The organism is Yoonia maricola (genome assembly GCF_002797915.1).
Classification (GTDB): domain Bacteria; phylum Pseudomonadota; class Alphaproteobacteria; order Rhodobacterales; family Rhodobacteraceae; genus Yoonia; species Yoonia maricola.
The window spans coordinates 1-56,051 of the sequence record NZ_PGTY01000004.1 but is presented as its reverse complement, the minus strand read 5'-3'; the positions used below and the strand labels follow the sequence as shown (position 1 = coordinate 56,051).

Here is a 56,051-nt window from a genome sequence, read left to right as displayed (position 1 = left end):
CCGAGCAGCTTGATGCCTGTGGCGGGCATGCCGGGCGTGGGGACGACTATCACTATCATGCCGAACCCACCTGTATGATCCAAGAGATGGCAAATGTAGGAGATGACGCGATTATTGGTTGGGCTTTCGACGGGTTCCCGATTTATGGCGACAATAACCCTGATGGAACAACCATTGCCGAAGGTGATCTGGGTGTTTGTAATGGGCAGATCGATGATCTCTTTGGCTATCGTTATCACACCTCCGAAGACGCACCCTATATCGTGCAGTGCCTGATGGGTGAGGTACCCGACTTTGACGCATTGCCGCGCGTGCGCCCCCTTTCCGTTGCTGGCGGTGGTGGCGCGGAACCCGGTATCCCACCGCGCGGCGGTGTGGAGGATTTGGTATTCACCGAAAACGAAGAAGGAAGCAGGAGCATGGATTACACCTATGAAGGCGAAAGCTATTATATCCGCTACGCGCCATCCGGCACGTCTGGCTGTTATCAATTTGAAACGCGCACGGTGACAAACGGCGGCGAGGTCAGCAGCGGTGAACGTTGCCGTTAGGCCATGATGTGGTTACCGTAAGGCTTCGATAGCCGTCGCCAATGCTTCATATTCGCTGATCAATGGCTCTGGGTCCGCACTTTCTTTGCACAGCCGTGGCACTGTTACGGTGGCGAAATGCGCAACGGTGATGTCCGGCCAGCTGGATTGCTGCCGTTCCAAAACTGCTGCAGCTTCCTCTGTACGCCCGAGTGTGTTCAAGATCATCGCATGGCCAACAAATGTATAAGGTGTCTCGAAAATAAATGAGGCGAGCTGTTTGGCCTCCAAAGATCCTGCGCCATCACCGGTATTCAGCTTCAGCCAGGCAATCCAATTCAACGTGATCCAGCGGGCGGGATTATCCGGCGATAGGGCGCTGTCAAAGGCAACAGCCTGTTCAACGACGGCATCCGGCGGCACGCTGCAGGTATATGGGATCACAATAGATAGAAACCGTGCCAGATCATGACCCGGATCAAGATCGAGAACACGCAGCATCGCTGCAGTGCTGTCATCTACACGTCCGGCATGCCAGTGGGCTTGCGCGATGTTGAACATGACATCGGGATGAAACGGTTGCAGCTCTGTCGCCCGCCTGATGTGTTCCAGCACCACATCCTGCACTTCTGGCGTATTATATCGCGGGTAGAAGTTGGCCAGCTGCGCCAGTTTGTCGGCCATCACAGAATGTGCGGTGCCAAGATCTTGGTCGCGGTCAAGCGCAAGTTGCATCAACGCAATCTTTTGTTCTTCCCAGACCAGCGAATTCGCAGCCGTCGGGCTAGGCACCCATGTGGCCATCACGAACAACTGTTCTGCCGACAGGCTTTCGGGATCACGATCTTCCAGAAAATCTTTTGCGGCACCCAAAAGCCTGAGGTTCAATTCATTCCCCAGTTCATCTGAAACTATTTGGGCGAGGTCTTCTTCATTCGTGACCCTTAGTGATTTGCTCCAGATCAGGCGGTGATGTTGCAGGTCCAGCAATTCGATATGAATGCGTTTATTGGTACGGTTCAGATTGCTGACCAAACCGCGCAACGCAAATTCAGCATATCGTGGGGCATCCCCGCCTTGCGACACCACAGCGATGGATGGGTTACGGATAAGGCTTGCGCTCAGCGCCGCTTCAACCTGCGCTGTGGCGGTCGGTTCGCCCACAAAACTGGTCATGGCCAGCCGGACGCCGGTGGCAGGTGAACCTGGCCTATCGCCGAAAAGCGGGACCAAAAAGAACACAGCTGCCACTACCCCAACCGTGACCAAGGCAGAGGCCGCAGCAACCATCAGCAATATCTTTTTGTTTGGGCGTGGTTTATCCGCAGGACTGTCAGTGGCGGGGCTCTTCCTTGTGGTGATGATCGGACGGTAACTGCCGGTTGGAATTTCGACACAAAGATCGCACTGCGCTGCATCGCTGCCTTCAAAGCTGGCAAGTGCTGTGCGCAACCGCCCCATTTCGACCCGGACGCCACTGTCAATGGATGGATCAAAGTCCTCGGGCTTATTCAACACATCAATGCCGATGGAATACGCCTTAAGGTGTTCGCCCTGTCCGCTCAGCTCCTGTCGGAGGATGTATTCCAACAAGCTGAGCCGGCGTTCGCTTTTGCCCAGCACTTCGGATGCGGCCACGCATGCGAGGTATTCTTCTATTTGGGCATCTGAACTCATTCACTCAAATTCATAACTAATATCAAAAAGCATGCGAGGCGTTCAAAAAGGGCTACCGGTAAACAAGCGTTAAACAAGGTTAACGCGAACTTTATCCGGTTACACCACTTTAGCAATGTTTTGGATTGCCGCAGGTCGGCACCTGACGGGTTACATCGGTGATCTTATTATTTTTGTTATTATTCATATCATTACCTGACTTTGTAACCTGTGACTCACCCCGCCGTAACGTGACCGACCAACGGGTGAAGTGTAACTTCCTGGTGTGATTAACCACGATCTTGGGTCAGCGACAGAATCCGCTCCACAAGATTTCAGACATCAAGTTAACTAGGAGATAGGTACATGAATAAGCTCGCAACACTTTCGCTCGCCCAGCCAACTTCTCAAAAAGGGATGGTGAAATGGTTCGACTCGACCCGTGGATTTGGCTTTGTGGTCATTGACGGAGTTGAGACAGACTTTCTATTGCACCAAAACGTGCTGCATGGCTTTGGACGTACAAGCATTGCCGAAGGCTCTGGCGTGGAATTTGCCTATCAGAGCACGGATAACGGCTATAAGATAACAGAACTTTTTTCGATCACGCCCCCCCAAATCGATGTATCACGCGCCCCTGAGGTAGAGCCTGACATCGTTTTCGAAGAACGCGTTCCAGCGCGGGTGAAGTGGTTTGATCCCGCCAAGGGCTATGGTTTTGTCAATCAGTTCGGGAGTGCGGAAGATATCTTTGTTGGCATCGCCATCCTGCGAAAATCAATGCTGGGTGAACTACAATCAGGCGACGCGCTCTGCATTCAGATAGCCGAAACAGACGGGCGCAAGAGTGTCTTTTCCGTCCATGACTGGTGCTAAAGCATTCAGATAACCCTGATCTGTAGGACATATGAAAGATGACCTATTTATATCCCACGATCCAACGCCTGAGTGACACGGGAAATCTGATGTTTTGGCTTGTCCGCCATCACCGTCAACAGGCAAAAACGGCGCCTGAAAGAAAGCGCCTGTTCACCAAACGGCAACGTGACGATTTCATGCTTGTCTTGCGGGCGCAGTGGTACGGTTTTGACCGGAACGAGACGCTTTATCTGCTCAAGCTCTTTGACGAAAAATATGGGAACGCGGAAGAGCAGAAGGCCTGAGGTCTAAACGATGTTGATTCGGTCAGATGTTCCAAATCGCCATGAAGGATTGCGACACTAGCGGCCACAAAATTCTTAAAAACAAGATATACTGCCACGGCTTGCTTGATCAGGCCTTTACCTTCACCTAAATCCTTATAGATATACTCAGGAAATGGTGATAATGATTGTCTCACCCGCGCTATGAAGGTTTTTTGACATGCTGTCAGTTGCTCCGCTTCACGCACCACAGCCAGCCCCACGTCCGGCGCAACTTTTGCCCGGCCAATGGCGCGGTGTGTTGAATGCCCTGCGCGTTGTGGCATTGCGATGTCGCGTCGCCGCACGCACTGATTTGTTTGAAGCCTGTGCGCTGATCGCCAATACACCCGGCGCCGCACAGGATGCTTATGCGCAAGCCTTGTTTCAGTGCCTGCGCGAGGCGATTACAACCAAACCTGTGTTCTTTCAGCCGGGAACCGTTGAATTGTCATTTGATGAGGCATGGCTGGTCCGTGCCCTGATGGCCGCTGCGCAAAACGATGGGGACAGCCTGACATTTTTGATCCGATCGCGCGTCGCCAAGATACACCAACGGCACATCAGTTTCCTGATCAACGGAATCGCTGCGGAATTCAGCAAGAATTAGAATTATTCTAAAAAGTACTTGTCTGTGAAAAAACCTAGTCTATGTATGGAATCAAGCAAGCCAGCTTGATGCCAGCCAGCACTATCTATTCAAATGCGGAGACCGGCAATGACACAGACAGCCATGGCGCTGAGCACAGACGCCAAAACACAAATCGCCGAAGCCTTGAACCAGTCAGTGGCGGAAACCGCTGTGACGACAATGTTGGCGCAGAACTTTCACTGGAATGTTAAAGGCATGGCTTTTGCCCCGCTTCATGAACTTTTCCAGCAAATTTACGAAGATCACTTTACCGCGCAGGATGATCTGGCTGAACGCATTCGTGCGATTGACGTTCACGCCGAAGGAATGCTTGCAGGAATGCTGAAACGTTCAAAAGTAGCAGAACACGATGGCCACGCCAGCGACAAGGACATGATTAAGATCATGTTGGACGCACAGGAAACGCTTGCGGCAACGGTTGCCGGATGTGGTGAGCTGGCGGCCAAACATGGCGACACGCTGACAGAGGACCTGTGCATCGCACGGGGCCAGACACACGAAAAATTCGCGTGGTTCTTACGGTCCCATCTGGCGTAAGTGTTACGAAAAGACTGAAAAGACGGGCTGCTTTGCGGCCCGTTTTTTTGTCCACAGCCGCTAATGTAATGTCGGTTGGTAAGCTGCCGCCTGCTTCACCGTCTTGGGCGCGGCGAGGTTCATTTGCTTCAGCGCAAGGCCAAAGGTCGTCGCAAGGCTGATCAGGATCGGCGCCATGTCAGGCCGCACCATAAGGATAGCGATCAACATCGCATCGTCGCGGTCGCCTTCGGTAGCTGTCGCAATCAGCTGGGCAAAGCTGGCTTCATCTGCACCAATGCAGCGGCACCCTAACCCATGGCGCGCCAGTGGCCGCCTGCCATAACGCGTGCATAATCTGCAGATTTGGGCAAACGTCTCGACGGCTTTATCACCGCGCGCCGCACCCAGCGTGTTGGTCAGATCGGCAAGCATGCTGGCTTGGGTGTCAGGACTGCTGCACCACATACGCAAATAAACAATGGAGGCCGCATTGATCGCATCACAGTCATCCAACAGTCCGACAGTGCCACCACCGGGCAGTTCAGTCCTATCGCTCATTTTGTCAAAATCAACTTTCCTGCGCGGGTGATGCGCAGCACATAGACTTGATCATCTAAGATGATATGGGCCTGATCGCCGTCCTTGATCAGCTCGCGCGCATCGTAGCTGGGGAAATTTTGCAGCACGGAGGCTGCGACTGGGGGGGCCTTTTGCAATCCCATCACACCCCCCGTTCACGCATGTTGCAACGGTCCAGCATCCACTCAAGCTGGAGCCCGGCGCGGCTGCTGTCATCTTGTTGCAAGACACGCAGAACTTCATCCTTGGAAGGAACATTCAGGTGAGAATCGCGCGGTGGCATTGGCGTTGCGTCCTGGGGTCGCTGCATGGGCGAGAAGTCCTTTCATCAGGCAAATGTCGGGCTTCCCTTGTTAGGAACAGGGGTGGCTGGAGCTTTTAACAAACCTGAGCGATTTTATAAGATATGTCAATCCGACAAATTTAGTCGGAATTAATAAGCTTTGCTATGCCAACGCAGGCTTCGGTTTGATCCGTTTCTGTCGGTGTGATTCCCAATACCCGCGCCCGGATTGCTGTCCAAACTGCATTCTGCACCCCGCCACCCGCAGTATATAGCCGCGCCGGCTTGGGGCCGCCGCGTGCGGTGATCGCGTCATAGGCTTGCCGTTCAATACGCGCGATACTTTCCAGAACGCCATGCAGGAAATCGACATCATTGTCCGGGCGCGGCGTCAGACGCGGCGCAAGATCGGGATCATTGATCGGGAACCGTTCGCCTTTTTGAAGTAGCGGGTAGTAATCAAGCGGACTGGCAACACTGGGGTCGATTTGTTGTGAAAGCTCTGTCAGCGTCTGTGTGTCGAAGAGTCCCATAAGCACCCCGCCTCCGGTGTTGGATGCGCCGCCAACAAGCCAGACATCCCCCAGCTTGTGCGCATAAAGCCCCATTTGGGGTTCATCGATACGCACGGGCGACAGGATCTTGATCGCCAAAGTCGTCCCAAGCGACGTGACAGCGCTACCTGTCTCCAGCGGGGCAGTGGCAAGGAATGCTGCGATGCTATCGGTGGTGCCTGCGTGGATGATGGTGTCAGAATTCAGCCCAAGCGTGGCCGCGATATCGGGGGAGATGACCCCAAGCGCCGTGCCGGCAGGCACGACCGATGGCAGCAGTTCGGTGCGCAACCCCAACTGAGTAAACCAGTCAGGCCACGTTCCTGTCTCAGGATCATAGCCCAGTTTCAATGTATTGTTTTCGTCGCTTACGCCGCCTTCGCCCCGCAAATGGGCGACGATAAAATCGGCCTGATGCAACAGATAGGTTGCGCGGCTTTCCGCATCATGCGCTTGCAAGCGCAGCGCCCGCGCAAGGGCAGAATTGCTGCCTTTGGTGATATGGATGTCCGGGGCATATTTTGCGATCTCAGCCGCCTCATCGGTGAAACCAGAAGAGTTATACATCAGTGCCGGAGTGACGGGTCGTAGGGTCGCATCCGTCAACACCATCGTGCCAGATGTGCCGTCAACGCCGATATGGCGCACATCGGCAATGTTGTGACCAACATCCTTGAGCGCATTGGCCTGCGCCTTGATGCAATCCTGAACGGTCTGCCACCATTTACTGGCGTCAATTGCGTCGGGCTGCTGCGGCAGATGCGTGGTTTTGACGGTACTCAACACATGACCCGCCGCATCAATCACCGCGGTGCGCACACCGGATGTACCCAGATCAATGCCCAGTGACAGGCGGCCTGTCATCTTGCGGCCAAGGCTTGGCGGTACTTCTCAGCATCCCAGTTTAGAAGGGCCGCTTCGGCCTCGGTCCCAATGGGTTCAGCTGTCCACTCTGCGGGCAGGCGCGACAGGCAATCGGACAGGCATTTGATCATCGCGCGTTGCGATGATGTAGCGCCGCTCCGCAAGTACACACCCTCACCGGGTTTGAGCACAACTGGCGGTTTTTCATCGTGGTCTGCGGTAGGCAAGGCCCGGCCAAGGAAGACGACGTGATCGGGGTAGTAGGATCCGCCAAGCGCCAGATCGCAGACCCGGGGATCATGTGCCATCCAGCTTTCGTGGACAGTTTCGAACCCTTCCATTGATGTCGTCCCATCCGCAGACGTGTTGGAAATCACAGGCATCGCCAGCCGGTCTTCGACCGTTTGCATGATCGCGTCAGCCTCGGCCACTTTTTTCCCGCAGCAAATCAACCCGTGGTTTTGCAAGATCACGACCTGTGTGTCTGGCGTGACCCGCGCAAGAATTTCGCGTGTCAGCGGCAGACCGGGTTTGGCATAAGGCACAAAAACCGCATGCAGGTCGGCCAGTTTTTCTGCGGCGACCTCGCGTCCTTCGGGGCTGATCGCATGAACCAGTGTGGCGATGGAATGCGTATGCGCGACGACTGGCCAATTGAGAGCTGCGTGAAATGTCGTTTCAATCGATGGGCGGAGGGTGTTGGCGGGATCAATCACTGTGTCCTTGCAACTGCCGTCACCATCGCCTGCGGCCTCTGCCTTGGCGGCATCGCGATTGACAGCCACAAAGATCGAGGCACGTTCAGCATCTGCTAATTCAGTACCAGAGGCTTTGATCCACATGACCGCACCCATCTTGATCGACGTATTCCCGCCGGGGCCTTGGACGCGCAGCGGGTCTTGCCCCAAGCGGGCAGAAAAGGCGCAGAAATCTGGGGAGGGTCCGGTCATAAGCGTCACCTGAGCGTTGGGATTATGTAAGTCGCAGGCGGGTGGCCTGCGAAAAGATTGGTCGTTGCATCAGCATGAAGCCCACCTGCGATGAACAGGCTGTCCCAGCCCACCGTCTGCGCGCCCGCGATGTCATGTTCCGGGCTGTCGCCTACCATCAGAACGCGTTTGGGGTCTGGTCTGCCTAACGCATCAGACAACACATCAAAGATTGCCTTATGTGGTTTGCCATAGAACATGACCCGCCCACCGGCATCAGCATAAGCGTGGGCCAGCGCACCGGGAGATTGGACTGTTTTGCCGTTTGCACGTGGCGAAGCATGGTCGGGGTTGGAGCAGATGAGCGGCAGCTTCAAGGCGCGTGCGCGGTCAAGGATAGCTTGCTGTTTTGGGTGTTCGGTCGCATCTGGCAGGCCCATCAGCAAAACCGCGTCGGCTTGATCAATAGTGTCTGTAAAGACCACCGGTAATGCACCGGCCCATTTGGCGGCATCCCCTGCAGCGGCAGTCATTGGCAACAATGTTTTGATGTCGCGCAAGCGACCACTCCCAAACTCAAGATGAAGCGCCTCACCTGATGTCATCACAATGCCAAAGGCATCAGGTGCAAACCCCATGCCCGTTATCCTGTCTGCATTCACGTCCGCACGCTTGCCAGAGTTCGACAGCACCGCCAGCGCCTTGCCTTTCAGCGCATCAATCGTGACCACTGCATCGGGATAAGGGGAAGTGCCGTTGTGCAGCACCCCCCATTGATCAAAGACAATAGCGTCATACTGATCTGCGATGGCCAGTATGCTGTCGATCTGTTGCATCGCCTATTTTGGGTCCGGCGTTGGTGGGACAAGGTTTGCGATATAGGCCGCGGCCTCATCCTTGGTCAGGGCGGCGGCCGCTTTGTTCGCCATACCCGCTGCCATGTCACCGAAATAAAACTGATAACCGGGTATCACTTGGCGACGTTTGCGCAGTGGCATGCCTTCGTAAGGGAACACGTCGGACCGCGCGTTCGCAACCTTGTCGTGACAGGCCAGAATGTAATCAGCCCGCTTGTCGAGTTCTTCGACAGATTTCCAACCCTCGTAAGAGTTTACAAACCGTGCAGGCACCCAATAGCGCCAACCTTCGTCCGGGTTAGGCTCCATGTTGCGTTCCTGAAAGATCGCATCACCGGCAACCACAATATCGCCCATGCTGGTTTCCACAGTCACAGCCATATGCCCAACCGAATGGCCGGGGGTATGGAACATGGTGATACCGGGCAGCACCTCGCATTCGTCTTCGACCGCTTCGAATACGCAACCTGCATATGCGGGCTCAATCCCCAGATAGCCGCTTTCGTAGGTGCGATAATAAAGTGGCAGCGGGTTGAAGGCCATTTCAATCTCGGCCTTGGGCGCGATGTAGCGGGCGTTTTTGAACTGTTTCATGTTCTGCACATGGTCCCAGTGCAGGTGGGTAAAGACGATGGCGTCAATCTCATCCGGGTGCACGCCCAGCTTTTGTTCAAGGTGTTCGTGTACTTGCAGGCAACCGCGCTTGTCGCATTTATGGTGATATTTGGTGGCGCGTTCTTCGTCGCAAAGCCCGGTGTCGATCAGGATCTTGTGGGTGCCGGTATCAACATAGTGGCAATAGACCGGGTTCCAGATCTTTTTGCCTGCGGGACCTTTCCAGAAAATATACGTGCCAAGGTCAGCTTCGAGCCAGCCAGTGTTGATGGGATAAATCTTCGTTTCTGCGACGCCCATAAGGTCCTCCAATGTCGAGTCCCTGCTTTTGTATACAAAAATATAAAAGTGTCTACAGTTAGCTACGAATTTTTCAAAACCCAGCAGTTAAGCTTAGTTATTCACTGCCAAAACACGCATAAAACTCTCAGTCATGTGTTTACGCATACCGTCAACGGCAACCTGCGTATCATCTGAGAATATCTTGGCGAGCAATTCTTCATGGTTCTGCACCGATGCAATCAGATCCGCCTGCGTTTCCAGTTTTTTCGCACGAAACGGCCCGGTCTTGCGCCGGAAGTCAGAGGCCAGATCGCAGATATAACGGTTATCCGTTGCACGGTAGATCGCAAGATGCAGCGCCTCATTCGCACGGATATAGGCAAGACGGTCATTTGCTTCGGCTGCGGCTTTGCAATTCTCTTGTGCCGCCTCAATCTCGGATCGCGCCAGCAAAGTCAGGCGTTGATTGGCTAAACGTGCGCAAACGCTTTCTATTTCCTGCATCGCTTCAAACATTTGCGCCAGTTCTTCGCGCGAATACTGGGCGACGCGAACACCCCGTTTTTCACCACTGACCAGCACGCCCTGCGCTGTCAGACGGCTGAGTGCTTCACGGACAGGCGTACGCGAGACATCGAAACGGTGGGCAAGTTTTGTTTCGTCCAAACGTTCACCCGGCGCCAACTGGCCAGAGGCAATGTCATCCAGCAAAGCGCTTTCAATGCGCTGGCCGGTCGACGCCCGCAAAGATGTACTGTTCTTGTCCATGATCGCCCCTCTATTCGCATACGCCCCCCTTGGCTCTAGCATGTTCTTTGGCGCAAAACCACTAAAACCCGGATATTTGAATATTTTATGTTGCTTTTGTATACAAACTGATGTTTCCCTTTGCACAACGAGGGGGAGAAGATCGTCAATGCCAGAGATTAGACTGCAACATCTGCGCAAGGATTATGGCGTTTTGACGGTGATTGAGGACCTTAACCTTGAGATGGCGGATGGGGAGTTCACCGTGCTTGTCGGCCCGTCGGGCTGTGGCAAGTCCACGACCCTGCGCATGATCGCGGGATTGGAAAGTGTCACCGGCGGCGAGATCATGATCGGTGATCGTGATGTATCGCAACTGGAACCCAAGGAACGCGATCTGGCGATGGTGTTTCAGGATTACGCGCTTTACCCGCATATGGACGTGGCCAAGAACATGTCCTTTGCCCTGCGTCTGGCACGCATGAACAAGACCGATATCGATAAGCGCGTCAAAGAAGTGGCCGAAACCCTTGATCTGACCGCGTATCTGAACCGCAAACCGGCAGAATTGTCCGGCGGTCAGCGACAGCGCGTCGCGATGGGCCGTGCGCTGGTGCGTGATGCGGGCACTTTCCTGTTTGATGAACCACTGTCGAACCTCGACGCCAAGCTACGCGGGCAGATGCGTGCCGAATTGGCGCTGATGTCCCAGCGGATCAAGAAGAACATGATCTATGTGACCCATGATCAGGTCGAAGCGATGACGCTGGGCGACAAAATCGTGGTGATGAAGTTTGGCGAGATCATGCAGGCAGGGACCCCAGAAGAGCTGTACCGTAGCCCGGCGAACAAGTTTGTCGCGGGCTTTATCGGATCGCCGACGATGAATTTCCTGAATGCTGAATTGGTGGACGAGGCCGGGACGCTAAGCGCCAAGGGCGATGGTTTTTCCATTCCGCTGCCGGATGCGCGCAAGGGTGCCTTGCAGGCTCACCGCGACCGTAACATCCATCTGGGCATCCGCCCATCCAGCTTTGCTGAAGGGCCCGGTGGGCTGAAGATGCCGGTGATCCTTTCGGAATACATCGGTGCGCAATCTGTGCTGATCTCTGAGCTTGGTGGTCAGCGGGTATCGATTGAAGTCAATACTGTCGCCCCCATTCGGGCCGGCGAAGAACGTGAATTCACGGTGCAAGGGGATGAAGTCCATCTCTTTGATCCCAAAACCGAAGCGGCGCTTTAAGCGCCGCAAAAAACCATCTGGGAGGATGATATGAAAGTGACGAAAAAGAATGTCTGGTCTGCGGCGATTGCCGTGTCCCTGACGTATACGGCGGCTTATGCGGATGGCCATACGGCTGACGTTTACGCCCCTTATGAAGGCACAACGCTGGTCGTGAACTTCCCCGCGCACCCACACTACAATGCTGTGCTGGATGTCCTGCCTGAGTTTACCGAGCAGACCGGGATCGAAGTTGAAGTCGACCAGTTGCAGTACCTGCGGATGCGCGAGCGCCAGACGCTTGAGCTAACCAAGGACGAAGGCGATTATGACCTGATCGCTTATGTTGTGTTTTCCAAGGCTGACTATGTTTATGCCGATCAGTTGGAAAACCTCGCCAAGTACTTCATGAACCCGCGTCTTGCTGATCCCAACTATGATGCGGCTGACCTGATCGACGGTTATGTCGCCAACATCGGTGTTGCGGGCGGCGACAAGGGCTATCTGCCCGGTCAGACAGGTTCGCTCTTTGGTATTCCGTTCGGGGCCGAGACGTCCGTACTCGCCTACCGCAAGGATATCTTTGAAAAGCACGGTATCGAGGTGCCGACAAACTATGATGAGCTTCTCGAAGTGGCCTGTCAGATCCCCGAGGTTGAGCCGGGCATGGGTGGCATGGCGTCACGTGCTGCATCTGGCCATCAGGCCAGCCACGCGTTCCTGTTGCACCTCGCGCCCCTTGGCGGTCGTGTCTTTGACGCTGAATGGAACCCGATCATCAACAGCCCAGAAGGCGTTGCCGCCGCGAATGCGCTGAAAACCATCGTTGATTGTGGCCCTGAAGGTGGCACGACGTTCGGCCCAGCCGAAGCCGCGGCTGCGTTCCAGCAAGGTCAGGCGGCCATGTTTATGGATTCGATTGCCTTTGCGTCCGGGTTTGAAGACCCAAGCCGTTCCACCGTTGTTGGCAATGTCGGCTATGCGATGCACCCCGAAGGTGTGCGCCGTGGTTCGCAGACCGGTGGTTTTGGTATCGGCATCCCGTCGAACGCCCAAAACAAGGAAGCTGCATTCTTGCTGATGCAGTGGCTGACCAGCAAAGAGCAGGACCTTGCGATTGCTATGGCAGGCGGTAACCCATCCCGGTTCTCGACCTACCAGAATGCCGAGCTGAATGAGAAATTCCCTTATTCGGCAACATTCGGTGAAGCGCTGCAATACGCTGACCCTGACTGGCGCCCGATCATCCCAACCTGGGGTACGATCAACGCGGATATCGGCACAACCATGAGCCAGGTTCTGACCGAAGGTCTGGACCCGCAAGAGGCGCTTGACGGTGTGGCCGAACGCGCCCGCGCCACGATGGACGAAGCCGGTTATTACACCTGGCAGTAACCTCCCAAGTGGCGGGCCGGTGCGTTGTGCATCGGCCTGCCACACCCCCCACCTTTTTATCCACAAGAAAGCAATCGGCACATGAGCACCGCACGCGCCAATCGCCTGACGCCATATCTGTTTCTGGCCCCCGCCGGGATCGTTCTGGCAGTCGCGCTGTTCTACCCGATTTGCTATATGGTTTATGCCAGTTTTCTGGACTGGAACCCGAGCCAGCGTATTGGCGAAGCTGACTTCATAGGTCTGCGCAACTATACCAAGCTGTTCAGCGATGCCGCCTTCCGCGAAAGCATGTGGGTCACGATCAAGTTTTCTGCCGTGGTCGTCACCATCGAAATGATCCTAGGCGTAGGCCTTGCCCTTTTGCTGGATCGCAACATTCGCGGCATGTCTGTGCTGCGTACCCTTTTCATCCTACCAATGATGATCGCGCCCATCGTTGTGGGTCTGATGTGGCGCTATATGTACCACCCGACCGTCGGCATCTTTAACCGCACGCTGACGGATTGGGGGTTTGAACCGATCCCATGGTTGGCCGATGGGGATTGGGCCTTTGCATCCATCGTGATTGCCGACATCTGGCAATGGACCCCGTTTATTTTCATCCTCTCGCTTGCCGCGCTGCAATCCCTGCCTGCCTCTGCCATTGAAGCCAGCAAGATTGACGGCGCAAGCGGATGGCAGCAGATCATCTATATCAAACTACCGCTGATGTTGCCGGTATTGATCGTCACGCTTCTTTTACGCCTGATCGACAGCTTCAAAGTGCTTGAGGTCATCCTCGTAATGACCAACGGTGGGCCCGGTCTGTCGACCGAAATCCTATCGATCCGCATCAACCGTACTGCATCCGAGTTCCGCGAACTGGGCGAGGCGGCGGCCATGTCGAACCTGTTGCTGATCATTCTGCTGATCCTGACCTTTGCGATGTTCATTTATAACAAAGCGCAGGAAGTGCGCGCCCAGCGCATGCGCGCGGTGGAGGAAGAGGCATGAGCCAGAAGACTTACGACCGCCAGAACCCGGCCTTCTACGTGCTGATCGTCATGCTGGTGATCATGGCAATCGGCCCGATCTACCTGATGCTTGTCACGTCGCTGAAGCTGAATGTCGATATCATGTCCGACACCTCCAGCCTGATTTTCATGCCCACGCTGCGCAATTATGAAACCGCATTGTGCGATTTCCTGTGGTATGAACCAGAGCACCTACGCCGCTGTGATCCCACCTTTGGGCGGGCGCTCACGAACTCACTGATCATCGGTCTGGTGTCCACGGCGATCACGCTGGTCATCGGCACGATGGCCGCCTACGCGCTGGTGCGTTTCCGCTTTATGGGCCGCGATGTGGTGTCGATCTGGACGCTGATGATGCGTATGGTCCCACCTGCGGTTTTGCTGGTGCCGGTCTTTGGCATCTGGACCTTCCAGTTCGGGATTGATGGCACGCGGGGCGGCATCATTCTGGTTTATGTAGCCCTGAACCTGCCCTTCGTAATCTGGATTTTGCAGAGTTTTATCGTACAAGTGCCAATCCAGCTGGAAGAGGCCGCGCGCATGGATGGCGCCGGTCCCTTCCAGGTTTTCTTTCTTGTCGTCTTGCCCCTGATCAAACCGGGTATTGCAGCCGCGTCGATCTTTACCTTCCGGGTCGCTTGGAACGAGTTCCTGCTCGCCAACGCGCTGGCAGATCGCAACAGCCGCACAGTGCCCGTCACAATCGTGAACAGCCTGACCGAATTTGATATCGACTGGGGTGTCATCATGGCGACGGGGATGTTGCTGGCTGTGCCACCGATCATCTTCACCTTTATGGCCAGCCGTCAGATTATCACTGGTATGACTGCGGGGGCAGTAAAAGGGTAATGTCAGTCCTTCTTCTTGCGACCTATGACACCAAGCAGGAGGAAGCAGACTATCTGATCCTTGGGCTAAAGGCGCAGGGTGTTCCGGTGGAACAATGCGATATCTCGCTCAAGGCAGGGGGCGAACACTGGTCGCCCGCGGCAAAAGTCGCGGGCATGAAAGCCGCAACTGAACGCGCGATTGCCGAAATCAACAGCGCCCCGCAATCCGGGCGGCGCATGGTCGTCGCAATAGGAGGCGGCACGGGCGGGCAGATTGCGGTGAATGTGCTGCGCTCATTGCCGCTTGCGATGCCCAAGGTGCTGGTCACAACGCTTCCCTTCGATCCGCGCTATGTCATCGCTGACAGTTCCATCGTGCTGGTGCCCACGATTGCAGACCTTTGTGGATTGAATGCCACCACGCGTGCAGCATTGGACCGGGCTGCGGCAATCACCGGTGGTCTCTATCATGCGACTTTGCCCACGGGCCCTGCATCACTGACGCCCTCTGTCGGCGTGACGTCATTGGGGGTGACCGGCCCCGGCACAGATGCGCTGTGCGATCGCCTGCGCGCGGATGGGGATGAGGTTACCGTTTTCCACGCCAATGGCTTTGGCGGTGCCGCCTTTACCCGCTGGGCGCAAAACGGCGCGTTCAAATCGGTTGTCGACTACACCCCGCATGAGCTGACGCGCTGTTACATCGCCGGGGTCAATGCCGATATGCCGGGACGCTTTACCGCTATGGGCAACATACCCCGCGTGATCCTGCCCGGTGGGGTCAACTTTATCGGCATGGGCCAGGCGGATCTGATGCCAGAGGTCTATCGCACGCGGCCTCACTACAGCCATTCACCGCTGTTCACCCATGTGCAATGCACAACGGAAGAGATCGTAAAATGCGCCAATATCCTGGGCGAGGCGATATCACAGGCCACCGCCCCCGTCCGCGTGCTAATCCCCATGGGCGGTTTTTCTTCGGAAGACAAACCTCATGGCGCCATCGAAAGCCCTGCCCTGCGCGAGGCCTTTCGCGACACCATTACGCAATACATCGACGCTATTTGCCTAGACGGGCACATCAATGACACGGCCACTGCGATGGCCACCGTTGACGCCCTACGCGCCATCACAAAGGACTAATCCCATGTTCGACCCCTCCGATATCGAAGCCAAGAAAGACGCCCTGATCTGGTCCGCAAAGCGGTGCTTTGATCTGGGGCTACAGACAAACGCGGGCGGCAATCTGTCGGTGCGGCTGTCGTCTGGGCCGGGGATTGTGATCAAGCCATCGGGCATCGGTTTTGCCGAATGCAGCCGCGACAATCTACAAGTCGTGCATCTGGATGGTACGATTGAACCGTCGGCGTTTAAGCCATCCAAGGATATGGATTTCCACCTTGATCTGTATCGGATCAGGTCCGACATCAACGCCATCGTGCATTGCCACAGCCCGTGGGCAACTGGTTTTGCCAGCGCAGGGATCGAGATCCCTTGCCTGACCGTGCAGACCATCGAAAAGATCGGGCGGATGCCACTGATCCCCCTGTCCGACAACGGCGGACCACAGACAGAAGTGGAAATCAGCCCGGTGTTTGAAGATACCTCCGTGCGGGCCGCGGTACTCGCCAATCACGGCACCATCGGTGTGGGGAAAACGCTGACGGCGGCACAGTATCTGGCTGAGATCATAGAGGAAACCGCGCACATCGCATTCGTGCGCGATACGCTGATGGCGGCGCACGGAAAAACGGCGGCTGATCTGCCGGTTTACGGGACAGCGAAAGAGGCGCGGGGGGAGTAGTCGTTGCGGCTACAGAAAATCCTTAAAACCCATCTTTCAAGCTGATAAGAAGTGCAATGATCATTGGGGCAAGCGCGAGCGCGACCAGATAAGCCCAAAAGTCTTTTCCAAGGAACAGGTATGCGCCTCCGGCGGCCACAGCGCCGAAGGCAAGCCAGATAAAGAGACGGAGGGTCATCCTGCGTATATAGCCGATAATTCCACCGCCCTGTTGCCAGCGCAACTTGTCTCTGCGCGCAATCTCTTGGTTCGGAGTAAGGATCAAATCTCGCGTTTGCTTCTCGAACTCCGCATAGGTGATTTTCCCATCATCATAGAGCGTCTCAAGCCGTTTGATCTCATTTTCGCGATCTATCATTCTTGCATCCACTTAAGGGGTCGCAGGCACTTTGAACAAAGTGCTATGGCGCGCAGACGCGCATTAACTACTTAGGCCTCGCGTTCACTTCAAAGTCAAATACTCGTTGGTATACCATTCCGCCACATCCGGCATCGCATCCAGCACCTCGCCATCTGCGCCCCGCATGATCCCCGCCTCGAACAAAAACTGCGTGATATCTGCGATCTTGCCGTCGTCGATCAGCCCGACGGGCTCGCCTGCGTCTTGTAGGTAGCCACCGTCGACCAATGCTTCCATTGATGCGCGCACCAACTCAGGGTTTGTCAGCATGCCTGCGGTTTCGGCGATCAGGATATCGGCGGCCTCCTCCGGGTTACTGGCCGCAAAAGCGTAGCCCCGTTGCGCGGCTTGGACGAAGGCCGTTGCCGTTTCGGGGTTCTCTGTCAGCCATGTGCCGTTGCCCCCAAGAAACGTCGTATGCTGGTCTGGCACGCCGTAGTCGGCATAGCGGAACGCCCGCTGCGGCCGATCCAGCAGGACCGAATTCACGCCTTCCCATGTGCTGACCTCTAGGGTGAAATCGACGCTGCCATTTGCCAGCGCCTCATAAGCAGAGGTGCCCAAAGTGACCGTGTCGAATGCGCCCGTGCCCCCATCATTGCGGATGATGGTTGAGATCAGCGCGTCTTCCCATGCGCTGCCGAAGCCTGCATAGATCATACCATCCAGATCGGCGGGCCGCTGGATGTCCTCGCGGTCCCCATTAAAGACCAAGCGCCCGGTTTCGTGCTGCACGACCGCCATAACGGCGGTCATGTCCGCGCCTGTCGCGCGTTGTGTGTGAAAGCCGACGGCGCTGAGGATGCCGAATTCGGCCACGCCAGCGGCGACCAATGTGCCAGATGAGGTGTCGGTGTAGGGCAGGATATCGACGTCCAGCCCGGCGTCTTCGAACCAGCCTTTGGATTGTGCCACATAGAGGCCGACGTGGTTCGTATTGGGTGTCCAATCGAGGGCCACGCTTAGTTTTTCCTGCGCAGTGGCGGGTAGCGCCAATGCGATGAAGGCTGCGGTGACGACATGTTTCATGGGTTCTCTCCGGTTTGGTGAAGTAGGGTTTCAAGAAGGTGTGCTTCGATGTCGTGGGCTGCTGCACTGGGTGGTCGTCCCAGCCGGGGGCGCGGGATTGGTACAGTGATTTCGGCGATGACGCGCGCGGGGCGGCGTGACAGCACATAGATGCGATCGGATAAGGCGACGGCCTCGCGCACGTCGTGGGTGACCAGCAGGGTGGTCCAGCGTGCTGTGCGCCAACGGTCTTCGAACCATGTCTGCATGTGGGTGCGGGTCAGCGCGTCAAGCGCGCCAAAGGGTTCGTCGAGCAGCTGGATGGATCGCCCTTGCACGATGGTCCGCAAGAGGGCGGCGCGTTGGCGCATTCCGCCGGACAGTTGTGCGGGATAGTGGGTGGTGAAATCGGCAAGCCCGAAATCGGCAAGCAGTGGTGCGACCTGCGCGCGTGCGTCTTTACGGGGGATACCCTGCACTTCTAACCCCAATGTCAGGTTGTCAAGGATCCTGCGCCACGGCATCAGCGCGTCGCGCTGGGGCATGAAGGCGAAGCTGTTTTGGTGGGTGGCGCCGGTGATCTTTCCGGTTTGCAGCGGCGACGCGCCGGTCAGCAGCCGAAAGATCGTGGATTTACCTGCGCCCGAGGGGCCAAGGATCGAGACGAATTCACCTTGATCCACATGCATGCTGATGCGGTCCAGAACGTGGGTGTCGCCAAGCGTGATGCTGACGTCTTTGAGGGAGAGGGCCGTCATCGGTGCCCCTCCACATCGCGCCAACGCAGCACGATCCTTTGCAATAGGGCGGTGGCGGCGAAGAGGATCAGCGTGAGCAGTGAGCTGATTACGACGGCGGCCAGCACGATATCGGGGCGAAAGCTGTTTTTGGCGTTCAGGATCACGATCCCCAGCCCCGCACGCGCGCCAACGTATTCGGCAAAGATCGCGGCGACGACCGCGTAGGTGATCGAAATGCGCAGGCCTGCGAAGAAATAGGGCATGGCGGACGGGAAGCGCGCGGCGCGGAAGATTTGCACGCGGGTGGCACCCATTGAGCGTATCAGGTCTTCGATTTCTGGATCGGTGGATGCATATCCGTCAACCAGCGCCACCAGCATCGGAAAGAAGGTGACCAACGCGACCAGCAGCACTTTTGGCGTCAGATCGAACCCAAACCACAGCACCACGAGGGGCGCTATGGCGACCAAGGGCAGTGTCTGGCTGACTACAAAGATCGGGAACAGCGCGCGGCGCACGCGCGGCATGAAATCCAGCACGATTGACAGACCGAAGGCCACGGTCAGCGACAGGGCGAACCCCGCGAACGTGGCCTTTAGCGTAGGTACGGTATTGTTCCACAGCAAAGCGCGGTTTTGCACTATCTGGTCCAGAACGCGCGACGGTGCGGGCAGCATCAGTGGCGAGATGCCTGACAAGCGGACATAGATTTCCCAGATCGCAAAGGCGCTGACCACACTCAGGACGGCAGGGATGCCGCGGGCCAGACCTCTGCCAGTTTGGCGAGGTACGGGGTGCTGCATCAGATCAGCGCTTCGATGGGCTGTTGGCAGAAACCGTCAGATCAATGGTGACATGGCCGTTTGGCGGCCCAAATTGGCAAAACGCTTGTTGCAGGGTGGCAAAGACCGGGCCTGCATCACCAGTCAGCCGGGTGCAGAAGTTTTTCGACCGATCAAAGGTGCCGCTTTGTTTCAGGAAGTCGATACAGCCCACGATTTCGGCCATATGATCACCCGCGCCCATCACATAGAGTGAGAATTGAACGTCGGCGACTTGCCCTTTTTCAGGGGTCGCGGCAATCGCCGCCAATGCGCTTTGTTGGCGTGATGCCAAAGGCTCTTCAGGGTTGGCCAAGGCACCGGTCTGGCAAATCGGATCATCGGGTTCACCCGGGCAACCGCGCGATAGTGTGGTGCGCAGCACGACATGTGTGCCGGTTGCGGCGGCACTCGCATAAAGATCGCGCAGTGCGGGAAACAGCACCTCGGGCGGACCAACGATAAGGGTCGAGATATCATCAGTCTCAATCCGCAATTGGTTGCGCCACGGATCAAGCGCGTTGAGGGATGATAAGATGACGTCAACAAACCCGTCAGTCATCGGATAAAGGGATACTTGTGCGCCTGCAAACATATGCATGTCCTCCTTGCTACGCTGGCATTATCCAGATCAGCTTTGAGGGTCCGGGGGCTTGGCGCCCCGCATCTCAGCCGCGGCAAAACGCGGCTCCCCTGTGGTATGGTATGTGTGGCAAACTAACCGATGGTCCGCAAGTGAATTACGTCAGGGAACGATAAATTGCGCGGCTCTCTACTTTACCGTCAGGCAGGCGCATTGCGCCTCTTGCGCGATTTTATGTGATGTGCTGCCCAGAAATAGACTTGCGACATCCCCCATGCCCCGCCTGCCCGACACGATCAGGTCAGAGCTTGTGCTGTTGGCAACATGAAGGATCTCTGTCGCGGCCACTCCGGTGCGTACAATCTGACTGGATGGTTCAACACCCTGCGCACGGGCACGTGTTGCCGCATCTGCCATCACAGCCTGACCGTCACTGATGATCTGTTCAAGGTCTATGGGGACATCAATCGCCCCAATACCAATCGCTATCGCGGATGGTGGGATTTCGGGAACATGGACGACATGGAGTTGCGCATCATAACGCTGCGCCAGATCACAGGCCAAATCAAATGCGCGCCAGCCGTGGTCAGACCCGTCAACGCCAATTGTAATGTTATCGAACATCTTGGAACTCCCTTCGAGGTGGAACAGGGTGAATATAGAACATCCGCCTGTCCGCCGCCTTGAGGGAGGTCAACGGGACGCGATAAAGCGCCCCGTTGAGTGATTTTTGATCGCTGTTTAGCCGATCAACGCATTGAGTGTTGCCGAAGGGCGCATGGCCTCTGCTGCGCGCTGCTCTGACGGGTTATAATATCCGCTAAGATCAACTGCCGTACTGCGGCCTGCCGACAGTTCAGCCAGGATTGCCGCTTCGTCTGCGGCCAAATTTTCTGCCAATGGCGCGAAGGTTGCGGCCAAGGTGGCATCCTTGGTTTGTGCGGCCAATGCCTCGGCCCAGAACCGCGCGAACCAGTAGTGGCTGTGCCGGTTATCGGGCTGACCAACCTTACGCTGTGGCGAATGTCCTTCGGCCAGCAGTTTCTCGGTCGCTGTATCAACGGCGTCACCCATGATCTGCGCTGCCGCCTTGCCTTGAGAGGTGCCAAGAAAGCGCAGGCTTTCACCCAAGGCACAGAACTCACCCAGCGAATCCCAGCGCAGGTGGTTTTCCTGCACCAGTTGTTCCACGTGTTTTGGGGCGGACCCGCCCGCGCCGGTTTCAAACAAACCGCCGCCGTTCATCAAGCCAACGACAGACAGCATCTTGGCCGATGTACCGACTTCAAGGATCGGGAACAGATCGGTCAGGTAGTCGCGCAAGACGTTGCCTGTGACCGCGATTGTATTGTCACCCTTGTAGATCACCTCGAATGACCGCGTTGTTGCATCGCGCGGTGCCATGATCTTGACCTTGTCAGCGACGCCCGCCTTGGCCAGCGCTGGTTCCACGTATTTCAACAGCTCGGCATCATGCGCACGGTTGCGATCAAGCCAGAAGATCGTCTCATATCCCGTCGTCGCCATCCGGTCGAGTGCGAGCTGAATCCAGTTTTCAATCGGCGCGCGGCGGGCTGAAGCCATGCGCCAGATGTCCCCAGCCTCGACCTGATGCGTGTGTAAAACATCGCCGTTGTCCGCGATCACGCGTACGGTGCCTGCTGTTGGAATTTCAAAGGTTGTCGGGTGCGATCCGTATTCTTCCGCCTTTTGCGCCATCAGGCCGACGTTTTGCACCGTACCAGCAGTGACCGGATCAAGCGCGCCATTGGCTTTGCAGAATTCGACAGAGGCATCATAGACTGGCGCGTAAGAACTGTCCGGGATTACGCAATTGGTGTCATCCTCCTCACCGTCGGGTCCCCAACCCTTGCCGCCTGCGCGGATAACGGCAGGCATGGACGCGTCGATGATGACGTCAGAGGGCACATGCAGGTTCGTGATGCCACGATCAGAATTTACCATGTAAAGCGGTGGACGTTCGGCCAACAGTGCATCAATCTCTGCCCGGATGGCCGTACCATTTGGCATGGCGTCGATCGCATCAAAGAGTGTGCCAAAGCCCGCATTCGGGCTGATCCCGGCACCAGCGAAATCATCCGCATATTTGTCAAAGATCGGCTGGAGGTAGGCCACAACGGCATGCCCAAAGATGATCGGGTCCGAGACCTTCATCATCGTCGCCTTCATATGCAGTGAGAAGAGCGTGCCATCTTCCAATGTCCGCGCGATCTGTTCATGGAAGAACTCTTTCAGCGCCTTGGCCGACATGAAAGTTGCATCAACAATGGTGCCCGCAGGCATCGCGATCCCATCTTTCAGTGTGGTGACCGCACCATTGGTGTCCGTCAGTTCGATCTTTAAGGTCTGCGCGTCGGACAGCGTGACCGACGTCTCATTCGAACGGAAGTCATGTGCGCCCATGGTGGACACACGTGTCTTGCTATCGGCTGACCATTTCCCCATCCGGTGTGGGTTCGCCTTAGCGTAGGCTTTGACCGAAGACGGCGCGCGGCGGTCAGAGTTGCCTTCGCGCAGTACCGGGTTCACGGCAGAGCCTTTGATCGCATCGTAACGCTTGCGTGCCTCAATCTCATCCGCGCTTTCGGGCGCTTCGGGATAGTCGGGAATGTCATATCCCTGCTCTTGCAATTCCTTGACAGCCGCCACCAGTTGCGGGACCGAGGCCGAGATGTTGGGCAGCTTGATCACATTGGCACTCGCCGTTTTTACAACCGTGCCCAGCAGACCCAGATCATCGGATATCTTCTGTGCTTCTGTCAGTTTCTCAGGGAAAGCCGCCAGAATACGACCGGCAAGAGAGATATCCTTGGTCCCGATGCTGATGTCCGCGGCAGATAGGAACTTGCGCAGGATCGGCAGCAAAGAGGCTGACGCCAGCTGCGGCGCTTCATCGGTCTTTGTGTAGATTATATCGGGCAGGGTTTGATCTGACATGCGCATGTCCTCGTTTTTAAGTCGTGTTTAACCTCTCAGCGGCTTTTGCCTTATAGCATGAACGCAATGGCCGCCTTTGATCCGCATCACTAGTGGAACAGGCGGCGAAAGGAAATAGTTTCGGTGTACAATTGTACACCGCTGGGATGAGACAACGTCGGGTTATCCTATGATTATGACTGGTTTCGCTTCACAAAGCAGTTAGACGGTCTAGACTGTTCAGAATGCTTTTGGGGGAGGAAGCCCGTGACAGACCAGATACACCCATGGACGGCCTTTTACGGCCCGTCCGTTCGTAAGACGATTGATGCCCCGGCATACAGAACAATTGGCGATTTCGTCAGCGCTACCGCCGAACTCTACGGTGACCGGCCCGCCTTTACGGTCTGCCTACCTAACGGAATGAATGGCACGCTCAGCTATGCTCAGGCGGATGAGATGTCTGACGCAATGGCGGTTTATCTGCGCGAAATTGCCGGGCTGACAACGGGCGACCGTGTGGCGATCCAGATGCCCAACTGTCTGGCCTATCCCATTGCGGCGATGGCGGTGTTCAAGGCGGGATGTGTCGTGGTCAACGTCAACCCGCTTTACACGGCAGAGGAAATGGCCAAGCAATTTGCCGATGCACAGCCTGCCGCAATCTTTGTGGTGGATATGTTCGCCGACAAACTGGTCGAGACGATGCAGGGCCATCCGATCCCGAATGTGATCGTCACCCGTATTGCTGAATACATGCCGGCGATGCCGCGGGGGATCGTTGGTCTGGTTCAGAAATACTGGGACAAGACGATCAAGCCCATCACCATTCCGCACATCCGCCTGCCCGATGCGGTTAAGGCTGGCCGCGCCAAACATGCGCAAACGCATAACGCACTAGAAGGGTATCGCCGCGCAATCGAACCCGACGATGTCGCCTGTTTGCAGTACACCGGTGGGACGACCGGTGTGTCAAAAGGGGCGATGCTGACCCACGCCAATATTCTGATGAATATGGAACAAACGATGGAGCTGATCGAACAGTTCGAAAAGGGTAAGGAAGTTGCCCTGACGGCCCTGCCGCTTTATCACGTGTTCGCCTTCACCGTAAATTTCCTCGGCATGTTTTCGCAAGGCGCGCAAAACATCCTGATCCCGAACCCGCGCCCGCTCAGCAATCTCAAACGCGCTTTTGAGAACTATAAGATCACATGGATCAGCGGTGTGAACACCCTGTTCAATGGTCTGAATGGAGAGATCTGGTTTCAGGACACACCGCCAAAACATCTTAAATTCGCATCCTCTGGCGGCATGGCCTTGCAAGGCAGTGTCGCCGAGCAGTGGGAAACACTGACAGGACGGCCCGTGCTGGAAGGGTATGGCTTGACGGAATCCTCGCCCATTTTGACCTTCAACCCCTATGGCAAGAGCCGTGTGAATTCTATCGGTGTGCCGTTGCCATCGACAGAGGTGAAATGTGTGGACGAGGATGGGGTTGATGTGCCGCAAGGCGACCCCGGTGAGCTGATCGCACGTGGTCCGCAGATTATGAAGGGCTATTGGAACATGCCCGAAGAAACGGCGAAGACCTTGCAAAACGGCTGGCTTTTGACCGGGGATGTGGGTGTCATGGATGAGGACGGTTATTTCCGCATCGTTGACCGCAAAAAAGATATGATCCTTGTGTCCGGTTTCAACGTCTACCCCAATGAAATCGAAGATACCCTTGCAGCACACCCCGGTGTTGACGAAGTGGCTGTCATTGGCGTGCCAGACGGAGCATCTGGCGAGGCGGTCAAAGCCTTTATAGTCAAGCGCGATGAAACGCTCGACCAGAATGCGATCCGCGCTTACTGCAAGGAACACCTGACGGCCTATAAGGTGCCTAAATCAGTGACCTTCCGTGATGAACTGCCAAAATCAAACGTCGGAAAGATCCTGCGCAAGGATCTGCGTGCCGAAGAGCAAACCAAAGTGGAGAACGCATAATGGTTGGACCACTGGAACAGGCCATCCTGGCGCTGATGATTTTCGTGATCATGCTGGGGATGGGCGCATCGCTGACGCCGCGTGATTTTACATTGGCCCTGAAGCGTCCTTATGGCTTGATGATTGGGGTCGTTTCGCAATACGGGTTTATGCCGCTGATTGGCTTTATCTTGGCGACGACATTGCCCGTATCGGACACGATCAAGATCGGCATTCTGATCATGGCCTGCATGCCGGGCGGAACCACATCGAATATTTTTACCTATTTTTCCAAAGGGAACCTCGCGCTTTCGGTACTCATGACGGTGACTTCGACCGTTTTTGGCGTAATCCTGATCCCTCTTGTGCTGGTGCTTTATGCAGGCGCGCTTGATCTGGATATTCCGCGGGAAAATATCATCGCCACACTTGTGTTGCTTTTGGTGCCCGTTGCGATCGGCATGGTGCTGCGCAAACTGAACGCCAATGTTGGTGCAGTGACAGAGTTTATGGGGTCGATGCTGGCGATCTTCTTTATCCTATTTCTGATCGTCTCATGGATTCCGCGCAATTGGGAATTCCTGCTGACAACCACATGGGCCACCTATTTTGGTTCCATCGTTTTGGGGCTGTTCGGCTTTGCGCTGGGCTATGGGTTTTCGGCACTTTTGCGACTGCACCCACGCAATGCGCGTACTGTGGCACTGGAAACCGGCATCCAGAACGGTCCGTTGGCTATCGCGATCATCGCCTTCACCTTCGCCGGTACAGAGGCGCAGGCGGTCATGGCCGTGCCCGTGCTTTACTCGCTCTTCATCGTCATCACATCGACGATGCTGACACTATGGTTCCGCCAGGTGAATACGGCGAACGAGCAACCTTTGCCGAACGGCCTGCTTTAGTTCGCCGCGACACCGACACCTGTTGTGATCAGTGACGGTACTATCTGCTGCACAACCCGGTTCCATCGCGTCACGGGTTGTTCGGCGATAAAGACAATATCGTTTGGCAAGAGGTTCATCCGCGTGGCCAATAGCAGGTTACTGACGTTTCTCGCATTCAGATGCCATGCGGTGATTTCGCCGACATCATCTGCAGCACTCCGCAGCACATAGATCTGGCTTGGATTGCCCGTCTCGCTGGAAAAGCCCCCGTCTGCGAACAGCGCATCAGCAAGGGTGGCCTGCCTGCCAAAGGGCAGCGGGAACCGCCCCGGCTGGGTCACTTCGCCTGTTAGATAGACAAATTCACGATCAACGGCGTCAAGTGCGATTTGTTCCTGAAAATTGCTGCGGGCCTCGGTCAGTGCGGCGCGGCGCAAACCGACCTCTGCGGTCAACTCAGCCAATGCTTGCACCCGCCCTTGCTGGCGAAACTGCGCAAGTGTGATCTGTTCAGCAAAATAGGCCTGCGCCCGTTCAAGCTCAAAAGCGGTATCAACAAAGATACTATCACTGGCCAGCAATCGCGTCTTCTGCAGGTCAGGATCACGCAGATATGCAACAAGGGGGATCTGATAAAGGGTTCCGTCCCGATAGATGCGGATTGATGCGAAATCCACGTCTGGCGTTGCGATCCCACCCGCGAGCGCGATCGCCTCATCCAGAAACAGTGGCGTGAGTGTGATGGGCACGATAGCGGGGCTTCCGACAGCGCCGCCAACAGACACCCGTTTGGATTTGAACTCAGCAATCTCAAGGCTGAAAGTCGGATCAATACGGTTTTCAACAAGGCTTTGGAAAAGTTGCGCTTCTGCCTCTTCCAATGTCAGCCCTGCCAACATGATGCGGCCCACATCAGGCACCGCAATCGCCCCGTCATCCTGTACGGTGTACCCTTCGCGGCTGTTTTGCGCCGCGAGAAGGCCACTCAGTTCTTCAACAGTGTCACCGGAAGATCGGGTCGCCAGCAACAGAACATCACCGATACCAATCTGGTAAGGGCCGGGGTCACTGTCCGGCGGCGCGCGCGTTGTCAGTGCCGCGGGACGCTGTTGTTCAGCCAGACTGGGCAGCGGCGCAGCACCTGCGCCGCGCACTGCCGAAGGACTGCCAGCGTTCTGAAAGAATGCGTCAGGTATGTCCTGCGGCGTCCGCCTGTCACTATTTGCTTCCACCACAGTTTCGGCCGTGAGTGGGACAATCCGAACCTTACCATCCTCCGCCGTCACCTGAGGCGAGACATAGGCCGTGCCGCACGCACCAAGCATAGCAGCAGCAAACCCACCCAAGAACCAATATCGTATTGCAGTATTCAAGCGTCAGATCCCGGCAACATCAGTCTGGCACCTCGGATCGCCCCACCTGTCCGCATCCAAACAACAAAAAAGTTCATGACATCCTTCCAAGAGGATTTCAGCCCTCAATCGACAAAGATCGTCATGCTGCGACGATCATCATTTGTTGTTCGGACCGTATGTGTGCTTTCGTTAAAATTGTATAAACCTTTGAATGGTTATCTTAACATCTTGATCGCGAAACGCCGCGCCGTGGCATGTCCAAGCGCAAGACTGGCACAGCGAAGGAGAGCCGCTTGCCGCTGAAATTCATCAAAAAACTCGTGAAGGGGCACGTGGGTACTGCACCGCAGAGCGCGCCTATAACAAATGTGCTGCAGCCCGATGCGCCATTTTTCGCAATAGGCGATCTGCACGGGCGTTTGGACCTGATGGACAGCTTGCTGCAGAAAATTGATCCTTCAGAAGATCAGACACTCGTTTTTCTGGGCGACTATATCGATCGCGGACCAAATGCGGCGGGCACGCTGGCACGCCTGTTTGCGCTCGCGCATCAGCGGCCAAATCAGGTTGTTTGCCTGATGGGCAACCACGAAAAGATGATGTTGGACTTCATCGACGATCCGCTTGGTAAAGGTGGGGGTTGGCTGCGCAACGGCGGTATAGCCACATTGGAAAGCTATGGGATCAACGGCATCGCGGATAGCGCCAGCGCTGACGACATACTTGAGGTTTGCGAAACCTTTGAAGGCGCACTGCCTGCGGGCATGCTGGCATGGGTCAGGCAACTGCCGCTTTGTTGGAACAGCGGGAATATCTGGTGCGTTCATGCGGCCATGGACCCCGGTACATCCCCGCATGCGCAAAGGTCGAAGACGATGTTATGGGGACATCGCGACTTTATGCGCGCTGATCGGAAAGACGATGCAGTCATCATTCATGGGCATACAATTGTCGGTAAACCCACAAAGCATAACAGCCGCATCGCGATTGATACGGGTGCTTATCAGACCCAGCAGCTTACCGCAGCGCACATCAGCGCAGAAAGTTGCACGTTTGTCAGCACATGAAACCAGGACACCTGCGACGACATGCTTGAGGCGAAATTGCCATGCCTGCTGGTGTTAAGTTCTCTGAAAGGTTTTTCCGTTAACCATTACACGACTCGGCAGTCTTGGGCCACAACATGGGCTTGTAAGGCAGTGTAACCAGAAGGTTATGAATGATACGCGACCGGAACGATCTGCTCATAGGGGCACAGAAGGTTGCGCCATCTGGCAATGATGAAATTGATCTTGGCGCACTGTTGCGCACACTGTGGCGCGGGAAGCTTTGGATCATCCTTTGTAGTCTGATCGCGCTCGCCGCCGGTGGCTATTATGCCCTGTTTCTGGCAACGCCGCTTTATACCACCACCGCGTCCGTCGCTTTGGAAAGCCGTCAGGAACAGGTCGTCGATATTGAAAGCGTCATGTCAGGGCTATCGGGTGATCAAGTCACCATCAACACCGAGGTCGAGGTATTGCGATCCCGTCGTTTGATCGGGAAAGTCGTCGATGATCTGAATCTGGTTGCTGATCCGGATTTCAATGCAACGCTGCGCGATCCACCTTGGCTGTCTTTGGATGCGATTGGGAACGTGATAGGACGCGCTGCAACGTCTGATCCTATTCAATCAGATCAAGCAATCCGCGACGCCGTGATCAACGCGGTGCTGGAGCAGATCACTGTTTCGAACGTGCGCCAAAGCTATGTTTTCAATATATCTGTCGTCACTGGCGACCCCGTAAAATCAGCGCAAATCGCCAATAAGTTGGCTGAACTATATGTCGAAGATCAGATTGTCCTGAAATTTGAAAAAACCGCCGAAGCAACAGAATGGCTGACCGAACGTGTGGCTGACCTGCAGATCGAACTGGAAACCAGCGAAAGCCAGCTCAAGGATTTTAGCAGCAATACCGATCTGATAAGCCCAGAGGGGCTCATCGCGCTCAATCGGCAGTTGAAAGACCTCAGAGACCGGCAGGTTGATGTCGCTGCAGCAGCTGCAACCCATCGCGCGCGGGTGGCTGAATTAAATGCAGCACGCGCGGCGAATGATCCGGCCCAAATGGCCACGATTGCAGCGGATGCCAGACTTGATCAATTGATGACGGATGATGATCCAGAGGCGTTTCAACAACGATTTGAAGAGGTGCTGGCGCGCGCGATCATTGAAAGTAACCGGTCAGAGGCACAGCAAGAGGCGATCGCGCTGTCGATCCTTGAGCTGACGGACAGTATTCAGACGCAGTCAGATGAGTTGGTTGCCCTTCAACAGCTGCAACGCGAAACAGAGGCAAGTCGCCTGATTTACGAGTTTTTCTTGAGCAGATTGAAGGAAACCTCTGTTCAGCAAGGGCTACAACAGGCCGAAAGCCGCATTCTGTCGTCTGCGGTTATGCCGCACCAGCCTTCTGCACCGCGAAAGACACTGATCCTTGTCTTTTCGCTGGTTCTGGGCGTGATCGGCGGTGCCGGTTTGGTTCTTCTGCGCGAAGTTTCGCAAAATACGTTCCGCACACCCGAAGATCTGGAAGAAAGGACAGGCTACGCCGTCTGTGGACAAATTCCGCTTGTTCCGGCGCGCGATCGCAAAAAGGTGCTTCAGTATCTGCAAGACAAACCGAATTCAGCGGTTGCCGAGGCTGTCCGCAACTTGCGCACCTCTTTGCTGCTGGCAAACCTCGACAAACCGCCAAAGGTGATCATGTCAACGTCATCGGTGCCCGGTGAAGGCAAGACGACGCAATCGACCGCACTGGCGCTTAATCTGGCGGGGCTTGGCAAAAAGGTTCTTCTGATTGAGGGGGATATCCGGCGCCGCGTAATGAACACATATTTCGACGTCCCCGAACAACGCGGCTTTTTAAGTGTAATGTTAGGTGAAACCACACTGGATGAGGCTGTGACCCATATCCCAGACATGCATTTTGACGTGCTTTTCGGGGAGAAATCGCAGACAAATGCCGCTGATATATTTTCCTCAGACCGGTTTGGTGCCTTCGTAGATGAGTTACGGGATCGCTATGATTACATCATCATCGACACGCCCCCGGTACTGGCCGTTGCTGATGCACGCATCATTGGCCGCTGGGTTGATACGATAATCTATACCGTGCGATGGGATCACACCTCTCGCAGGCAGGTGATGGATGGGCTTCGGTCATTTGAGCAGGTCAACGTCAAAGTTTCGGGGCTTGTGCTGGGCCAGATTTCAGATCGAGGCATGAAGCGATACGGCTATGGTGAAAGCTATGGCGCATATCAGACATATTATGATGCCTAGCGATATTTAACGTGATCTCACGACTAAGATCGGCCCACCGTGGGCTTATGGTTCTGGCCCTCAAGGGTGGCGAAGCTCTGATCGGGGCGGCGATGACCATCTATCTGGCGCGCATCATGGGCCCTGCATCTTTTGGGGTCTTTGCCTTTGGGCTTGCCACAACAACGTTGCTGGCCATCCCGATCAAAAACGGCGCTTCGACGCTGATTACCAAACATGTTGCCATTGCCCACGACGGCGAAGGACAGCACATGGCCGGGCCGCTGGTCGTCACCGGTATCGGGATGTCGCTGCTTTATGCGGGATTCATTCTAGCGGGCCTTTGGGGCGCGGTTTCTTTCAGGATCGACAGCCCCTTTCTGGCGGCGGCGGCAATCACGGCATTGGCCCTGCCCTTCTTATGTCTCACTGGCCTTTGGGAGGGTGTGCTGCGCGGTAGCTTCCGGCCCAACACCGCTATTTTGGTAGGTACGATTTTGCTGCCCTTCGGTATGCTTGTCCTTGGGGTGGCGTTGACCACGCAACTGACAACCCAAGGCTGGCGGCTGGCCGGGGCGATATACATTGGCGTGGCAATGGCTGTCAGTCTGCTGGCGCTGATCTTGGCGCGCCCGCATTTGCAAGACCTGTTGGCCAAACCCGAGCAGAGGGTGCTGATGGTGCCAACTGTCTGGATCGGTCATGCCGTACCTTTCGCGGTGGTGACGGGATTGCTGATATTCAACCGGCAGATAGACGTCATCCTGTTAGCCACCCTGCGCAGCGAAGAGGCCGCGGGTATCTACCGCATCGCTGCACAGGCCGCCGTTCTTGTGACCTTTGGCGTGCAGGCCATCGGTCATCTTTACGCGCCTTACCTCGCACAAACCAAAGAAGCGGCCGCGCCGGATACACTCTCTGCCTATCTCAGGCGCAGTGTCCGGTTTTCCCTCGGCTATGGGTTCTTGGCGCTGGGTGCGCTTGCCATATGGGGCGATGACATCATCGCAACGCTTGCCGGGGCGGCCTATCTACCGGGCTATCCGATCATGCTGATCCTCTGTGCGGCAAATCTGGCTGTGGCGCTGAACGGGGCGACGATGCAGGCCCTTTTCATGCAAGGCCATCAGACCAAAGTGGTCTGGGTCTTTGCCGCGGCGGGGGTATTTTCGGTGATTGCAAATGTGGTTCTGATCCCCCTGCTGGGCCTCTATGGCGCGGCCATTGCCACGTCTTGCGCGATTGTGATCTGGTCACTGGGGCTGCGGGTGATGGCTTGCCGGATTTGGGGGCTGTCTTTTGTATCCCTGCGACCTGTGTCCGCTATACCGGCAACAAAATGTTAACCAACCTTCTGTAGGACATTAAGCATGTCCAAGGTTTCTCTGCGTGTCATTCCCACCGGCCAAGCGCCCGCGCTTTCGCAAACAGCGCTTGCGCTTTATCTACGCCTTGGCTTTCTGCCGGCACCATTGTCCGTGCTGCGCGAAGAAGCGGTCATCAACGTCTTTGACACAGCACTTTGTGAAGAATTTTCGCCAGAGACAGGGGATTTTCGGCGCGACTTGCGACAGTTCACCGGAACCCGCAACACCGACCAAGAACAGACCTTTGATGAGCAGGAAGCAATCGATAGTATCCGCGAAACCCTTCTCGAAACGACGGCGCGCCTGACCGAAGGCTATGATCGCATTTTCCTGATGATCAGCGGCGGGAAGGATTCACTTTCGGTTGCTTGGGCTTTGAAAGAACTGGGCCGTAACGCAACTTTTATCCATTGCACCAATCGCGGCCGCGAAGACGAAAGTGCAGATGTGGCACGGGTCTGCAAACTGCTGGGTTACGAATGCATTTATCTGCCTGACGATATCCACGACGTCGATCCTTACTTCAGCGCCCACGCTGACAAATTGGCCGTTCCCATCGCCGATCAAGCGTTTTTTTCCTACCTACGCGCGGTACGCGAAATTTCAGGGATTTTGGATGCAGATAACAGCATGCGCGCCATCTTGCTTGATGGCATGGGCAATGACGCGTACATGGGTCATATCCCCCCCAAGCGTGAAAAGAGGCTGTTATCACTGCCGCGGCTTCCCGCCATTTCCGAAAATATGATCGCCCCGTTCTATCGCCACAACCACGCACATTACGCGCTTGAAACACTGTTCAAACCACGCGATGAACGGCACTTCAGCGGTGCGGGCTTTGCAGTACATCACGGCCCGCTGGCCCCTGACCTGCCGCAGATTTTCCATCAATACGCTGACCGCCCCGAAGAGCGGCGGGCGCTGCTACGAGGTGGTGTCTTTGACATAGATTGTTGCATTCGTAAGGGCGTGCTCGCAACCACGCTAGAGGACCGACTGGATATCGGTTTTCCGTTCCTCGACCCCGCGTGGGTCAGGCTTTACAGCCAATGGCCAGCGAACGCTCTGTTCGACTATAACACGTCCTTTAACAAAAAATTGCTGCGCAACTTTCTAAAGCAAGCAGGCATCCTATCGGATTTTGCATCTTCGCAAAAAGGATCGTTTCGTTTCAATCTTGACCAGCTTCCCCAAATCTACAGCCCATCGGCGCAGCTTTGCGAAACGCTCTGGGCAATGGGCGTTGGGAAAGGTGCGATATCGGGCATCGTAAAATATGCCACCTCTGGCTTTGTTGCAGCGCAGAAATTGGGGCAGCTATACGTGTTGGACAAGTTTCTAGAGGCCCGCGACATCAATTCACAACTGATGCCCGATAGTGGCGTTGCAATGCGCTATGCAGGCTGACACGCAGAACACACCGCCCTGTCGGCAACCCAGACTGTAGGGCCAACGCTATGTTTCCGTATCTTTTCGTCAGTGGCATTGCTTATTGTGGCGGGATGGTTTCCGTTCTCACGCGGCACCTGTCGGTTGCAGGTCAGGCGATGCTTGGGCTGTTCGCCGTCATGCTTTGCGTCTTCATTGGTTTCCGCTTTGAGGTTGGCAAGGATTGGTTTCAATACAACCACATCTACGATCTGATATCCGAAATGCCCTTGGGTGAGGCGCTTGATTTTACTGACCCGGGATATGGCGGGTTGAACTGGCTGTCATACCATTTGGGTTTGGGCGCAACGGGTGTGTTTGTCGTTTGCGCCGTCATCCTGGTGGCAGGCATCATGATGTTTGCGGCGCAAACCCCTTATCCTTGGGTCGCTGTTGCGGTGACCATGCCACATATCGTGACGGTCATGGCCATGGACCACGTGCGCCAAACAACAGCGCTGGCCTTTATCCTGATCGGTCTGGCGTTATTGGCACGGGACAGGGTTTGGGCGTTTCTGGCCTGTGTGATCGTTGGTGCATTATTCCACCGCACGGGGATCATCGTTTTTGCCTTCGGGCTTGTCCTTATCTCTAAGAACCGTGTGCTATTATATACGGCCTTTCTGGCGATTGCTGCCGTGATGATTGAATATATGCTGTCAGAACGCCTGGATATCTATTCTGCACGATACCTCGAAACCGAAGCCGGATCGCGCGGCGCGCTGATCCGGTTGATCCTGAACGCCATCCCTGCCGCGGCGTTTCTGATGCTGGGAAACCGCATGGAGCTGTCCGTTCCCTTTCGTAAGGTGATGACGATCATGGCATGGGCAGCAATTGCCTGCGCCATCGTTTTACCCCTGTCACCATCAACGGTGGTGATCGACCGTTTGGGGAAATATTTTCTGCCGGTTCAGATTCTTTTCTTTCCGATGTTCATTGCGCGTTTTCAGGGCTTTCTACCCAGAAGTTTGGTTGCTGGGGTTCTTGTACTTTATCTTGGGGCAACGCAGGTTTTTTGGCTCAGTAACAGCTCTCTGGCCACGACATATTGGGTGCCTTACCGGTCCATTACGCTCTGATGCCTATTGTAAACCAGCGCTATAGTATCCGGATTTTATCGATGTATTTGCCGATGACGATGGCTTCGTCAAATTCATGCTCCATCTTGACGCGTCCTGCGTGGCCCATGGCGCGACGCGCCTGTGGTGACAGGCCAATGATCTTTTCAAGCTTTACCTGAAGATCGGCTGCGTCCCGCAGTTTGCACAAATACCCGTTGACGCCATCATCTATCGTTTCACGACACCCTGGCGCATCTGTCGCAATGATCGGACGGCCCACTGCTGACGCCTCAAGTAGCGTACGCGGCGTGCCCTCGGGGTATGCAGATGGCAACACGATGCAGTCGGCATTCACGATCTCTTGCTTAACATTATCGGAATAGCCAAGGTATGTGATGTCACCGTCGCGCACCCATTCATCCATCTGCGCGCGCGAAATCGCGCCGGGGTTATCATTGTCCAGTCCACCCAGCAGGCAGAACTGCACATTGCCGTGGGTTTGCCGAATATTGCGCGCGGCCTGCACGAATTCACCCACGCCTTTGTCCCATAACATCCGTCCGATCAAAAGAAACCGCAGTGGCTTTGTCTGCGTATCGACAGGCAAGGGCGCGTAGGCGAATTTCGTCAGATCCACGCCAGATCCGGGCAAAAGATCATAGTGTTTATGACGAACAACCCCGCTGGTGGTGAATAACCTCAGATCATCGGGGTTTTGAAAGAAAATCAGCGCAGCGCGCCGCAGTGCGATCCGGTAAAGTGCCTTGGCCAGTCGCGCCACCAGTCCAGCGGACCCGAACAGTGCACCCAAACCCGCAATATTATTGATCGTCGGAATACGCAGACGATGCGCCGCCAGCGAACCATAGATATTCGGCTTGATTGTAAAGCCCAGATAAATGTCGGGCTGTACCGCGCGAAACGTTTTGAGAAACCGGCGGTAAATCAGAAAGTCCGAAATCGGGTTCTTATTCATCCTCATCGGCAATTCAGCATATGCGACGCCCATTTCTGCAAAGCGTTTTGTGTAGGCATCCGTGGGCGCGACGACGACGACATCATGACCATCATTCTGGATCGTCTTGATCAGGTTTTTGCGTGCCTGCCAGACATAGTGGGACGTATTCGACCCAATCGCGATGGTCTTTCGTGTCATCAATTGCCCTATACATTGCTTAAGCATCCGCATCAGACGCCGCCGGATGCGTTTCACCAAAAGGATGGAATCAGTGCCGTTAGGAGCCCCAGTTTTACAGGCGCACCGGTTCAATTACGGTTAAGACAAAAGCGCAGGTCGGGCACGATCACCCTTTGCCTGCGGTCGGCATTGATCTAGGGCTGTGGACAGGGATGTTCGTGTTCTCCGCACAGGAAAAAGGAAGAGGCGCATGGTCGATCTGTGGGATGGTCTGACACAGGCCTTTTGGCTGGTGATCACCCTTGATAGAGAGCTGGCCGAGATCGCGCTACGGTCGCTTTATGTCACGCTGACCGCGTTGGTGATTGCCTGTCTGATTGCCTTCCCATTGGCGGCCTTTCTCGCTGTGCGCCGGTTTCGCTTTCGCCGGTTGATTATCGCGATCCTGAACGCACTGATGGGGCTGCCACCCGTTGTTGTCGGGCTCATCGTTTATGTGCTTCTGTCGCGGTCGGGTCCGTTCGGGGTGCTGGGTTTGCTGTTTACCCCAACGGCAATGATCATCGCGCAGATCATCATCATCGTGCCGTTGATTGCCAGCATCGCCCACCAATCCTTGCGCGACCTATGGCAAGAGTACCATGACCTGCTGATTTCTATGAACGTGAGCCAAGGCCAGAAAATGCGCACGCTGATCTGGGACGCGCGCCGCGCCTTGTTGACCGCATCTCTTGCCGGTTTTGGCCGCGGGATTGGCGAAGTGGGGGCGATCATGATCGTGGGTGGGAACATTGACAATGTGACCCGTGTGCTGACCACCGCAATCGCCTTGGAAACAGGCAAAGGTGCTTTTGCGCTGGCGCTCGCTTTGGGGTTTGTGCTGATTGCCTTGACCATCGCGGTGAACCTGATGATCCACTGGCTGGGCCAGACCGAACGCGAAGGGCGGTGGTAGCCATGTTATTCCCGCTAAACGTCACCGATGCGCAGACCCGCCGCTGGGGCAAGATACTGGTCGGGCCGGTGTCGCTGCATCTGACCGGCGCCGGTGCCACAGTGATTATCGGGCCAAATGGCTCTGGCAAAACCACGCTGTTGCACTTGCTGCATGGCACAGCACGACTGCACGCTGGTACAATCGCGTGGCAAGTCCCGATGGCAGAGGCGCGCGCGGTGCAGTCTTTCGTCTTTCAGCGGCCCGTGATGTTGCGCCGCAGTGTCGTCGACAACATCGCCTACCCGCTCGTGATCCGTGGCATACGCAAATCAGAGGCCCGCGCGCAGGCGCATGACTGGGTCAAGCGCATTGGTTTGGACGAAATGGCGGATCGCCCCGCGACCAGCCTGTCGGGCGGTGAGCAGCAGAAACTGGCCTTGGCGCGGGCTTTCATTACGGCACCGCAGGTTGTCTTTCTGGACGAGCCTTGCGCCGCCCTTGATGGTCGCGCCACAGCCGAGATTGAGGCGATCCTGCAAGAGCAAATGGCCCAGGGCACGCGACTGATCCTGTCGACACATGATATGGGTCAAGCCCGCCGCCTTGCCGATGAGGTAGTCTTTTTACGTGCGGGGCAAGTCCATGAAACAGGCCCTGCGACACCATTCTTTAGCGCGCCACAAACCGATGCTGCACACGCCTTTCTGAACGGAGACATTGTGGAATGAGACAGGTTTTATTTGTCATCGCCCTGCTTTGGGCCACCGCCACCCAAGCGCAGGACAGCCTGCGTCTGGCGGTCACGACGTCCTTTCATAACTCTGGCCTTGCAGACGTGCTCTTGCCGGAAATCCAAGCTGATCTGGGTCTGGAGGTGCAATTACTGATCGTCGGCACCGGTCAGGCCTTGCGGCTGGGTGAGGCAGGCGATGTAGACGCAATCCTTGTCCATTCGCGCGCCGCAGAAGAGGCATTTGTCGCCCAAGGTTATGGCACGCACCGCCGCGAAATAATGTATAACGACTTTGTCTTTATTGGTCCTATGAACGATCCTGCAGGGATCAGTGATGCGACGGATGCCGCAGATACGCTACAGCGCATCGCCACGGTTGATGCACCCTTTGTCAGTCGCGGCGATGAAAGTGGAACACACAATAAGGAACTGGCCCTCTGGCAGGCAGCAGGGCTTGATCCCGATAACTTTGGTGATTGGTATCGCGCCGTTGGCGCCGGTATGGGGGCTGCGTTGAATACGGCATCTGGCATGAATGCCTATGTCCTGTCCGACCGGGCGAGCTGGCTCAATTTTGCTAATAAAGGCGACCTTGCGTTGCTGTTTGCCGGTGATCCGGTGCTGTTCAATCAATATGCCTACCTGCCGGTGAACCCGGATCTGCATAGCCATGTCAAATCTGACTTGGCAGCACGGCTTGAAGACTGGCTGACATCGCCACACGCAGCAGAGCTGATCAACAGCTATATGATTGACGGTGAGGCCTTGTTTGTTTTCAACGCAGAAGACGTATCATGATCGCCGAGGCAAAGATCAGCTTTGGGGCTGAAATTCTCGGATGACGCTTCCTGCATTTGTCTGCATGCGTTGACCACCCCGGATCGACAACACACCGTTGACCAGCACATGCGCGATGCCAGAGGCATAGCGCCGCGGATCGCGGGCAGTGACGTTGCTTGAAATGGCGTCGGGTGAAAAGACACAGATGTCGGCATGATACCCCGGACGCAATTGTCCCCGCTTTTTGAGGCCGAGGCGTTTGGCCGGGATTGAAGTGATTTTGGCGATCCCTTGCGACAGGCTCAGCACATTCCGGTCGCGCACATAATGCTGCAAGAACCGCGCGGCCCAGCCATAGCCACTGAGCGAACCAATATGATCGCTGAGGATGCCGTCATTGGCGATGGCGACCGTGTCAGAGATCACGGCGCATTCATCCTGTTGCAAGCACAGCTCAACATCGGAGTTACGGAAGCTCTTGGATGACCACATCGTCGCCATCAGGTTATCGCCTTCTTCCAGTAAGATATCGAGGACGGCATCATAGGGATCGACCCCCCGCATACGCCCGATTTCTTCGAAATCCGCCCCAACGCTATCTTTGTTCACAGTGGCGTTCAGCAGGATGATATCTTTCCATTGGCGCGCCTTGACGATCAGCCACATGGGCTTGGGGTTGGCTTTGATCCGTTCGCGCATCTCTGGGTTGGCAAGCCGTTTTAAGACGTCATCAATGGTACCCGCCTGCGCCCATTTTGGCAGGATTGCGGCCATCAGCGTATGGTTCCAGTCATGCGGGATGACGTCAAAGGCGATGTCGCCGTCATGGGTGCGGGCGATGTCGATCATCTCAAGCGTATGTTCCATCGCGTGATCCGGTGCGCCGAATTTGGGTTGAATATGGCTGATCTGAAGCCGCGCACCTGCTTGGCGTGCCGTTGACATGGCCTCGGTAAAGCCAAGATCGTATTCCGTATCACGGTTGCGCACATGGGTCGCGTAAAGCCGCCCGTACTTCGCGGCAACTTCAACCATCGGCACCAGATGATCAGGAGCTGCTAGACTGCCGGGGAAATACTCCAACCCCGATGAAAAACCGCCGGCGCCTTCTTCCATACATTGATCGACCAGCTTGGCCATCTTGGCCACGTCATCAGGCTCGCCCGCGTGCAGTTCACCGCCCAGAACAGCACGGTGAATGGTGCCGTGACCTACAAAGGCCACCACATTCACGCCCAGATCGGTATCGTCCAGCACGTCAAGATATTCGCCGAAGCCCAGCCATTTGCGATGCTTGGCTTTTTCCGTGAACCATGGGGCGACCTGCCGGATTGCAGCATGTGAACAGACCGGCGCACAGGAAATGCCGCATTGGCCAATCACCTCGGTTGTCACGCCCTGATGTACCTGGCTTTCGGCGCGGCCATCGGCAATCAAGGTGAAATCAGAATGGGTATGCATGTCGATAAAGCCCGGCGATACCGCAAGGCCCGCCACATCAATGACTTCCGTTGCTGTATCAACATCAATCTCATCAACCGCGACGATCATGCCATCGCGAATGCCGATATCGGTGACCTTTGCAGCACTACCGATACCGTCATACACCTCGCCACCTTTCAGAACCAAATCGAACATGATGCCTACCTCACTGATGGGGGGCCATAGACCCAATTGGGAAGGAACAGGGTTAAATCAGGGAACGTGATCAGGATGATCATGCCAAGAACATAAGCGCCGATAAAGGGCAGCACCGCGACCGAGATACGTTCAAGCGATATTTTCGAAATACGCGAAGCAATCGTCAGGTTCGCACCCAGTGGCGGTGTCAGGAACCCGATTTCGCAGGTGATCACAGTAAAGATACCAAACAGCACCGGATCGACACCGATGGACACTACAAGCGGCAGGAACACAGCCGTGAACAGAACGATCTGTGCAAGGCTTTCCATGAATGTGCCAATGAAAATGTAGAAAATACCAATGAGCAGAAGCACGAGAAACGGACTGGTTGTGATTGATGTAATGCCTGCCTGCACGGCAGCCGGCACATCATAGAACGCCGTCAGCTGCCCAAAGGCGAGCGTGGGCGTCAGAAGGATCAGGATACCTGTCAGCAACGCGGTAAAGCGCAGCGCTTCGAGAAGTTTGCGCAGGGTTAGTTCGCGGTAAATGAAGAAGCCGACGAAAAGCGCATAAAACACGGCAACGCCCGCTGCCTCGGTCGGGGTGAAGATGCCGCCGTAGATTCCACCCATAATCAGAACCGGTGCCCCGATGGACCATTTGCCTTCCCATGCGGCCTCAAGGAACGGGCCCCATGTGAACGGATCACCACCCCCGCCATAGCCGCGCCGCCGCGCGATGATGTAGGTGGTCATCATCAACAAAGTAGTCACGATAAACCCCGGTACGATTCCTGCCAGAAACAACCGTGGGATCGATGTTTCCGAAACAAGGCCATAGATGATCATCAGATTTGACGGCGGGATCAAACTGCCCAAGGCACCTGCACTTGCGGTAATAGCCGCAGCAAACGGCACGTCATAGCCGTCTTTCTTCATAGCGGGCACGGTGGCTGATCCGATTGCAGCTGTGGTTGCCGGGCCAGAGCCTGAGAGCGCCCCGAACAACATACAGGCAAAAACCGTGACAAGGCCCATCGACCCGCGATAGGCCCCGACCAGTTTGCTAGCGATCCCGATCATCCGGTTTGCCATGCCGCCAGTTTCCATCAGCCGCCCTGCCAGAACAAACAGCGGGATAGTGAGCAATGGAAAGGGTGTCAGGCTGGTATAGCCGGTCTGCGCCAACAATGTGAAAGGAATATCAATCAAAAACAGCGCAAGCGCGGTGGTCAGACCCACGGCTGCAAAAAGTGGCACGCCTATCAATGTTAAAACGACAAAAGCAATCGCCAGAAGCAACAGTTCGTTCAAAACAGATGCTCCTCGTCCGCGACATCGCCGTCTTCGACCAGCATTCCGGGCAAACCTTCGGCACCGTCACGATACCAGATCACATAAGTCTGGATCAGCCGCACCAGCATCAGGCCATAACCAATGACCAGAATAGTCTGCGGGTAGAATTCATTGATCCCAAGACTGGGGCTGTGCGAGGGAAACTTCCAAAGTACCGCCAGATAATCCCAGCTGACCCGGATCATCAAAATGCTGAACGCGGCCCAGGCCAGATCTGCCATGAAGATCGTGTAACGGCCCATGCGTGTAGGCAGCGATTGCACAGCAACCAGAATACGAATGTGAAAGCGTTCGCGCACGCAAAGTGATGCACCCATATAAACCGCCCAAACCATACAAATCGCGGCGGTTTCCTCTGTCCAGTGCAGGGCGATTTCAAATACATAGCGTGCCAGCACCTGAGAGATGACGGCCACTGCGATAATCGACAAAGCGATACAGCACAGCGCTTCTTCGAAATGCTTTTCCAACCAGCGCAAAACGCCCATGACCTGTCCCCGCGTCGTTAGGGCAGGGCCGCATGTATCGGCCCCGCCTGATCAGTTCTGCCGCTTATTCTGCCGCAGCGTTGATCATGTTCACCAGATCGACAAACTCTTGTCCGCGTTCTGCGGCAACGGATTGCTGTACGGTCTGCGCTGCGGCGATAAAATCAGCGCGATCAGGGTCCGTGCGGGTCATGCCACCTTCAGTCACCAGCCATTGACGCACTTCTTCGGTCTCTGTCCGCACCTCTTCACTGAATTGATTGCCCGCATCGATAGCAGCGCGCATGACTTGTTCACGTTGCTCATCGCTAAGGCGGTCCATAAAGGTTGAGGACGCAAACAGCGGTGCCATGGACACGAAATGCTCTAGAATAACGAGGTTCGGCATGAATTCGTAAAAGCTCATGTCGCGGATGAAGGCTGTGCCATTATCGCCACCATCGACGGTGCCGGTTTGCAATGCTGTGGGCGTCTCGGACCAGGCCAGTGGCACGGGGTTTGCGCCAAACGCTTCAAACGTCGCCAGCATGACGGCGTTATTGGGGGTGCGAATTTTCAGGCCATCCATATCGGCCATCGTGTTGACCGGGCGCACCGAATTGTAGAAATCGCGGTAGAGTGCGGGCCCAAAGCTCAGCAGATGCACGCCTGTGTCTTCCAGCAATTGCGCGCGGATGAAATCACCCACTTCACCGTCAACCACCCGTGCAAGGTGGTCGGTGTTCTGGAAGATATAGGGCAGCACCGTCACGTCCATCAGCGGCCAATGCGGGGACACGTTGTTGGCAGTGATAAAGAAGCCATCCACGGTGCCCAACTGCATCGCGCGAAACCCTTCATCCTCGGTAGATACCTGATTGCAGCAACGCAGGCGCACATCAACGGTGCCACCAGTATATTCTTCCGTCAGTTCTTCGAAGATTGCGCCAAAGCGGCCATAAAGCGAATCCTCTGGCGCGCCGAAGCCCACATTCATTGTAATCTCTTGGGCCGAAACAGCGGCAGCCGATAGCGTTAGACCCATGACTGCGCCAAGTGTTGTCTTGTAAAAACTCATGATCACTCTCCATGTTGTGCAGTTTTATTGTGCTATTATCTTTCAGCTTTGCACGGGAATGGGTGTTGGTATAATATCAATTATGATATTATTGATACTTGTACGGCATCATGCGTTCTGATTTGCGCCTTATCCGATACTTTGTGGCCGTCGCCGAAGAGCTGCATTTTCGCCGGGCCGCCGACAGGCTCGGCATTGCGCAGCCAGCCCTTAGCCGGGCAATCCAGACCTTGGAGACAGAGCTTGGGGTAGCACTTTTTACCCGCTCAAACCGCAATGTGCAGATTACCCCAGCAGGTAAGGTGTTTCTGGATCGGTCGCATGAAATGCTAAGCCTGATGGAACGGGCGACTGAGGATGTACATAACGCGCACCACGGGCGTATCGGGTCATTGCGTATCGGATATACCGATATTGCCATTGCGGGGCCGCTACCGACGCTGTTGAAGGATTTTCAGGGACGCCACCCGCAGATTATCCTGCAACCGCAACATGGCGTAACCCTGACCCAGATAAACCGCCTTACGGAAGGAAAGCTGGATATCGGCTTTGTCACGGGTCCGGTGAACAAGGATGACTATGACGAACAGCCAGTCCAATCAGAACGGTTTGTCTGCGTGTGCGCCGATAGCCATCCCTTTGCGCGCCGGACCGGCATTCAATTGACCGAACTGGCTACCGAAGACTTTGTGCATGGCAGCTCAACCGATTGGCAGCATTTCTACGACTATCTGATCCCGCTTTGCCGACGCGCCGGGTTCATGCCGCGCATCGTTCAGGAAGCATTCAATACCGCTGGTATTCTGGGTCTTGTGTCTTGTGGCATGGGTGTCACCGTCCTGACTGAATCAGTTTGCCTGGGCCATGGTCCGGGTCTTATGGTTGTCCCGATTGAGGATCTGACCGAGCGTTTGATCACATCGGCCATCTGGCGGCGCGATCACGTCGTTGGGCCGACAGGTCATTTCGTCAACTACCTGCGCGACCTGCCAAAGCTGTAACTTTAACGCGGTCTTGCGCCAGTGCATGATGGTGAGCGGCTACAGATCCTGCGGCGAAACCAGTTGTCTTTATTGCCGTCTTCTGTACGCCTAAAGAAGCACTGCTCAGGGGGGGTTGCATGTCAGGCATTACGGTTTTCGAAGCAAAAACAATCATCACAATGGACCCGACGATGCCAAAGGCCACACATGTTGCAGTCCGCGACGGGCACATATTGGCGTTGGGTGATGCAGATTGCGGCGACGCTTGGGGCGATGTCACGCATGATACATCCCTTGCAGGTGCTATCCTGATGCCCGGTTTTGTCGAAGGTCACGCGCATATGATGGCTGGGGCGATCTGGGATTATGCCTATACCGGCTATCACGATCGCATTGATCCTCAGGGCCGTGTGTGGAACGGGCTTTCGTCGCTTGATGATGTCGTCGCACGCCTAACCGAAATTGAGACGACACTGCCCGCTGATACACCGTTGATCGGCTGGGGGTTTGACCCGATCTTTTTGCCAGATGACCGGCTCAGCCGGGCGCATCTGGACCGGGTCTCGACCACCCGCCCGATCGCGATCCTGTTTTCAAATTTCCATCTGATGTGCGTGAACTCTGCAGCACTCAATATGACAGGTTACAACGCCAGCACCCAAGCCGAAGGCGTCGTCAAGGACGCGAATGGCGCACCCACCGGCGAATTGCAGGAAATGGCCGCGATGTTCCCAATCATGCGGCGATTGGGCATTGATTTCAGAGCGCTATCGCAACGCGAAAGTGCCATACAGTCTTACGCAGAAGTGGCTCGCCGTGCCGGGGTCACGACCGTCACAGATCTATTTTCGCAATTGGAGGACGAGGACCTTGACGTCATGCTGGCCGTAACCGGCGCGGACAACTTTCCGCTGCGTATCGTGCCCGCTTTAGCCGCGTCTGGAGATCCCTCTGCCTTGGCCAGCCGCGCCCATGCGTTGAAAGCAAGATCCACGGATAAACTGCGACTGGGCGCGGTCAAGCTAATGACAGACGGGTCGATCCAAGGGTGGACCGCGCGGGTCAAATGGCCGGGTTATGTAGGCGGGCAACCCAATGGCATCTGGAATATGGCCCCAGATCAGATCCGCGAAACATGCAAAGTGCTACATGGGGCGGCGATCCAAATGCATATCCATGTCAACGGGGATGAAGCGTCCGAGGTCGTCATTGGCGCACTGGAAGATGCAATGGAGGCACAGCATTGGCCCGACCATCGGCATGTTCTGCAACACGGGCAGTTGATGGGGGCAGATCAGTTCCGGCGCTGTGCGACCCTTGGTCTTTGCGTCAATCTGTTTGCCAACCATCTGTGGTATTTTGGGGATCAGCATGTTGCGCTGACCGTCGGCCCAGATCGCGCCGCGCGCATGAACGCGGCACGGTCCGCGCTGGATTATGACCTGACTGTTGCGATCCATTCTGATGCGCCGGTGACGCCGATGGGTCCTCTTTTTACCGCTTGGTGTGCAGTAAACCGCCAGACCATGACGGGTGCCGTGCTGGGGCCGGCGCAACGTATCACGGTGGCCGAAGCCTTGCGGGCGATTACTCTGGGTGCCGCACAGACGCTCAAACTGGACGCAGAGATTGGATCGATCAGCATCGGCAAACGCGCTGATTTTGTGGTACTTGGGGACAACCCTTTGACGGTTGATCCTCAAGCTCTCGCCGATGTACCAGTGCTTGGCACCGTGTTTGGCGGGCAGGTGGCTCTGGTATGAACCCGCTGCCTGTAACGGTGATTGGCGGCTACCTTGGGGCGGGCAAGACCACGCTGATCAATCAGCTTCTAAAGGCCCCTCAAGGCCAGCGCCTTTTTGTCATTGTGAATGATTTTGGCGCGATCAATATTGATCAAAGCCTGCTTGCCGCGCGTGATGAAGACACCATTGCACTGACAAACGGCTGTGTGTGCTGCACAATGGGAGCGGATTTGTTCATGGCTCTTGGGGATGTACTGGACCGTAACCCGCGCCCGGATCATTTGATTGTCGAAGCCAGCGGTATCGCTGACCCCACAAAGATCGCAAATGCAGCTATCACAGAGCCGGACATGCGACACGCTGGGATCCTGACGGTGGTTGATGCGATGTCTTATGACGGATTGCGCCGTGACCCATTGATCGGGGCACAGTTTGCGCAGCAAATCGCATGTGCTGATTTGGTCGCGATCAGCAAAGCAAAAGGGGGTGTGCCGAAGATCGACCTCAGCGATCTGACGCGCGCACCCGTACTGACACAGGGTGCGCCAGAGCATATCCTGCATCTTGTTGCAGATATACGCCATGAAGAAGGCCCGCTGAATGCTGCGTTACGCCACCCCGACTATGTTTCATGGTCAAGCCAGGATCGGTTGACGCTGCCCGAAGATGCACTTCGCACAGCCTTCGCCGCGCGTCCAAGGGGGCTGTTTCGCGTCAAGGGCAAGCTGCCTTATGATGATCAGACAAGCTGGATCGTTCAGTGTGTGGGCACACAGGTTGAAATCAACGCAACCGCGGGGGTCCATACGGCAAATATCGTCGGGATTGGGTTGGCTGGTATGGTCACGCTGACCGAAATTGAGGCTTGGTGGAACGACTGCCTTGCAAGAGGGTGAATATCAACGCGACCTAATCAGCTTGAAGCACGATACGTTGCGCCATGTCTGCCTGCAGAGTGTCCAGATATGCGGTGGCCCAGCCCCCTGATCCTAGCCTTTCAGATATAGAATCCGTACCTGTTGAACAAAGCAGGCTGGGTGCGCGGTTGAGATTGGCGTGCACTCGACTGCTGTCTACATCGTCTCTGGGCTGCAAGCAGCATCTTGCACAGCTGCTTGGAAGATCGCCAGAGGTCCACAATGCTATCTCTGCGATCCCTCCATAGGGCAAGTGGGCGCCGCATTGGGATTGGGCAAACTTAGATAACGTTTCTTCATCAAGGTCGCGCCAACCCGCTCATGTCAACTTCAACCTGCCCGGACAGGCTCTCCAAGCTGTCGTATAGAAGCTGCAATGCATAGTGCGGGTTGTGGACGTATATCGCCGAGTCCTTGGCAACGACCTGATAGTTGTAGGCGGCTTTCAAAAGACGGGGTGTCCAGCTTTGATACCGGTTGGGGTAGGCCGTTTCATCGTCCGAGGCGATGCCATCGCCGTTGCTATCAATGAAAAAGTATGGATAAGACCCTGCGCCATAGACAATGGGGGTTCCCGAAACATTTGCCCCATAACTCTGGATCGCCATTCCAAGGCGCTCATGCAGCGCATTGATCGGCACAGAAATACCCGCTGATGTATCGCCGTCACCATCAAAGTCCGTCGTCGTGGTTCGGATGTCGGAAAAGCTGGTAACGCCCTGGTGGCAGGCCGTGCAGTTGTCCAACTGCACCTCAAGCGAATGTGGTCGGTGGCAATCAACACAGCCGTTCATGTCAGGAACATGCGTGAATTGCCCTTTGTAGACCTTGCCATCGTATTCATAGCCGCCCCTTACATCACCGCCCATCAAGGTTGCTGCAGAGGGTGCATAGTGAATGTTGATGAAACTTAAATCACCTGCGATCACATCATCCTCTAGCCCAGCGACTGCAGTTTCGACGTCGAAGGTTGATGTACGACCCTGATGGCAGACCGTGCAAACTGCAGATTCTTCGAACGTGTCCACGGTTTCACCGGATGGGAACGGAACAGCCATCAGTTCTGACGCCGCCGAGGTGTGACAGACAACGCAATCCACTGATGTTCCGGTCGGCACAGAGTGGTCTATGACGCCCGGTTGGCTCATTTCACCAAGCAAGTAATCGACGGCCCCGGTGCTGGAATGACAAACGGCACAGGTGCCCGGGATTTCGCTTTCTTCATGCCAGTGGGTAAAAGCCTCAGACGAGCGGTCTGCGTGGGGCGACGCCAGCCAGGCATCAACGATTTCATCAAGAGATGGGCCATCGTCAGGACTGTCTTGGGCTGCAGCCTGTGAACTGACCAGAGCAGTGAGCATACCGGTAGCGAACGCTCTGGTGAACGACATCATCTTTGGCATGGGTCTTGGCTCCTTTGACTGAGGCACTTCCAATGGATGTCGCAAACTTGTTTTTGCAGATTGATAAATATCAATGTGACGGGCGCAGGCACCCATATCCATGACCCTAAAAACTCAAAAGGGCTGTCAGGCTTGCATGCATTACCAGATTAGACAGGGGTATTGGCGATCCGACACTGATGCGCCGGTTCGGGCCATTGATGATATCGGATTGCCGGGTTCGACCGCCGTGGTCGGTGCTGATTTCCCCGGTCTGCGCCCTACCTTTTTGGTTGCGCAGGGCGATGAAGTTACCGCTGGTCAGGTTCTCTTTACAGATCGCAACCATAGTCAAATTGCCCATGTGGCACCATGTGCAGGAACCGTAGCGCAATTAGAGTACGGCCCTCGTAGAACCCTATCTGCATGCGTCATCAAACCGGTGGGAAAGACCACATCTGCTGCACAGCAAGTCACACCTTTGGACGACAGTACCGATGTTTCCGTACGTCATGTTTTGCAGGGTCGCGGCATGTGGCCCGCCTTTCGTACCCGCCCGTTCGGTCGTACGCCGGCCCCGGACGATCGCCCCTTTGCGATATTCGTGAACGCTGTGCAGGGGGCTGCCGCACCTGACCCACATGTGGTTCTGGACGGGCGGATGGAAATGTTTGCAAAAGGTGCTGATGTCCTGACCAAACTAACCGATGGGTTGGTCCATGTCTGCCAATCGAAAGGTGCCCCACTTTGCCCAGTCACGAACCGCGTGCGCGTTACGACCTTTGGCGGCACAATGGCTTCAGCGTTAGCAGGCACACATATCGATCGACTATGTCCGGTACAATCGGGGCGGCAGGTTTGGACTGTTGGCTATCAAGACGTTGTTGCCATCGGGCATTTGTTTGCGACGGGTCAGTATGCGGCCGACCGGGTCGTCGCGGTTGGCGGACCTCTTTTAGAAAGTCCAAAGCTGGTGCGGACCATACTTGGCGCCCGTATCGCTGACATAACAGCAAATCATATAGCTGACGGCGCAAACCCCGTTTTCCGATCAGGCACTCCGCTCAATGCGCATGAAGCGGTGTTTCTGGGTCGCTTTGACATGCAGGTTACGGCAACCCCGCGCCCAGTATCGAAAGTGCAAGCGTCATGGAAATCCTGGTTATCTTTCACCCAAGGCGCATTAATCCCGACCGCGTCATTGGACCGCGCATTGGCGCCACGCGTCTTATCAGTGCCGCTGATGCGCGCGCTTAGCGTTGGTGACAGTGATGCCGCACGCCGTCTTGGGTGTCTGGCACTGGTCGAGGAGGACGTTGCAATCTTGTGCCGACTTTGTACCAGCGGCGCGGACTACAGGGTCTTGCTGCGACACGTTCTTGATGAGCTTATGGAGGACGCGGCATGAACCCAGCCCCTTCCATTTGGACGAGCGTGACTGGTGTCACTCTCGCGCAGACTGTAGCACTGGTCGCGCCATCCGTTGTAACGGCTTTGGCAAACCCAACCAGCTATGCCGTTTTACTGCTAACCGCGCTGTTAACAGTGTGGTTCTGGGAGGGCTTATTTGCCGTCCTTCGTAAGCGCAAACCTGGCGTTCACGGGATCACAACAGCGCTGATCATTGCGGTGCTCGCACCACCCGATCTTGTCCTTTGGCAGCTGGCCATTGCCCTCTCGCTTGGCGTGGTATTGGCGGAATTGGTCTTTGGCGGGCGCGGGTTCGGTTTCTTAAGTCCGGCGGTCGTTGCGGCATCATTGCTGGTATTCTCGTTCCCTGAGGTGACGCTGGCGCCGGGTAAAGTAAACGTTGCACTTGCAACGATCCCTGGGGCGCTTCTGCTGTTGTTTCTGGGCCTCATATCATGGCGCATCTTGGTGGGTGCCGCGGTGGGTACAGGTGTTTTGCTTATGCTCTCTGCCGATGGGTTAAATGCACCTGCGATTGCTGCGGCAATGACATTCTGCTTGGTGTTTGTGGTCTGTGACCCTACGGCGGCGTCGGCAACCAACCCCGGTCGCTGGTTTTACGGGCTGCTAACAGGGGGATTGATTATCCTGTTTTCGGACGGACCTGTTCCCACGACTGAGGGGGTCGTTTTTGCCGCACTGATCGCCAGTATCTTCGCGCCGTTGATCGACCATCTGGTTGTTTTGGTACAAGCCAGACGCTGGAAGACCGCCCATGCTTAATCCGCTCACCCCTTGGCGGCGCTTTCTGGCGCGCCCGAACGACGACCACGTCAAGGTGTTCGGCGTCGCCATCCTTGTTGCAATGATCTGCGCTGCCTTTGTATCAACCGCGGCCGTCGCACTGAAACCCTTGCAGGACGCACATCTGGAAGCCGAACGCGCCGCGCGCATGGCGCAAATGCTCGATACCTTGCCCGGCATGCGCGAGGTGATGGAAGAGGCCGGCGTCGACGCTCTTGAAACCCGCGTGGTAGAGATGGCCACAGGCACATTCGTGACCGATATTGATCCCGACAGCTTTGACGTGCAGGCGGCAGCAAATGATCCTGAGCAAAGCACTGCTATTCCATCCGATGCCGATATCGCCGGTCTGCACAGGCGTGCCGACCATGCTTTGGTCCACTTGCTGGAACGGGACGGTGCGCTGTTGCTAGTTGTCTTGCCCGTTCAAGGCACAGGGTATCAGTCGACTATCAGGGCGATGCTCGCCTTGGAACCCGATTTGAATACCATTGCGGCGCTGACAATTACTGAACAAGGCGAAACGCCCGGTATCGGGGCCCGTGTCCAAGACCCCGCTTGGCAAGCACTTTGGCCCGGCAGGCAGGTCGCAGATGAAAACGGCAACATCGTCATTTCCGTTGTGCGCGGCACCGCAACGGCACCTTACGAAGTCGACGGTATCTCGGGCGCGACCGCTACCAGCAACGGCGTGGCAAATATGCTGCGGTATTGGCTGGGTGATCACGGCTACGGCCCATTTCTTGACCGTTTAGCGACAGAGGGGCTTTAGACGATGGCTTCAAACCTGCGCCATGTCACATCACCGTTGATTGAGAATAATCCGGTCACGCTGCAAATCCTCGGTATCTGCTCGGCACTGGCAGTGACGACATCTCTGTCGACGGCTCTTGTCATGTCGTTAGCCCTGACTTCTGTGCTGTGTCTTGCATCAGCAACGGTCAGCCTGATCCGCAACCACATTCCAAACGTCATTCGGTTAATCGTGCAGATCATCATTATCGCGTCGCTGGTGATCGTGATCGATGAACTTCTACAGGCATATGCGTTCGAGATCAGCCGCCAGCTTTCCATCTTTGTGGGGCTGATCGTAACCAATTGCCTTGTGATGGGTCGGGCAGAGGCGTTTGCGATGCGCAACCCGGTCTGGCCATCGGTGCTGGATGGGTTGGGCAATGGGCTGGGCTACAGTCTGGTCCTGATCATTGTGGGATCTATCCGAGAGCTTTTGGGGGCCGGGACGTTACTGGGATACACCATCCTGACGCCTGCATCTGATGGAGGGTGGTTTGTCCCACTTGGTCTGATGCAGCTGGCCCCCAGCGCATTCTTCATCATCGGTCTGCTGGTTTGGGCCATTCGGACCCATTGGGTCGGGCAGGTTGAAACCCCGAAATTCAGCCTGATACAGCAAAGGTCACGCGGATGATGGACCTGCTGATCACCGCGATTTTCCACGAGAACCTCGCGCTAACGTTCTTTTTGGGCGTTTGCACGTTTCTTGCTGTATCCGAACGTCTGGAAACCGCATTCGGGCTGGGTCTTGCGATTATCGTGGTGCAGACGATTACCGTGCCGGTCAATAACCTGATCTTTAGCGGTTTTCTTGTCGAGGGCGCATGGGCGTGGCTGGGCTTGCCCGATGTTGACCTGACCTTCCTGAGGCTGATTGCCTTCATTGGCGTCATCGCTGCCATGGTCCAGATACTGGAAATGGTCCTCGACCGGTTTGCGCCTGTCCTTTACCGTGCGCTTGGCATCTTCCTGCCACTGATCACGGTGAACTGCGCCGTTCTGGGCGGCAGTCTGTTCATGGTAGAGCGGCAGTACGACTTTGCAAAATCTGTTGTCTTCGGCTTTGGCAGTGGTGTGGGCTGGGCCCTCGCGATTATCACCTTCGCTGCTATCCGAGAACGTCTGAAGTACAGTGACATGCCTGCGGGGCTGCAGGGGTTGGGAAGTGCGTTCTTGGTGACAGGGCTGATGTCACTGGGCTTTTCGGCTTTTGCAGGTGTGGGCTCATGACTGAAATCCTGTTTGGAAGTGTCGTCGTGATCGCGTTGGTCCTTGTGCTGACTGCAACGGTCATTCTGGCGCGTGCCGCCTTGATGCCAGAGCGGCCAGCGACCCTTACCGTCAATACGCACACTCCGATCGCGACGACGACCGGGCAAAAGCTACTTTCTGCCCTGAACACCAACGGTATTCTTGTCCCTTCGGCTTGTGCCGGTGCGGGCACCTGTGGATTGTGCCGGGTGGCGATCACCAACGGCGGCCCGGCCAGTTTGCCAATCGAGGTCGCGCGCTTTACCCGCGCTGAATTGCGACAAGGCTTGCATCTGGCGTGTCAGGTTGTGGTGCGCGACGACATGGACATCGAAGTTGAAGAAGATCTGCTAGGTGCTGAGGCATTCACCTGCCATGTCACCTCATCACGCCAGCTTACGCCGTTGATCCGCGAAGTTGTTCTGCAAATGCCACCAGACATGCGACCAGATTTCTTCGCGGGCTCATTCGTACAGGTCACCGCCCAGCCGTATAAACTCGACTATACGGATATCGCCGTGCCAGAGCGCTTTGAAGACAGGTGGACCTCGCTGCGCGGCCTGTCGGTCGACAGCGTCGAAGACGTCACGCGTGCTTATTCGGTGTCGAACCGGCCAGAAGACACCGCCAAGGGGCAAATCGTCATGAACATTCGTTTGGCTCTGCCGCCGCCGTCTGTGGCAGATGCGCCCCCCGGTATCGTATCATCCTGGCTGTTTTCCTTGCAGCAAGGCGACCCCGTTCTGGTGTCAGGACCGTTCGGATCTTTCCGCATTCAACCGACAGAGCGCGAGATGGTCTTTATCGGGGGCGGTGTGGGCATGGCCCCGCTGCGCGCCATGATTTTTGAGCAACTCAACCAAGCCGAAACCAAGCGCAGGATGAGCTTTTGGTACGGCGCACGCAACAAAACCGAACTGCTTTATACCGAGGAGATTGAGCGGCTTGCCACCCAACACAGCAATTTTGATTGGACAATAGCCCTGTCCGATCCAGAGCCCGGTGACAATTGGTCAGGCGCGACCGGTTTTGTGCATGATGTCGCGCTGGAAAGGTATCTTGGGGATCATCCAGCGCCCGAAAATTGCGAATACTATCTGTGTGGGCCACCCCTGATGATCAGGGCGGTTTTGGCGATGCTGGATGATCTGGGCGTCGATGCCGACCATATCTTCAACGATGATTTTGGAGTTTGAGCGATGACCCTGAACAGGCGTGACATGCTTTTTGGACTGACTGCTGCTGGTCTCACTCTGCCAAACTCAGCATCCGCCGCGACCAATGTGATCGGAGGACACGCCTTTGGATCAACATGGCGGGTCGTGGCAGACACCAGAACCGATCCCGCCCTCATCAGATCAACCATGCAGACCGTGATCGACCAAACCGATATGGAGATGTCGCCGTATCGGACAACATCGGACCTGACCCGGTTCAACACAAGCATCGCTTTGGAGCATTCAAACATGCCGCAGGCTTTGTGCGATGTAACGGTAAAGGCACTTTCTATCGCAGCGCTTACCGGTGGCGCGTTCGACCCGACGGTTGGCCCTATTGTCAGCCGTTATGGCTTTGGTCCGATTGAAGGTGCGCAAGGCACATTTAAGGATATCACCGTGTCGGGGGATGTCATTGTGAAGGCTTCGCCAAGCCTGACGCTTGATCTGTGTGGCATCGCGAAGGGTCATGCGCTTGACCAGATCATTGCGCGGCTATCCGATGTGGGGGTTACACAAGTATTGGTTGAGGTTGGGGGAGAAGTCATGACTTTGGGCCATCATCCCGATGGCCGGGCTTGGCAGGTGGCGATCACAGACCCGATTGCGCAGGATTTCAGAGCGCTGCATCTGCTTGATCTACAAGGCTTTGCGCTTGCGACATCGGGACATGCAGAAAATGGTGTTTCCGGGGCGGTTGAGACCAGCCATATTATAAATCCCTACTACATGCGGCCCGCAGCGACGTCTCTGGCGTCGGTGTCAGTACTGGCGCAAACCGCGCTTGAAGCAGACGCCTTTGCCACCGCCTTATGCGCCGCCGGGCCCACAGATGGCGTTGCTTTGGCGCAAAAACTTGATATCGCAGCCTTGTTCGTCACCGACGGTATTGATGCGCCCGAACGAACAATGACCGGCACCTTTGCACAGCATATTCTTAGTTGAGGACAGCGCCATGGCTTCCATCATCCTGACGTTCTTGATCCTGCTGATCTCTATGGGCGGCCTTGCTGTGGGCGTTCTTTTGGGGCGGGCGCCAATCAAGGGGTCTTGCGGCGGTTTGGCCTGCACCACCTGCCGCGGATGCAAGAAAACTATCCGGGGAGGCAAGTAATGACAACAGGGCAGCGCGTAGCCGATTACATGGTAGTTGACCTGATCACATTATCCCCTGAAACGGAGATTAACCGTGCTATGCACGTCCTGCTTGATCACCGCATATCGGGTGCTCCGGTCGTGGACAAAAACGGTGATCTGGTGGGTGTCTTGTCGAAAAAGGACTGCTTGAAGGCCGCGCTTGAGGCCAGTTACTATCGAGAATGGGGCGGAACCGTCGCCCAACATATGTCCAAGGACGTTGAAACATTGGACGCTGGCACAGACATTGTCGCAGCAACCAAAGCTTTCTTGAACAATACATACCGCCGTTTCCCGGTGATCGAAGAGGGACAGCTTGTCGGCCAGATCAGCCGCGCCGATGTTCTACGCGCCATGAGTGAAAACTGGGGTTGAGGATCATTGATGCCCGGACGTCGTTTGCGCAATGGGATAAGAGAACGGACTTCAGGGTAAAAGCGGACTTTCAGCAAGGTAGAATTTGCGCCATTTGGCATTCACCAGAGCGCTTGGGACATATCTTTGACTTGTCAAAGCGCCAGATCGGCAGGATCGATGCTGGGTTGACAAGGCGCACTTATCCCGAACGAAAAAGCAGGTCTGGTAAACGCGCTGATGGTGTCATCAAGCGCGCAGCAGGCATCAACTGAGCTCCGTTGATCGAACAGACGGAGTACATCCGAACAATGGCCAGCCCCGACCTCAATCCCATCGAAATGGCATTTTCAACGCTCAAGGCCCACCTTCGACGCATCGGTGCAAGAACATTTGATGCTTTGTTTGAAGCCCTCGGAGACATCTGCGAGCTGTTTGATTCACACGAATGCTGGAACTTCCTTAAAGCTGCCGGGTATGCCTTGGATTAAATGCAAAAAGCTTTAGCCCTTCAGAATTGGTGCCCCGGTGGTGATCGTTCCACCGTGACTTGTCGCGGAACCGATATGAGCTGCATCCTTACCATCCACCTTGAAGAGCGGGGTTCCGACCGTGATGACGGCCCCACAGGCCGTCTTGTCTCCCACCACCGCTATGGGCCGGACGCCAGCCTTCGCCCCCGCTTTGCCCGAGACGATGGGATTGGGCCCATGGATCGGACACACATGGGTGTCACCGATGCGCGCGAGAGGCTTCATTGGATGGCGCTTTCCGCAAGATCGCGGGCCTGCTCCAAGCATCCGGCCCGCGCCTCTAACGGATAGAGTTCGATCATGAACTCCCCGCGCGGTCCGAATACCGCAACAAACGCTAGGCCGAGGCCGAGATGATCCGCGACTATATCGTCGTCGGGGTGCTCGATCAACATGCGGTCGGGTTCCAGCATGGTGGTCGTGATCGGCAGAACGTCGCGTTCGAGGGGAACATTGTTGCCGAAAGCGTCCTGCCCACCGCCAGACTGAAACGTCAACTCGGTCGGCGATAGGATGAACTGCATCACACCCGATCGCAGTCCGAAGTATTCGCCGGAGAATGCATCTTTCGTGGTAATCGACGCAAGGCACTGTTCCGGCAACCCGGTGACGGGTTCCAGAACGGTTCCCGCTTGCAGGAAAAAGCCGTCCGCGCCTTCGGACACCACCAGGCCGCGTCCTTCTTCCGGGCGCAGCACGATCGACGCGCGGACCGGGCCGTCTGCGCCTGGTTGGAACAGATCAACCCGTGTTCCGTCCTCGGTTTCGACCTGTCGACTGCGTGTGGCGCCAAGTTGCGGACCGTCGATCTGAAAGTACACCAATCCGTTCGGCGTGATCGAGAAAGCAGTGCCCATCTCCTTCGCAATATAGAGACCGCGGATCGGATCGGCGACTGCTGAGGTGGCGAAAATGACGGCGAGAATGAAAGCGGTGCGAATCATCTGATTAGTCCAATCTGTGGTGCAAGGCCTGGGGCAATAGTCTGCGTTTTGTTCAAAACCTCCGCCCACCATGGCGCGCCGGGCCAGCTGC

The 56,051-nt window shown here is 55.9% G+C and carries 58 protein-coding genes, 1 pseudogene and 1 riboswitch (1 of these 60 running past the window's edge); of the genes and pseudogenes, 34 read left to right on the top strand and 25 right to left on the bottom strand.

What is annotated here, in order from left to right; all coding sequences use genetic code 11:
• Nucleotides 1-551, top strand: partial view of a YHYH protein gene (locus tag BC777_RS17035; RefSeq protein ID WP_100369422.1) — the 3' portion only. The gene continues 406 nt to the left of window position 1, outside the view; 551 of the gene's 957 nt are visible here — the last part of the coding sequence; its start codon lies off the left edge, out of view; the stop codon is at nt 549-551.
• A 12-nt stretch (nt 552-563) separates the two neighbouring features.
• On the opposite strand, the gene BC777_RS17030 is transcribed toward BC777_RS17035, so the two are convergent.
• Nucleotides 564-2,207 carry a tetratricopeptide repeat protein gene (locus tag BC777_RS17030; RefSeq protein ID WP_100369421.1) on the bottom strand — a complete coding sequence of 548 codons (1,644 nt, stop codon included), beginning with the start codon at nt 2,205-2,207 and terminating at the stop codon, nt 564-566.
• Nucleotides 2,208-2,552: 345 nt separating this feature from the next.
• Between BC777_RS17030 and BC777_RS17025 the strand changes: the two genes are divergently transcribed.
• From BC777_RS17025 to BC777_RS17010, 4 genes are all read left to right on the top strand, one after another.
• Nucleotides 2,553-3,062: a cold-shock protein gene (locus tag BC777_RS17025; protein WP_100369420.1), complete on the top strand. Its 510-nt coding sequence runs from the start codon at nt 2,553-2,555 to the stop codon at nt 3,060-3,062.
• Between the two features lie 38 nt (nt 3,063-3,100).
• Nucleotides 3,101-3,349 carry a hypothetical protein gene (locus BC777_RS17020; RefSeq protein ID WP_100369419.1) on the top strand — a complete coding sequence of 83 codons (249 nt, stop codon included), beginning with the start codon at nt 3,101-3,103 and terminating at the stop codon, nt 3,347-3,349.
• 199 nt (nt 3,350-3,548) lie between these two features.
• Complete coding sequence (locus tag BC777_RS17015; RefSeq protein ID WP_100369418.1) at nt 3,549-3,977, top strand: hypothetical protein; 429 nt, start codon at nt 3,549-3,551, stop codon at nt 3,975-3,977.
• Between the two features lie 108 nt (nt 3,978-4,085).
• A complete protein-coding gene (locus BC777_RS17010; RefSeq protein ID WP_100369417.1) occupies nt 4,086-4,556 on the top strand; it encodes a Dps family protein in 471 nt (156 codons plus the stop codon).
• 60 nt (nt 4,557-4,616) lie between these two features.
• On the opposite strand, the gene BC777_RS17005 is transcribed toward BC777_RS17010, so the two are convergent.
• The 8 genes from BC777_RS17005 to BC777_RS16975 all read right to left on the bottom strand — a co-directional run bounded on the left by BC777_RS17005 (nt 4,617) and on the right by BC777_RS16975 (nt 10,269).
• Nucleotides 4,617-5,096, bottom strand: coding sequence for a hypothetical protein (locus tag BC777_RS17005; RefSeq protein ID WP_100369416.1), 480 nt, complete (start codon nt 5,094-5,096; stop codon nt 4,617-4,619).
• Nucleotides 5,093-5,260 carry a hemin uptake protein HemP gene (gene hemP, locus BC777_RS17000; protein WP_100369415.1) on the bottom strand — a complete coding sequence of 56 codons (168 nt, stop codon included), beginning with the start codon at nt 5,258-5,260 and terminating at the stop codon, nt 5,093-5,095. The genes BC777_RS17005 and hemP overlap by 4 nt, the downstream gene beginning before the upstream one ends.
• Entirely contained in the window at nt 5,260-5,427 is a 168-nt protein-coding gene (locus BC777_RS19475; RefSeq protein WP_211095394.1) for a hypothetical protein, read from the bottom strand. Before BC777_RS19475 ends, hemP begins: the two co-directional genes overlap by 1 nt.
• A 113-nt stretch (nt 5,428-5,540) precedes the next feature.
• Complete coding sequence (locus BC777_RS16995) at nt 5,541-6,818, bottom strand: FGGY-family carbohydrate kinase (RefSeq protein WP_100369414.1); 1,278 nt, start codon at nt 6,816-6,818, stop codon at nt 5,541-5,543.
• Nucleotides 6,815-7,768 carry a class II aldolase/adducin family protein gene (locus BC777_RS16990; protein ID WP_100369413.1) on the bottom strand — a complete coding sequence of 318 codons (954 nt, stop codon included), beginning with the start codon at nt 7,766-7,768 and terminating at the stop codon, nt 6,815-6,817. Before BC777_RS16990 ends, BC777_RS16995 begins: the two co-directional genes overlap by 4 nt.
• Before the next feature lie 5 nt (nt 7,769-7,773).
• Nucleotides 7,774-8,583 (bottom strand): TIGR01459 family HAD-type hydrolase, encoded by an 810-nt coding sequence (locus BC777_RS16985; RefSeq protein ID WP_100369412.1) that lies wholly within the window; start codon nt 8,581-8,583, stop codon nt 7,774-7,776.
• A gap of 3 nt (nt 8,584-8,586) precedes the next feature.
• Complete coding sequence (locus tag BC777_RS16980) at nt 8,587-9,519, bottom strand: N-acyl homoserine lactonase family protein (protein ID WP_100369411.1); 933 nt, start codon at nt 9,517-9,519, stop codon at nt 8,587-8,589.
• A 93-nt stretch (nt 9,520-9,612) separates the two neighbouring features.
• Nucleotides 9,613-10,269: a GntR family transcriptional regulator gene (locus BC777_RS16975; protein ID WP_100369410.1), complete on the bottom strand. Its 657-nt coding sequence runs from the start codon at nt 10,267-10,269 to the stop codon at nt 9,613-9,615.
• A gap of 148 nt (nt 10,270-10,417) precedes the next feature.
• On the opposite strand from BC777_RS16975, the gene BC777_RS16970 reads away from it, so the two are divergent.
• The 6 genes from BC777_RS16970 (at nt 10,418) to BC777_RS16945 (ending at nt 16,515) form a co-directional block, all read left to right on the top strand.
• On the top strand, nt 10,418-11,491 hold the full coding sequence (locus tag BC777_RS16970) for an ABC transporter ATP-binding protein (RefSeq protein WP_100369409.1): 1,074 nt from the start codon (nt 10,418-10,420) through the stop codon (nt 11,489-11,491).
• Nucleotides 11,492-11,521: 30 nt separating this feature from the next.
• Complete coding sequence (locus BC777_RS16965) at nt 11,522-12,865, top strand: extracellular solute-binding protein (RefSeq protein ID WP_100369408.1); 1,344 nt, start codon at nt 11,522-11,524, stop codon at nt 12,863-12,865.
• An 81-nt stretch (nt 12,866-12,946) separates the two neighbouring features.
• Nucleotides 12,947-13,861, top strand: coding sequence for a carbohydrate ABC transporter permease (locus BC777_RS16960; protein WP_100369407.1), 915 nt, complete (start codon nt 12,947-12,949; stop codon nt 13,859-13,861).
• On the top strand, nt 13,858-14,730 hold the full coding sequence (locus BC777_RS16955; RefSeq protein WP_100369406.1) for a carbohydrate ABC transporter permease: 873 nt from the start codon (nt 13,858-13,860) through the stop codon (nt 14,728-14,730). The genes BC777_RS16960 and BC777_RS16955 overlap by 4 nt, the downstream gene beginning before the upstream one ends.
• Nucleotides 14,730-15,854: a Tm-1-like ATP-binding domain-containing protein gene (locus tag BC777_RS16950; protein ID WP_100369405.1), complete on the top strand. Its 1,125-nt coding sequence runs from the start codon at nt 14,730-14,732 to the stop codon at nt 15,852-15,854. The genes BC777_RS16955 and BC777_RS16950 overlap by 1 nt, the downstream gene beginning before the upstream one ends.
• 4 nt (nt 15,855-15,858) lie before the next feature.
• Entirely contained in the window at nt 15,859-16,515 is a 657-nt protein-coding gene (locus BC777_RS16945; RefSeq protein WP_100369404.1) for a class II aldolase/adducin family protein, read from the top strand.
• A 22-nt stretch (nt 16,516-16,537) separates the two neighbouring features.
• On the opposite strand, the gene BC777_RS16940 is transcribed toward BC777_RS16945, so the two are convergent.
• The 7 genes from BC777_RS16940 to BC777_RS16910 all read right to left on the bottom strand — a co-directional run bounded on the left by BC777_RS16940 (nt 16,538) and on the right by BC777_RS16910 (nt 23,025).
• Nucleotides 16,538-16,873 (bottom strand): hypothetical protein, encoded by a 336-nt coding sequence (locus BC777_RS16940; protein WP_100369403.1) that lies wholly within the window; start codon nt 16,871-16,873, stop codon nt 16,538-16,540.
• Nucleotides 16,874-16,957: 84 nt separating this feature from the next.
• Entirely contained in the window at nt 16,958-17,944 is a 987-nt protein-coding gene (locus tag BC777_RS16935; RefSeq protein ID WP_100369402.1) for an ABC transporter substrate-binding protein, read from the bottom strand.
• Nucleotides 17,941-18,681, bottom strand: coding sequence for an ABC transporter ATP-binding protein (locus tag BC777_RS16930; protein ID WP_100369401.1), 741 nt, complete (start codon nt 18,679-18,681; stop codon nt 17,941-17,943). The genes BC777_RS16935 and BC777_RS16930 overlap by 4 nt, the downstream gene beginning before the upstream one ends.
• A complete protein-coding gene (locus tag BC777_RS16925) occupies nt 18,678-19,466 on the bottom strand; it encodes an ABC transporter permease (protein ID WP_100369400.1) in 789 nt (262 codons plus the stop codon). The genes BC777_RS16930 and BC777_RS16925 overlap by 4 nt, the downstream gene beginning before the upstream one ends.
• A 4-nt stretch (nt 19,467-19,470) precedes the next feature.
• Complete coding sequence (locus BC777_RS16920; protein ID WP_245834442.1) at nt 19,471-20,085, bottom strand: YkoF family thiamine/hydroxymethylpyrimidine-binding protein; 615 nt, start codon at nt 20,083-20,085, stop codon at nt 19,471-19,473.
• Nucleotides 20,075-20,189: riboswitch (TPP riboswitch) on the bottom strand. Its footprint overlaps the gene before it by 11 nt.
• Before the next feature lie 67 nt (nt 20,190-20,256).
• Nucleotides 20,257-20,691 (bottom strand): universal stress protein, encoded by a 435-nt coding sequence (locus BC777_RS16915; protein ID WP_100369399.1) that lies wholly within the window; start codon nt 20,689-20,691, stop codon nt 20,257-20,259.
• 117 nt (nt 20,692-20,808) lie between these two features.
• A complete protein-coding gene (locus tag BC777_RS16910) occupies nt 20,809-23,025 on the bottom strand; it encodes an NADP-dependent isocitrate dehydrogenase (protein WP_100369398.1) in 2,217 nt (738 codons plus the stop codon).
• 246 nt (nt 23,026-23,271) lie between these two features.
• Between BC777_RS16910 and BC777_RS16905 the strand changes: the two genes are divergently transcribed.
• Both BC777_RS16905 and BC777_RS16900 read left to right on the top strand, forming a co-directional pair.
• Nucleotides 23,272-24,993: an AMP-binding protein gene (locus BC777_RS16905; protein WP_100369397.1), complete on the top strand. Its 1,722-nt coding sequence runs from the start codon at nt 23,272-23,274 to the stop codon at nt 24,991-24,993.
• Nucleotides 24,993-25,874: a bile acid:sodium symporter family protein gene (locus BC777_RS16900; protein ID WP_100369396.1), complete on the top strand. Its 882-nt coding sequence runs from the start codon at nt 24,993-24,995 to the stop codon at nt 25,872-25,874. Before BC777_RS16905 ends, BC777_RS16900 begins: the two co-directional genes overlap by 1 nt.
• On the opposite strand, the gene BC777_RS16895 is transcribed toward BC777_RS16900, so the two are convergent.
• A complete protein-coding gene (locus tag BC777_RS16895) occupies nt 25,871-27,181 on the bottom strand; it encodes a polysaccharide biosynthesis/export family protein (protein WP_100369395.1) in 1,311 nt (436 codons plus the stop codon). The genes BC777_RS16900 and BC777_RS16895 overlap by 4 nt on opposite strands.
• 323 nt (nt 27,182-27,504) lie before the next feature.
• On the opposite strand from BC777_RS16895, the gene BC777_RS16890 reads away from it, so the two are divergent.
• The 5 genes from BC777_RS16890 (at nt 27,505) to BC777_RS16870 (ending at nt 34,392) form a co-directional block, all read left to right on the top strand.
• Complete coding sequence (locus BC777_RS16890; protein ID WP_168769203.1) at nt 27,505-28,278, top strand: metallophosphoesterase family protein; 774 nt, start codon at nt 27,505-27,507, stop codon at nt 28,276-28,278.
• 152 nt (nt 28,279-28,430) lie between these two features.
• Nucleotides 28,431-30,536: a GumC family protein gene (locus BC777_RS16885; protein ID WP_100369393.1), complete on the top strand. Its 2,106-nt coding sequence runs from the start codon at nt 28,431-28,433 to the stop codon at nt 30,534-30,536.
• A gap of 11 nt (nt 30,537-30,547) precedes the next feature.
• On the top strand, nt 30,548-31,861 hold the full coding sequence (locus tag BC777_RS16880) for an oligosaccharide flippase family protein (RefSeq protein ID WP_100369392.1): 1,314 nt from the start codon (nt 30,548-30,550) through the stop codon (nt 31,859-31,861).
• A gap of 24 nt (nt 31,862-31,885) precedes the next feature.
• Nucleotides 31,886-33,289, top strand: coding sequence for an asparagine synthase-related protein (locus BC777_RS16875; RefSeq protein ID WP_100369391.1), 1,404 nt, complete (start codon nt 31,886-31,888; stop codon nt 33,287-33,289).
• Between the two features lie 50 nt (nt 33,290-33,339).
• Complete coding sequence (locus BC777_RS16870; protein WP_100369390.1) at nt 33,340-34,392, top strand: EpsG family protein; 1,053 nt, start codon at nt 33,340-33,342, stop codon at nt 34,390-34,392.
• Between the two features lie 19 nt (nt 34,393-34,411).
• Here the strand turns inward: BC777_RS16870 and BC777_RS16865 are convergent, their stop codons facing one another.
• Nucleotides 34,412-35,530 carry a glycosyltransferase family 4 protein gene (locus BC777_RS16865; RefSeq protein ID WP_100369389.1) on the bottom strand — a complete coding sequence of 373 codons (1,119 nt, stop codon included), beginning with the start codon at nt 35,528-35,530 and terminating at the stop codon, nt 34,412-34,414.
• A gap of 232 nt (nt 35,531-35,762) precedes the next feature.
• Between BC777_RS16865 and BC777_RS16860 the strand changes: the two genes are divergently transcribed.
• Genes BC777_RS16860 through BC777_RS16850 form a run of 3 tightly spaced genes read left to right on the top strand, consistent with a single transcriptional unit; the run spans nt 35,763 to nt 37,980 of the window.
• Nucleotides 35,763-36,467 (top strand): ABC transporter permease, encoded by a 705-nt coding sequence (locus BC777_RS16860; protein ID WP_100369388.1) that lies wholly within the window; start codon nt 35,763-35,765, stop codon nt 36,465-36,467.
• A 2-nt stretch (nt 36,468-36,469) separates the two neighbouring features.
• Entirely contained in the window at nt 36,470-37,177 is a 708-nt protein-coding gene (locus tag BC777_RS16855; RefSeq protein ID WP_100369387.1) for an ATP-binding cassette domain-containing protein, read from the top strand.
• Nucleotides 37,174-37,980 (top strand): ABC transporter substrate-binding protein, encoded by an 807-nt coding sequence (locus BC777_RS16850; protein WP_100369386.1) that lies wholly within the window; start codon nt 37,174-37,176, stop codon nt 37,978-37,980. The genes BC777_RS16855 and BC777_RS16850 overlap by 4 nt, the downstream gene beginning before the upstream one ends.
• 15 nt (nt 37,981-37,995) lie before the next feature.
• Here BC777_RS16850 and BC777_RS16845 read toward each other — a convergent pair whose 3' ends face one another.
• The 4 genes from BC777_RS16845 to BC777_RS16830 form a co-directional block, all read right to left on the bottom strand.
• Nucleotides 37,996-39,600, bottom strand: coding sequence for an N-acyl-D-amino-acid deacylase family protein (locus tag BC777_RS16845; RefSeq protein WP_100369385.1), 1,605 nt, complete (start codon nt 39,598-39,600; stop codon nt 37,996-37,998).
• A gap of 5 nt (nt 39,601-39,605) precedes the next feature.
• Nucleotides 39,606-40,901, bottom strand: coding sequence for a TRAP transporter large permease (locus BC777_RS16840; protein WP_100369384.1), 1,296 nt, complete (start codon nt 40,899-40,901; stop codon nt 39,606-39,608).
• A complete protein-coding gene (locus tag BC777_RS16835; protein WP_100369383.1) occupies nt 40,898-41,431 on the bottom strand; it encodes a TRAP transporter small permease in 534 nt (177 codons plus the stop codon). The genes BC777_RS16840 and BC777_RS16835 overlap by 4 nt, the downstream gene beginning before the upstream one ends.
• Nucleotides 41,432-41,495: 64 nt before the next feature.
• Nucleotides 41,496-42,488, bottom strand: a complete 993-nt coding sequence (locus tag BC777_RS16830; protein WP_100369382.1) for a TRAP transporter substrate-binding protein — start codon at nt 42,486-42,488, stop codon at nt 41,496-41,498.
• Nucleotides 42,489-42,598: 110 nt separating this feature from the next.
• Between BC777_RS16830 and BC777_RS16825 the strand changes: the two genes are divergently transcribed.
• From BC777_RS16825 to BC777_RS16815, 3 genes are all read left to right on the top strand, one after another.
• Nucleotides 42,599-43,489: a LysR family transcriptional regulator gene (locus BC777_RS16825; protein ID WP_100369381.1), complete on the top strand. Its 891-nt coding sequence runs from the start codon at nt 42,599-42,601 to the stop codon at nt 43,487-43,489.
• A gap of 119 nt (nt 43,490-43,608) precedes the next feature.
• Nucleotides 43,609-45,234 carry an amidohydrolase gene (locus BC777_RS16820; RefSeq protein ID WP_100369380.1) on the top strand — a complete coding sequence of 542 codons (1,626 nt, stop codon included), beginning with the start codon at nt 43,609-43,611 and terminating at the stop codon, nt 45,232-45,234.
• Nucleotides 45,231-46,112: a CobW family GTP-binding protein gene (locus BC777_RS16815; RefSeq protein ID WP_100369379.1), complete on the top strand. Its 882-nt coding sequence runs from the start codon at nt 45,231-45,233 to the stop codon at nt 46,110-46,112. The genes BC777_RS16820 and BC777_RS16815 overlap by 4 nt, the downstream gene beginning before the upstream one ends.
• A gap of 320 nt (nt 46,113-46,432) precedes the next feature.
• Here the strand turns inward: BC777_RS16815 and BC777_RS16810 are convergent, their stop codons facing one another.
• Nucleotides 46,433-47,536, bottom strand: coding sequence for a polyheme membrane-associated cytochrome C (locus BC777_RS16810; protein ID WP_245834440.1), 1,104 nt, complete (start codon nt 47,534-47,536; stop codon nt 46,433-46,435).
• A gap of 136 nt (nt 47,537-47,672) precedes the next feature.
• Here BC777_RS16810 and BC777_RS16805 point away from each other — a divergent pair, with 136 nt between their 5' ends.
• From BC777_RS16805 to BC777_RS16765, 10 genes and pseudogenes are all read left to right on the top strand, one after another.
• Nucleotides 47,673-48,923, top strand: a complete 1,251-nt coding sequence (locus BC777_RS16805) for a hypothetical protein (protein WP_168769202.1) — start codon at nt 47,673-47,675, stop codon at nt 48,921-48,923.
• Nucleotides 48,920-49,708: an RnfABCDGE type electron transport complex subunit D gene (locus BC777_RS16800; RefSeq protein ID WP_100369377.1), complete on the top strand. Its 789-nt coding sequence runs from the start codon at nt 48,920-48,922 to the stop codon at nt 49,706-49,708. The genes BC777_RS16805 and BC777_RS16800 overlap by 4 nt, the downstream gene beginning before the upstream one ends.
• Nucleotides 49,701-50,501 (top strand): NADH:ubiquinone reductase (Na(+)-transporting) subunit C, encoded by an 801-nt coding sequence (gene nqrC / locus BC777_RS16795; RefSeq protein ID WP_100369376.1) that lies wholly within the window; start codon nt 49,701-49,703, stop codon nt 50,499-50,501. The genes BC777_RS16800 and nqrC overlap by 8 nt, the downstream gene beginning before the upstream one ends.
• 3 nt (nt 50,502-50,504) lie before the next feature.
• The gene (locus BC777_RS16790) at nt 50,505-51,158 is read left to right on the top strand and encodes an NADH:ubiquinone reductase (Na(+)-transporting) subunit D (RefSeq protein WP_100369375.1); all 654 of its coding nucleotides are present in this window, start codon (nt 50,505-50,507) and stop codon (nt 51,156-51,158) included.
• Nucleotides 51,155-51,754 carry an NADH:ubiquinone reductase (Na(+)-transporting) subunit E gene (nqrE, locus tag BC777_RS16785; RefSeq protein WP_100369374.1) on the top strand — a complete coding sequence of 200 codons (600 nt, stop codon included), beginning with the start codon at nt 51,155-51,157 and terminating at the stop codon, nt 51,752-51,754. The genes BC777_RS16790 and nqrE overlap by 4 nt, the downstream gene beginning before the upstream one ends.
• Nucleotides 51,751-52,971: an NADH:ubiquinone reductase (Na(+)-transporting) subunit F gene (gene nqrF / locus BC777_RS16780; RefSeq protein ID WP_100369373.1), complete on the top strand. Its 1,221-nt coding sequence runs from the start codon at nt 51,751-51,753 to the stop codon at nt 52,969-52,971. The genes nqrE and nqrF overlap by 4 nt, the downstream gene beginning before the upstream one ends.
• A 3-nt stretch (nt 52,972-52,974) precedes the next feature.
• Nucleotides 52,975-53,937, top strand: a complete 963-nt coding sequence (locus BC777_RS16775) for an FAD:protein FMN transferase (protein WP_100369372.1) — start codon at nt 52,975-52,977, stop codon at nt 53,935-53,937.
• Nucleotides 53,938-53,947: 10 nt separating this feature from the next.
• A complete protein-coding gene (locus BC777_RS19405) occupies nt 53,948-54,106 on the top strand; it encodes a hypothetical protein (RefSeq protein ID WP_168769201.1) in 159 nt (52 codons plus the stop codon).
• Nucleotides 54,106-54,504: a CBS domain-containing protein gene (locus tag BC777_RS16770; RefSeq protein WP_100369371.1), complete on the top strand. Its 399-nt coding sequence runs from the start codon at nt 54,106-54,108 to the stop codon at nt 54,502-54,504. Before BC777_RS19405 ends, BC777_RS16770 begins: the two co-directional genes overlap by 1 nt.
• 296 nt (nt 54,505-54,800) lie before the next feature.
• Nucleotides 54,801-54,974: pseudogene (locus BC777_RS16765) on the top strand (IS630-like element ISSpo6 family transposase); the annotation flags it as partial.
• Nucleotides 54,975-54,986: 12 nt separating this feature from the next.
• Here BC777_RS16765 and BC777_RS16760 read toward each other — a convergent pair.
• Both BC777_RS16760 and BC777_RS16755 read right to left on the bottom strand, forming a co-directional pair.
• On the bottom strand, nt 54,987-55,241 hold the full coding sequence (locus BC777_RS16760) for a PAAR domain-containing protein (RefSeq protein WP_168769200.1): 255 nt from the start codon (nt 55,239-55,241) through the stop codon (nt 54,987-54,989).
• Nucleotides 55,238-56,051: hypothetical protein (locus BC777_RS16755; RefSeq protein ID WP_211095393.1), on the bottom strand; the 814-nt coding region annotated here is incomplete at its 5' end. The genes BC777_RS16755 and BC777_RS16760, both read right to left, overlap by 4 nt.

What these genes read in the sequence shown, in the direction of transcription:
- BC777_RS16770 (WP_100369371.1), top strand. Translation starts at nt 54,106, where the DNA reads ATGACAACAGGGCAGCGCGTAGCCGATTACATGGTAGTTGACCTGATC.
- BC777_RS16920 (WP_245834442.1), bottom strand. Translation starts at nt 20,085, where the DNA reads ATGCATATGTTTGCAGGCGCACAAGTATCCCTTTATCCGATGACTGAC.
- BC777_RS16980 (WP_100369411.1), bottom strand. Translation starts at nt 9,519, where the DNA reads ATGGGCGTCGCAGAAACGAAGATTTATCCCATCAACACTGGCTGGCTC.
- BC777_RS16870 (WP_100369390.1), top strand. Translation starts at nt 33,340, where the DNA reads ATGTTTCCGTATCTTTTCGTCAGTGGCATTGCTTATTGTGGCGGGATG.
- BC777_RS16940 (WP_100369403.1), bottom strand. Translation starts at nt 16,873, where the DNA reads ATGATAGATCGCGAAAATGAGATCAAACGGCTTGAGACGCTCTATGAT.
- BC777_RS17025 (WP_100369420.1), top strand. Translation starts at nt 2,553, where the DNA reads ATGAATAAGCTCGCAACACTTTCGCTCGCCCAGCCAACTTCTCAAAAA.
- BC777_RS16835 (WP_100369383.1), bottom strand. Translation starts at nt 41,431, where the DNA reads ATGGGCGTTTTGCGCTGGTTGGAAAAGCATTTCGAAGAAGCGCTGTGC.
- BC777_RS16915 (WP_100369399.1), bottom strand. Translation starts at nt 20,691, where the DNA reads ATGTTCGATAACATTACAATTGGCGTTGACGGGTCTGACCACGGCTGG.
- BC777_RS19405 (WP_168769201.1), top strand. Translation starts at nt 53,948, where the DNA reads ATGGCTTCCATCATCCTGACGTTCTTGATCCTGCTGATCTCTATGGGC.
- BC777_RS16845 (WP_100369385.1), bottom strand. Translation starts at nt 39,600, where the DNA reads ATGTTCGATTTGGTTCTGAAAGGTGGCGAGGTGTATGACGGTATCGGT.
- BC777_RS16925 (WP_100369400.1), bottom strand. Translation starts at nt 19,466, where the DNA reads ATGCAGCACCCCGTACCTCGCCAAACTGGCAGAGGTCTGGCCCGCGGC.
- BC777_RS16805 (WP_168769202.1), top strand. Translation starts at nt 47,673, where the DNA reads ATGCATTACCAGATTAGACAGGGGTATTGGCGATCCGACACTGATGCG.
- BC777_RS16945 (WP_100369404.1), top strand. Translation starts at nt 15,859, where the DNA reads ATGTTCGACCCCTCCGATATCGAAGCCAAGAAAGACGCCCTGATCTGG.
- BC777_RS16910 (WP_100369398.1), bottom strand. Translation starts at nt 23,025, where the DNA reads ATGTCAGATCAAACCCTGCCCGATATAATCTACACAAAGACCGATGAA.
- BC777_RS16760 (WP_168769200.1), bottom strand. Translation starts at nt 55,241, where the DNA reads ATGAAGCCTCTCGCGCGCATCGGTGACACCCATGTGTGTCCGATCCAT.
- BC777_RS16855 (WP_100369387.1), top strand. Translation starts at nt 36,470, where the DNA reads ATGTTATTCCCGCTAAACGTCACCGATGCGCAGACCCGCCGCTGGGGC.
- BC777_RS16875 (WP_100369391.1), top strand. Translation starts at nt 31,886, where the DNA reads ATGTCCAAGGTTTCTCTGCGTGTCATTCCCACCGGCCAAGCGCCCGCG.
- nqrF (WP_100369373.1), top strand. Translation starts at nt 51,751, where the DNA reads ATGACTGAAATCCTGTTTGGAAGTGTCGTCGTGATCGCGTTGGTCCTT.
- BC777_RS16800 (WP_100369377.1), top strand. Translation starts at nt 48,920, where the DNA reads ATGAACCCAGCCCCTTCCATTTGGACGAGCGTGACTGGTGTCACTCTC.
- BC777_RS17020 (WP_100369419.1), top strand. Translation starts at nt 3,101, where the DNA reads ATGACCTATTTATATCCCACGATCCAACGCCTGAGTGACACGGGAAAT.
- BC777_RS16975 (WP_100369410.1), bottom strand. Translation starts at nt 10,269, where the DNA reads ATGGACAAGAACAGTACATCTTTGCGGGCGTCGACCGGCCAGCGCATT.
- BC777_RS17015 (WP_100369418.1), top strand. Translation starts at nt 3,549, where the DNA reads ATGCTGTCAGTTGCTCCGCTTCACGCACCACAGCCAGCCCCACGTCCG.
- BC777_RS17010 (WP_100369417.1), top strand. Translation starts at nt 4,086, where the DNA reads ATGACACAGACAGCCATGGCGCTGAGCACAGACGCCAAAACACAAATC.
- BC777_RS17005 (WP_100369416.1), bottom strand. Translation starts at nt 5,096, where the DNA reads ATGAGCGATAGGACTGAACTGCCCGGTGGTGGCACTGTCGGACTGTTG.
- BC777_RS16955 (WP_100369406.1), top strand. Translation starts at nt 13,858, where the DNA reads ATGAGCCAGAAGACTTACGACCGCCAGAACCCGGCCTTCTACGTGCTG.
- BC777_RS16965 (WP_100369408.1), top strand. Translation starts at nt 11,522, where the DNA reads ATGAAAGTGACGAAAAAGAATGTCTGGTCTGCGGCGATTGCCGTGTCC.
- hemP (WP_100369415.1), bottom strand. Translation starts at nt 5,260, where the DNA reads ATGGGATTGCAAAAGGCCCCCCCAGTCGCAGCCTCCGTGCTGCAAAAT.
- BC777_RS16815 (WP_100369379.1), top strand. Translation starts at nt 45,231, where the DNA reads ATGAACCCGCTGCCTGTAACGGTGATTGGCGGCTACCTTGGGGCGGGC.
- BC777_RS16985 (WP_100369412.1), bottom strand. Translation starts at nt 8,583, where the DNA reads ATGCAACAGATCGACAGCATACTGGCCATCGCAGATCAGTATGACGCT.
- BC777_RS19475 (WP_211095394.1), bottom strand. Translation starts at nt 5,427, where the DNA reads ATGCAGCGACCCCAGGACGCAACGCCAATGCCACCGCGCGATTCTCAC.
- BC777_RS16990 (WP_100369413.1), bottom strand. Translation starts at nt 7,768, where the DNA reads ATGACCGGACCCTCCCCAGATTTCTGCGCCTTTTCTGCCCGCTTGGGG.
- BC777_RS16810 (WP_245834440.1), bottom strand. Translation starts at nt 47,536, where the DNA reads ATGCCAAAGATGATGTCGTTCACCAGAGCGTTCGCTACCGGTATGCTC.
- BC777_RS16970 (WP_100369409.1), top strand. Translation starts at nt 10,418, where the DNA reads ATGCCAGAGATTAGACTGCAACATCTGCGCAAGGATTATGGCGTTTTG.
- BC777_RS16830 (WP_100369382.1), bottom strand. Translation starts at nt 42,488, where the DNA reads ATGAGTTTTTACAAGACAACACTTGGCGCAGTCATGGGTCTAACGCTA.
- BC777_RS16860 (WP_100369388.1), top strand. Translation starts at nt 35,763, where the DNA reads ATGGTCGATCTGTGGGATGGTCTGACACAGGCCTTTTGGCTGGTGATC.
- BC777_RS16960 (WP_100369407.1), top strand. Translation starts at nt 12,947, where the DNA reads ATGAGCACCGCACGCGCCAATCGCCTGACGCCATATCTGTTTCTGGCC.
- nqrE (WP_100369374.1), top strand. Translation starts at nt 51,155, where the DNA reads ATGATGGACCTGCTGATCACCGCGATTTTCCACGAGAACCTCGCGCTA.
- BC777_RS16995 (WP_100369414.1), bottom strand. Translation starts at nt 6,818, where the DNA reads ATGACAGGCCGCCTGTCACTGGGCATTGATCTGGGTACATCCGGTGTG.
- BC777_RS16865 (WP_100369389.1), bottom strand. Translation starts at nt 35,530, where the DNA reads ATGACACGAAAGACCATCGCGATTGGGTCGAATACGTCCCACTATGTC.
- BC777_RS16895 (WP_100369395.1), bottom strand. Translation starts at nt 27,181, where the DNA reads ATGCTTGGTGCGTGCGGCACGGCCTATGTCTCGCCTCAGGTGACGGCG.
- nqrC (WP_100369376.1), top strand. Translation starts at nt 49,701, where the DNA reads ATGCTTAATCCGCTCACCCCTTGGCGGCGCTTTCTGGCGCGCCCGAAC.
- BC777_RS16790 (WP_100369375.1), top strand. Translation starts at nt 50,505, where the DNA reads ATGGCTTCAAACCTGCGCCATGTCACATCACCGTTGATTGAGAATAAT.
- BC777_RS16900 (WP_100369396.1), top strand. Translation starts at nt 24,993, where the DNA reads ATGGTTGGACCACTGGAACAGGCCATCCTGGCGCTGATGATTTTCGTG.
- BC777_RS16775 (WP_100369372.1), top strand. Translation starts at nt 52,975, where the DNA reads ATGACCCTGAACAGGCGTGACATGCTTTTTGGACTGACTGCTGCTGGT.
- BC777_RS17030 (WP_100369421.1), bottom strand. Translation starts at nt 2,207, where the DNA reads ATGAGTTCAGATGCCCAAATAGAAGAATACCTCGCATGCGTGGCCGCA.
- BC777_RS16820 (WP_100369380.1), top strand. Translation starts at nt 43,609, where the DNA reads ATGTCAGGCATTACGGTTTTCGAAGCAAAAACAATCATCACAATGGAC.
- BC777_RS16935 (WP_100369402.1), bottom strand. Translation starts at nt 17,944, where the DNA reads ATGAAACATGTCGTCACCGCAGCCTTCATCGCATTGGCGCTACCCGCC.
- BC777_RS16885 (WP_100369393.1), top strand. Translation starts at nt 28,431, where the DNA reads ATGATACGCGACCGGAACGATCTGCTCATAGGGGCACAGAAGGTTGCG.
- BC777_RS16950 (WP_100369405.1), top strand. Translation starts at nt 14,730, where the DNA reads ATGTCAGTCCTTCTTCTTGCGACCTATGACACCAAGCAGGAGGAAGCA.
- BC777_RS16850 (WP_100369386.1), top strand. Translation starts at nt 37,174, where the DNA reads ATGAGACAGGTTTTATTTGTCATCGCCCTGCTTTGGGCCACCGCCACC.
- BC777_RS16825 (WP_100369381.1), top strand. Translation starts at nt 42,599, where the DNA reads ATGCGTTCTGATTTGCGCCTTATCCGATACTTTGTGGCCGTCGCCGAA.
- BC777_RS16930 (WP_100369401.1), bottom strand. Translation starts at nt 18,681, where the DNA reads ATGACGGCCCTCTCCCTCAAAGACGTCAGCATCACGCTTGGCGACACC.